This window comes from Bartonella jaculi, assembly GCF_039543045.1.
GTDB classification, from domain to species: domain Bacteria; phylum Pseudomonadota; class Alphaproteobacteria; order Rhizobiales; family Rhizobiaceae; genus Bartonella; species Bartonella jaculi.
Genome location: NZ_BAABIZ010000003.1, coordinates 1 through 57,671 on the forward strand (window position 1 = coordinate 1; position 57,671 = coordinate 57,671).

50 protein-coding genes, 5 tRNA genes and 1 pseudogene (1 of these 56 running past the window's edge) are annotated in these 57,671 nt (G+C 37.4%); 26 read left to right on the forward strand and 30 right to left on the reverse strand.

Annotated elements, in window-relative coordinates:
* The 5 genes from ABD915_RS01980 to folE all read right to left on the reverse strand — a co-directional run.
* A partial coding sequence (locus ABD915_RS01980; RefSeq protein WP_345114457.1) for an integrase arm-type DNA-binding domain-containing protein occupies positions 1-484 on the reverse strand: 484 nt, incomplete at its 3' end.
* 850 nt (positions 485-1,334) lie between these two features.
* On the reverse strand, positions 1,335-1,829 hold the full coding sequence (locus ABD915_RS01985) for a hypothetical protein (RefSeq protein ID WP_345114460.1): 495 nt from the start codon (positions 1,827-1,829) through the stop codon (positions 1,335-1,337).
* Positions 1,830-1,967: 138 nt separating this feature from the next.
* Positions 1,968-3,176, reverse strand: a complete 1,209-nt coding sequence (locus ABD915_RS01990) for an alpha/beta hydrolase (protein WP_425548176.1) — start codon at positions 3,174-3,176, stop codon at positions 1,968-1,970.
* A gap of 165 nt (positions 3,177-3,341) precedes the next feature.
* Positions 3,342-3,426: transfer RNA gene (locus ABD915_RS01995), tRNA-Leu, on the reverse strand.
* Positions 3,427-3,562: 136 nt separating this feature from the next.
* Positions 3,563-4,177 (reverse strand): GTP cyclohydrolase I FolE, encoded by a 615-nt coding sequence (folE, locus tag ABD915_RS02000; RefSeq protein WP_345114466.1) that lies wholly within the window; start codon positions 4,175-4,177, stop codon positions 3,563-3,565.
* A 125-nt stretch (positions 4,178-4,302) separates the two neighbouring features.
* Here folE and ABD915_RS02005 point away from each other — a divergent pair, with 125 nt between their 5' ends.
* The 3 genes from ABD915_RS02005 to thrS all read left to right on the forward strand — a co-directional run bounded on the left by ABD915_RS02005 (position 4,303) and on the right by thrS (position 7,181).
* Positions 4,303-4,731 carry an iron-sulfur cluster assembly scaffold protein gene (locus ABD915_RS02005; protein ID WP_345114469.1) on the forward strand — a complete coding sequence of 143 codons (429 nt, stop codon included), beginning with the start codon at positions 4,303-4,305 and terminating at the stop codon, positions 4,729-4,731.
* A complete protein-coding gene (gene yidD, locus ABD915_RS02010; RefSeq protein ID WP_345114472.1) occupies positions 4,732-5,085 on the forward strand; it encodes a membrane protein insertion efficiency factor YidD in 354 nt (117 codons plus the stop codon).
* A gap of 119 nt (positions 5,086-5,204) precedes the next feature.
* Positions 5,205-7,181, forward strand: a complete 1,977-nt coding sequence (thrS, locus tag ABD915_RS02015; RefSeq protein WP_345114474.1) for a threonine--tRNA ligase — start codon at positions 5,205-5,207, stop codon at positions 7,179-7,181.
* Positions 7,182-7,227: 46 nt separating this feature from the next.
* Here thrS and ABD915_RS02020 read toward each other — a convergent pair whose 3' ends face one another.
* The 5 genes from ABD915_RS02020 to ABD915_RS02040 form a co-directional block, all read right to left on the reverse strand.
* Positions 7,228-7,731: a MerR family transcriptional regulator gene (locus tag ABD915_RS02020; RefSeq protein ID WP_345114476.1), complete on the reverse strand. Its 504-nt coding sequence runs from the start codon at positions 7,729-7,731 to the stop codon at positions 7,228-7,230.
* A gap of 205 nt (positions 7,732-7,936) precedes the next feature.
* Positions 7,937-8,248, reverse strand: a complete 312-nt coding sequence (locus ABD915_RS02025; protein ID WP_345114479.1) for an integration host factor subunit alpha — start codon at positions 8,246-8,248, stop codon at positions 7,937-7,939.
* A 77-nt stretch (positions 8,249-8,325) separates the two neighbouring features.
* On the reverse strand, positions 8,326-9,300 hold the full coding sequence (locus ABD915_RS02030; protein WP_345114482.1) for a beta-ketoacyl-ACP synthase III: 975 nt from the start codon (positions 9,298-9,300) through the stop codon (positions 8,326-8,328).
* A gap of 49 nt (positions 9,301-9,349) precedes the next feature.
* The gene (gene plsX / locus ABD915_RS02035; protein WP_345114484.1) at positions 9,350-10,420 is read right to left on the reverse strand and encodes a phosphate acyltransferase PlsX; all 1,071 of its coding nucleotides are present in this window, start codon (positions 10,418-10,420) and stop codon (positions 9,350-9,352) included.
* Between the two features lie 153 nt (positions 10,421-10,573).
* A complete protein-coding gene (locus ABD915_RS02040) occupies positions 10,574-11,131 on the reverse strand; it encodes a YceD family protein (protein WP_345114486.1) in 558 nt (185 codons plus the stop codon).
* 224 nt (positions 11,132-11,355) lie between these two features.
* Here ABD915_RS02040 and ABD915_RS02045 point away from each other — a divergent pair, with 224 nt between their 5' ends.
* Positions 11,356-11,835 carry an outer membrane protein assembly factor BamE gene (locus ABD915_RS02045; protein ID WP_345114776.1) on the forward strand — a complete coding sequence of 160 codons (480 nt, stop codon included), beginning with the start codon at positions 11,356-11,358 and terminating at the stop codon, positions 11,833-11,835.
* A gap of 82 nt (positions 11,836-11,917) precedes the next feature.
* Here the strand turns inward: ABD915_RS02045 and nusB are convergent, their stop codons facing one another.
* The 6 genes from nusB to glyA all read right to left on the reverse strand — a co-directional run bounded on the left by nusB (position 11,918) and on the right by glyA (position 16,459).
* Positions 11,918-12,388, reverse strand: a complete 471-nt coding sequence (gene nusB, locus ABD915_RS02050; RefSeq protein ID WP_345114490.1) for a transcription antitermination factor NusB — start codon at positions 12,386-12,388, stop codon at positions 11,918-11,920.
* A 2-nt stretch (positions 12,389-12,390) separates the two neighbouring features.
* The gene (locus ABD915_RS02055; RefSeq protein WP_345114492.1) at positions 12,391-12,849 is read right to left on the reverse strand and encodes a 6,7-dimethyl-8-ribityllumazine synthase; all 459 of its coding nucleotides are present in this window, start codon (positions 12,847-12,849) and stop codon (positions 12,391-12,393) included.
* Between the two features lie 81 nt (positions 12,850-12,930).
* Entirely contained in the window at positions 12,931-13,548 is a 618-nt protein-coding gene (locus ABD915_RS02060; RefSeq protein WP_345114495.1) for a riboflavin synthase, read from the reverse strand.
* Positions 13,530-14,657 carry a bifunctional diaminohydroxyphosphoribosylaminopyrimidine deaminase/5-amino-6-(5-phosphoribosylamino)uracil reductase RibD gene (ribD, locus tag ABD915_RS02065; protein ID WP_345114498.1) on the reverse strand — a complete coding sequence of 376 codons (1,128 nt, stop codon included), beginning with the start codon at positions 14,655-14,657 and terminating at the stop codon, positions 13,530-13,532. The genes ABD915_RS02060 and ribD overlap by 19 nt, the downstream gene beginning before the upstream one ends.
* Positions 14,650-15,132, reverse strand: a complete 483-nt coding sequence (gene nrdR / locus ABD915_RS02070) for a transcriptional regulator NrdR (RefSeq protein WP_345114500.1) — start codon at positions 15,130-15,132, stop codon at positions 14,650-14,652. Before nrdR ends, ribD begins: the two co-directional genes overlap by 8 nt.
* A 13-nt stretch (positions 15,133-15,145) precedes the next feature.
* Positions 15,146-16,459 (reverse strand): serine hydroxymethyltransferase, encoded by a 1,314-nt coding sequence (glyA, locus tag ABD915_RS02075; protein WP_345114502.1) that lies wholly within the window; start codon positions 16,457-16,459, stop codon positions 15,146-15,148.
* 363 nt (positions 16,460-16,822) lie between these two features.
* Here glyA and argC point away from each other — a divergent pair, with 363 nt between their 5' ends.
* Positions 16,823-17,758: an N-acetyl-gamma-glutamyl-phosphate reductase gene (gene argC / locus ABD915_RS02080; protein ID WP_345114505.1), complete on the forward strand. Its 936-nt coding sequence runs from the start codon at positions 16,823-16,825 to the stop codon at positions 17,756-17,758.
* A 21-nt stretch (positions 17,759-17,779) separates the two neighbouring features.
* On the opposite strand, the gene ABD915_RS02085 is transcribed toward argC, so the two are convergent.
* From ABD915_RS02085 to hfq, 4 genes are all read right to left on the reverse strand, one after another.
* Complete coding sequence (locus ABD915_RS02085; protein WP_345114508.1) at positions 17,780-18,850, reverse strand: COX15/CtaA family protein; 1,071 nt, start codon at positions 18,848-18,850, stop codon at positions 17,780-17,782.
* 148 nt (positions 18,851-18,998) lie between these two features.
* The gene (locus ABD915_RS02090) at positions 18,999-20,765 is read right to left on the reverse strand and encodes a hypothetical protein (RefSeq protein ID WP_345114511.1); all 1,767 of its coding nucleotides are present in this window, start codon (positions 20,763-20,765) and stop codon (positions 18,999-19,001) included.
* 142 nt (positions 20,766-20,907) lie between these two features.
* Complete coding sequence (gene hflX / locus ABD915_RS02095) at positions 20,908-22,251, reverse strand: GTPase HflX (RefSeq protein ID WP_345114514.1); 1,344 nt, start codon at positions 22,249-22,251, stop codon at positions 20,908-20,910.
* A 54-nt stretch (positions 22,252-22,305) separates the two neighbouring features.
* Positions 22,306-22,545 (reverse strand): RNA chaperone Hfq, encoded by a 240-nt coding sequence (hfq, locus tag ABD915_RS02100; RefSeq protein ID WP_011179303.1) that lies wholly within the window; start codon positions 22,543-22,545, stop codon positions 22,306-22,308.
* Between the two features lie 742 nt (positions 22,546-23,287).
* On the opposite strand from hfq, the gene ABD915_RS02105 reads away from it, so the two are divergent.
* The 8 genes from ABD915_RS02105 to mazG all read left to right on the forward strand — a co-directional run bounded on the left by ABD915_RS02105 (position 23,288) and on the right by mazG (position 36,967).
* A complete protein-coding gene (locus tag ABD915_RS02105; RefSeq protein WP_345114519.1) occupies positions 23,288-27,847 on the forward strand; it encodes an apolipoprotein A-IV repeat region-like domain-containing protein in 4,560 nt (1,519 codons plus the stop codon).
* A gap of 959 nt (positions 27,848-28,806) precedes the next feature.
* Positions 28,807-31,140: an NADP-dependent malic enzyme gene (locus ABD915_RS02110; RefSeq protein WP_345114523.1), complete on the forward strand. Its 2,334-nt coding sequence runs from the start codon at positions 28,807-28,809 to the stop codon at positions 31,138-31,140.
* A gap of 191 nt (positions 31,141-31,331) precedes the next feature.
* Positions 31,332-31,616, forward strand: a complete 285-nt coding sequence (locus tag ABD915_RS02115; RefSeq protein ID WP_345114525.1) for an acyl carrier protein — start codon at positions 31,332-31,334, stop codon at positions 31,614-31,616.
* Between the two features lie 8 nt (positions 31,617-31,624).
* Positions 31,625-32,800, forward strand: coding sequence for a beta-ketoacyl-ACP synthase (locus ABD915_RS02120; RefSeq protein ID WP_345114527.1), 1,176 nt, complete (start codon positions 31,625-31,627; stop codon positions 32,798-32,800).
* A 14-nt stretch (positions 32,801-32,814) separates the two neighbouring features.
* Entirely contained in the window at positions 32,815-34,089 is a 1,275-nt protein-coding gene (locus ABD915_RS02125) for a beta-ketoacyl-ACP synthase (RefSeq protein ID WP_345114529.1), read from the forward strand.
* Positions 34,090-34,149: 60 nt separating this feature from the next.
* A complete protein-coding gene (locus ABD915_RS02130) occupies positions 34,150-35,178 on the forward strand; it encodes a zinc-binding dehydrogenase (protein WP_345114531.1) in 1,029 nt (342 codons plus the stop codon).
* Positions 35,179-35,184: 6 nt separating this feature from the next.
* Complete coding sequence (locus ABD915_RS02135) at positions 35,185-36,114, forward strand: lipid A biosynthesis lauroyl acyltransferase (RefSeq protein ID WP_345114779.1); 930 nt, start codon at positions 35,185-35,187, stop codon at positions 36,112-36,114.
* Positions 36,115-36,145: 31 nt separating this feature from the next.
* Positions 36,146-36,967: a nucleoside triphosphate pyrophosphohydrolase gene (mazG, locus tag ABD915_RS02140; protein ID WP_345114536.1), complete on the forward strand. Its 822-nt coding sequence runs from the start codon at positions 36,146-36,148 to the stop codon at positions 36,965-36,967.
* A gap of 71 nt (positions 36,968-37,038) precedes the next feature.
* On the opposite strand, the gene ABD915_RS02145 is transcribed toward mazG, so the two are convergent.
* Entirely contained in the window at positions 37,039-37,416 is a 378-nt protein-coding gene (locus ABD915_RS02145; protein ID WP_345114539.1) for an iron-sulfur cluster assembly accessory protein, read from the reverse strand.
* Positions 37,417-38,062: 646 nt separating this feature from the next.
* On the opposite strand from ABD915_RS02145, the gene ABD915_RS02150 reads away from it, so the two are divergent.
* Positions 38,063-38,139 (forward strand) — tRNA-Pro (locus tag ABD915_RS02150).
* Positions 38,140-38,687: 548 nt separating this feature from the next.
* Here the strand turns inward: ABD915_RS02150 and ABD915_RS02155 are convergent.
* Positions 38,688-39,185: an Hsp20 family protein gene (locus ABD915_RS02155; protein WP_345114542.1), complete on the reverse strand. Its 498-nt coding sequence runs from the start codon at positions 39,183-39,185 to the stop codon at positions 38,688-38,690.
* Between the two features lie 273 nt (positions 39,186-39,458).
* Between ABD915_RS02155 and ABD915_RS02160 the strand changes: the two genes are divergently transcribed.
* From ABD915_RS02160 to ABD915_RS02175, 4 genes and pseudogenes are all read left to right on the forward strand, one after another.
* Positions 39,459-40,370, forward strand: a complete 912-nt coding sequence (locus ABD915_RS02160; RefSeq protein WP_345114543.1) for a serine aminopeptidase domain-containing protein — start codon at positions 39,459-39,461, stop codon at positions 40,368-40,370.
* A gap of 1,329 nt (positions 40,371-41,699) precedes the next feature.
* Positions 41,700-42,062 carry a cell cycle two-component system response regulator CpdR gene (gene cpdR, locus ABD915_RS02165; RefSeq protein WP_345114545.1) on the forward strand — a complete coding sequence of 121 codons (363 nt, stop codon included), beginning with the start codon at positions 41,700-41,702 and terminating at the stop codon, positions 42,060-42,062.
* Positions 42,063-42,161: 99 nt separating this feature from the next.
* Positions 42,162-42,236, forward strand: a tRNA-Val gene (locus ABD915_RS02170).
* Positions 42,237-42,981: 745 nt separating this feature from the next.
* Positions 42,982-43,589, forward strand: a pseudogene (locus tag ABD915_RS02175) (tyrosine-type recombinase/integrase); the annotation flags it as partial.
* A gap of 77 nt (positions 43,590-43,666) precedes the next feature.
* Here the strand turns inward: ABD915_RS02175 and ABD915_RS02180 are convergent.
* The 5 genes from ABD915_RS02180 to ABD915_RS02200 form a co-directional block, all read right to left on the reverse strand.
* Positions 43,667-43,743: transfer RNA gene (locus tag ABD915_RS02180), tRNA-Arg, on the reverse strand.
* Between the two features lie 34 nt (positions 43,744-43,777).
* Entirely contained in the window at positions 43,778-44,083 is a 306-nt protein-coding gene (locus ABD915_RS02185) for an ETC complex I subunit (protein WP_345114546.1), read from the reverse strand.
* 93 nt (positions 44,084-44,176) lie between these two features.
* A tRNA-Pro gene (locus ABD915_RS02190) sits at positions 44,177-44,253 on the reverse strand.
* An 810-nt stretch (positions 44,254-45,063) separates the two neighbouring features.
* Positions 45,064-45,753, reverse strand: a complete 690-nt coding sequence (gene hdaA / locus ABD915_RS02195) for a DnaA regulatory inactivator HdaA (protein WP_345114548.1) — start codon at positions 45,751-45,753, stop codon at positions 45,064-45,066.
* Entirely contained in the window at positions 45,750-46,961 is a 1,212-nt protein-coding gene (locus ABD915_RS02200) for an AI-2E family transporter (protein ID WP_345114549.1), read from the reverse strand. The genes hdaA and ABD915_RS02200 overlap by 4 nt, the downstream gene beginning before the upstream one ends.
* A 163-nt stretch (positions 46,962-47,124) precedes the next feature.
* Between ABD915_RS02200 and purM the strand changes: the two genes are divergently transcribed.
* Together purM and purN are read left to right on the forward strand one after the other, a co-directional pair.
* Positions 47,125-48,216 (forward strand): phosphoribosylformylglycinamidine cyclo-ligase, encoded by a 1,092-nt coding sequence (gene purM / locus ABD915_RS02205; protein WP_345114552.1) that lies wholly within the window; start codon positions 47,125-47,127, stop codon positions 48,214-48,216.
* The gene (purN, locus tag ABD915_RS02210; RefSeq protein ID WP_345114555.1) at positions 48,213-48,824 is read left to right on the forward strand and encodes a phosphoribosylglycinamide formyltransferase; all 612 of its coding nucleotides are present in this window, start codon (positions 48,213-48,215) and stop codon (positions 48,822-48,824) included. Before purM ends, purN begins: the two co-directional genes overlap by 4 nt.
* 267 nt (positions 48,825-49,091) lie before the next feature.
* Here the strand turns inward: purN and ABD915_RS02215 are convergent, their stop codons facing one another.
* On the reverse strand, positions 49,092-51,620 hold the full coding sequence (locus tag ABD915_RS02215) for a response regulator (protein ID WP_345114558.1): 2,529 nt from the start codon (positions 51,618-51,620) through the stop codon (positions 49,092-49,094).
* 195 nt (positions 51,621-51,815) lie between these two features.
* On the opposite strand from ABD915_RS02215, the gene ABD915_RS02220 reads away from it, so the two are divergent.
* Entirely contained in the window at positions 51,816-52,355 is a 540-nt protein-coding gene (locus ABD915_RS02220) for a hypothetical protein (RefSeq protein WP_345114559.1), read from the forward strand.
* Between the two features lie 51 nt (positions 52,356-52,406).
* Here the strand turns inward: ABD915_RS02220 and dksA are convergent, their stop codons facing one another.
* Positions 52,407-52,823, reverse strand: a complete 417-nt coding sequence (dksA, locus tag ABD915_RS02225; RefSeq protein WP_345114560.1) for an RNA polymerase-binding protein DksA — start codon at positions 52,821-52,823, stop codon at positions 52,407-52,409.
* A gap of 329 nt (positions 52,824-53,152) precedes the next feature.
* Entirely contained in the window at positions 53,153-53,686 is a 534-nt protein-coding gene (locus ABD915_RS02230) for a flavin reductase family protein (protein WP_345114563.1), read from the reverse strand.
* Positions 53,687-53,832: 146 nt separating this feature from the next.
* Between ABD915_RS02230 and rpe the strand changes: the two genes are divergently transcribed.
* From rpe to purS, 5 genes are all read left to right on the forward strand, one after another.
* A complete protein-coding gene (rpe, locus tag ABD915_RS02235; protein WP_345114565.1) occupies positions 53,833-54,507 on the forward strand; it encodes a ribulose-phosphate 3-epimerase in 675 nt (224 codons plus the stop codon).
* A gap of 10 nt (positions 54,508-54,517) precedes the next feature.
* Positions 54,518-55,822: an adenylosuccinate lyase gene (gene purB, locus ABD915_RS02240; protein ID WP_345114567.1), complete on the forward strand. Its 1,305-nt coding sequence runs from the start codon at positions 54,518-54,520 to the stop codon at positions 55,820-55,822.
* A 77-nt stretch (positions 55,823-55,899) separates the two neighbouring features.
* Entirely contained in the window at positions 55,900-56,448 is a 549-nt protein-coding gene (locus ABD915_RS02245; protein WP_345114570.1) for an RBBP9/YdeN family alpha/beta hydrolase, read from the forward strand.
* A gap of 171 nt (positions 56,449-56,619) precedes the next feature.
* The gene (gene purC, locus ABD915_RS02250; RefSeq protein WP_345114573.1) at positions 56,620-57,384 is read left to right on the forward strand and encodes a phosphoribosylaminoimidazolesuccinocarboxamide synthase; all 765 of its coding nucleotides are present in this window, start codon (positions 56,620-56,622) and stop codon (positions 57,382-57,384) included.
* Between the two features lie 88 nt (positions 57,385-57,472).
* On the forward strand, positions 57,473-57,671 hold the 5' portion of the coding sequence (gene purS / locus ABD915_RS02255) for a phosphoribosylformylglycinamidine synthase subunit PurS (RefSeq protein ID WP_345114576.1). It continues 41 nt past the right edge of the window; only the first 199 of its 240 coding nucleotides appear in the window; it begins with the start codon at positions 57,473-57,475; the stop codon falls past the right edge of the window.

Consider the following 57,671-nt stretch of genomic DNA (forward strand, 5'->3'; position numbering starts at 1 on the left):
TTGCCGTATCTGCTTTTTCATGCCAAAGGGGCGCGAGAACATTGCGAATGATATTGGCTGTTAATTTTTCTATAGGTAAATTACCTATGTGTGGAATCACGTGCAACTCTAGTGGAGAAAACCAACGCCCATTTTTGCCTTCATTTTTTAACTCAGCTTTTTTACTTTCAAAAGCTGCCTGCGCAATTTCTTTAAACATATTGCTTTGCTGTTTTAAAATAGTTTGTTCTCGAAAGACAATAGGATCATTGCCTTCTTTCAGAATATCACTATAGTATCTTACAAGTTCTCGTGCTTCTTTTAAAGAAAGTCTTGCGACTGGACCGAGCCCCATTTCACGGCGTTTGTTGTGGTATGTATAACGAAAGAACCAAGAGCGCGTATTGTCTTTTCGAACATTTAACCACAGCCCTGCCCCATCACAATATTTCCCTTGAGGAGATGCCTTTACGAATGCTGCTGATAACTTATGAATCGCCCTCACTTAATTCACCTTCTCGTCCACCTTTTGGGATTCACCTTTGCACATATTGTCCGTCCACCTTTTTTGGTCCACCTTTTAGACCACCTTAAATTTTTGATTTGAGATTTTTTCTTTAATTCTTAATTTTTTTATTGGAACATAAAAAACTATACATATCAATACGCTCTTACACATATTTATATACTTTGAATCTTGTTGATAAAGCCTGATTCGCTCTCTGGGGGCACCATTCCGTTTTATGTCACAAATGAGTTGTTGATTTATCATATCTTTTCTAAGGGTTAGGGGAGCTAGAATAAAGGTGCGGGAATAGGATTTTTTAACATGCCTCTACAGCAGTAGCGTTTTCTTTTCTTTTTGTTTCGTTAATCATCTCTAATGTACATTTAAATGCTTTTAACTCATTTTGTGAAAGAGTATTTAGAGTTCTAGAGAACATGCCAACAATTTCACGATTCAATGCCTTTGAAAACTTTACTCTAAAGCTCTTCTAAAAAATATCTGCTTCTCTTAGTCACAAGTGCTATAGTGGAAAGTTCCTGCCATCATTATATTTGCCAGCTACCAATGTTACGGCTGCTTTTGCATTCAGAAGGTTGATGGGGCATATTTACTCCTTTCTTAGCCAATTCCTCTTGTAATATGTAAAGAAATGATTTTTTTGATTTATTATAAGAAGGTTTGAAATAAGAGAATTTTATAATATTGAAGAGGAATCTAATTCAATATGCGGGACTATAAATTATTACTATAAATCAATGTCTTGATATTCTCTGAATACACTGTTTTCTATTAAGCTGAAAATATTTTTACCAACGTTTTTAATTCAAAAAATTTTTCGTTTTTAAGCTTAACATTCTTTTTCAAAGAGGTGTGGACTTTCAATAATAAGCTTTTCTCGCGCTTTTTGTAGCTTTTTAATGATTTCATCAATTTTTGAAGGAGAATAAAAAGATTCTTGGTTATCCAATAAATGTTGCCTCTCCCTACTCTCGTAAAAACACTGCATCTGAGATTGAAGTATTCTAATCTCTTGAAAGAAAAGGCGCCCCGTTTCTTTGAAACCATTATTAAGTGAGAAAAGCTGATCGGAAATTGATAGCAAAATTTGTTTTAAAAAGCGCTCATTTTCTTGGCGCTTGCGGTATTCTAAAATAAGAGCATGACTTATCTCATCCAACTGTTTTTTTGTGGAATCAATCTGATGCAATAAATTTGATTCTCCCCCCATATTGTCTTCTCTCACCTTCAAAAGCATAGCATGAATATCTAACAACTTAATTGCGGAATGAGATAAATAATCAACTAACGTAGGCGTATTGGCATAGCGTTTTTGTGCAACCATATAAATTTACCTAATGCCCTTGGTTTTTACACTCATTCCACTATTCATTTTTGACTTTACAAAGCCATTCTAAAGAAAGTGCTAAAAAATATTGTTTCGAATCTATTTATATTCGATGAATATAGTCCTACTCTTTTACTATTTACGTCTAGTTATTGGAGATAAAAGACGTACAGGTGTATAAAGGATAAGGTGTGTTGTTTTCTCTAAAACACTGCTACTATCAGCAAGAAGCGCTTGACTAGGTGATAATTCTGTACCCTGCATAATTGTTGAAGCCAAAGAACCTTCTCGAACAAGAGCCATTAATGTCGGCGAAGAGGCAAATACATTGTGTGCTCCACCATCAACATGAGAGAAATCAAGAACAGTTATTCCATTTTTACGCAACATTTCAATATCTGAACCATCTCCCACACGATGATGTCCACCCGTAAGATGCCCCGAAACAGCGAGAGCTTTATCCGCACGAGAAACCAAAATGGCTGTTGGCTGAGGTAATTGCTTAATATCATTAAGTTGGCGCTCAAATACATCGACATCAATGTCTGGCGCCGCCATCAAGAAACTTGTAATGCGACGAATAGGTTTATATTGTCCTTTTAATGCTAGAGTTCTAAATGCCTCCATTATGACAAAATTTCCCATAGAGTGCGCAATAACGGTAATTTGATCAGCTTTAGTTTCGCTAATGAGTGTCAAGAGCTCCATCAGTCCATCACGTGCAAAATTGGCACTATCACGATCATAAATATAAAGGGGAACTTCCCCAGCAGAGGGCCAAGAATAGTGTACAGAGACAACATTTAAAGAATAATCGTATGTAAACTGAGCTGTACGAAATGTACCATCTGCAAAATTATTATTATAACCATGAATAAAAAGGAAAATTTCTCTTTTTCCTTTTGGCTTTTTTTCTAAATCAGCATTCAATTGCCGCTGAAACTGCTCCTTGTTATCATATTTTTGCAATGCCACTGCTGCGAAATATTTATCATGTGTAGGGGTATACGCGTTTGTCTCCACAACACCCTTTACATGTTGTTGGGGGATTCCTACATCAACGCGATTATAGTACACTTTATTTGATCGCTCTGCCCCATAAGGCTGGGAATAGTTTTTTTGCTTCATACGACTTGTTGCAACATACACTGGAACGATGGACTTCGGAGGAATCGGTCTACTTTCAACTTCCTTTCGCACTGCAATCATAGATGGTGTCGCATGCACCCCATGCCAAAGCACAGCGCGCGACCCACTGCATGCGGTTAATAAAGAAACGCAAATAAAGAGCACTAAACATTTTAAAAATACTGTATTTCCCACTGTAATGACACCCCAACCCATTAAAAAAATCAACATTTCAAATCTACAAATATAAGGAGAAAACCTCCACGGACTTGGAATGAAAATATTACGAGGAATGCACTAACAAATAATATGCTTACAAGATCCTGCTCTAATGCGTACTATCCCCTAGTTCATCTGTAGCACAACCACTTATAACACAAATGGTGCGGTCGAGAAGACTCGAACTTCCACGGGTTGCCCCACAGCGACCTCAACGCTGCGCGTCTACCAATTCCGCCACGACCGCACGTGGTAAAGTCAAATATACGTCTTTTCGGATTTAACAAATCATACAGAAAGGTACAAGCCCATTTTCACTTTCCGATGATTTATTTTATTCAGACTACTGATAACCCAATAAAAATTAGAGAACATGGATTTTACTATGGTCTACACATCATCATAAAATTAGTCTGTGCAACTTTATCCTTTTCATAAGAGCCATGAAAACTTGTTGTAATCGTTGTAGCTCCTTGCTTTTGCACTCCTCTCATGGCCATGCACATGTGTTCAGCCTCAATTAATACTGCAACACCGCGAGGTTTTAGATGCACTTCTAAAGCATCAGCTATTTGAGCTGTCATAGCTTCTTGTGTCTGTAAACGACGAGAAAAAACATCTACAACACGTGCAATTTTTGAAAGACCGACAATCTTTGTATCGGGAAGATACGCGATATGCGCTTTACCCACAATTGGAATCATATGATGTTCACAATGTGAATAAAAGGAGAGATCCTTTACTATTACTGCTTCGTTATATCCTGAAACCTCTTCAAAAACTGTGCCCAAAATCTCTTCAACCGATTTGCTATAACCTGTAAAAAGATTGCGATATGCCTTAGCCACACGCTTAGGAGTCTCTAAAAGCCCTTCTCGATTCGGATTTTCCCCCATCCATAACAACAATGTACGAATCGCCGTTTCAACTTCTTCAAAACTAGGACACTCGCTTTCAGATAAAAATGGATTTTTAGTATCTCCTTTAACATTGTGCATTTAAAAACTCCAAATTTATCCTATACAAAGTGTTTGCTACCTATCTATTTTATCCTGTATAATCTCTATATAATCCAATTAAAAGCTTAAACAATCACGGCTCTCGAAATTTCAGGCAATAGTGCATGATTGATAACATCTATAGCGAAAAAATACTTGAATATGCTGCGCATATCAGCAAGGTTGGTCGTATTAATAATCCGGATGCAACATCAAAAAAACATGCACGTCTCTGTGGCTCAACAGTTACTGTAGATCTAAAAGTAGCAAATCATATCGTTACAGATTTTGCTCATGAAGTGCATGCATGTGTGCTAGGACAAGCTGCCGCTTCACTTTTAGCATATCATATCATCGGGCAAACAACGCAAAACCTTAAATTGTTACGTAAGATTATCTATCATATGCTGACAGAAGATGGTCCCCCTCCTCCAGCTCCATTTGAAGCATTTTCTTGCTTACAGCCCATTAAAGACTATAAAGCACGCCATACATCAACGATGCTCATATTCGATGCCGTTGTAGATTGTATTGAACAAATTGAAGAAAAATAAATGCTTGTACCACACCTTAAACAAAAAAAGAGACAAACGCGCAATTATACAGGTTATTGGCGAAAAACACCTGGACGATTGTTTGGTATTTTATTGATACGTCTTTATCAACTAACACTTTCTAGTTTTATAGGAAATCAGTGTCGCCATGCACCAACCTGTTCAGAGTATATTTATGAAGCAATCGCACGTCATGGACTGTGGGCTGGCATGTGGTTGGGACTTTTTCGTCTCATGCGTTGTGGTCCATTTGGAACACATGGCTTCGATCCCGTTCCCACCTCTCTTGGAAATGCTTACTGTTTTTATAAACCTTGGCACTACTGGAAAATTTCTGCTAAACATAACAAATAGTTCTTTTCTTTTTTTATGTGTGTTGATAGAAAACAAGCCTATTGACCTTAACTGATTATTGCTAAGTTTTCACGAAGCCATCCGCAATCGTTCGCGGAATTGGATGAAAGGGGTGTTTTATGTCTTGCTCTGTTTCTCTTTCTTTTCCCGATGGTTCTAAACGTGATTATCCCAACGAAATGACTGGTTTAGAATTGGCGGCATCCATTTCTAAATCACTTGCAAAAAAAGCAGTTGCCTATAGTCTTAATGGTATCACACGAGATTTATCGGATCCATTAGGAGAGTCTGGTCAGATAGAAATCATCACCCGCGAAGACCCACGTGCCCTTGAACTTATACGCCATGATTGTGCACACGTCCTAGCAGAAGCGGTACAGGAACTTTTTCCTGGAACACAAGTAACTATTGGCCCTGTCATTGAAAATGGCTTTTATTATGATTTTGCACGCGAACAACCTTTTACATTGAGTGATCTCACTCTCATTGAAAAAAAAATGCGTGAAATTATCCAACGTAATAAACCTTTCAGAAAAGAAATTTGGTCTCGTAAAAAAGCAAAGGAAATTTTTTCTCAAAAAAACGAGCTTTATAAAGTTGAGCTTATTAATAGTATCCCCGAAGATCAAGATTTAAAAGTCTATTATCAAGGTGACTGGTTTGATCTTTGCCGCGGCCCACACATGCAATCTACTGGACAAATTGGAAATGCTTTCAAACTCATGAAAGTTGCAGGAGCTTATTGGCGGGGCGATGCGAATAATCCAATGCTAACGAGAATTTATGGCACGGCATTTGCTAATGAAAATGACTTAAAAGCTTATCTACACATGCTAGAAGAAGCTGAAAAACGCGATCACCGGCGCTTGGGTCGTGAAATGGACTTATTTCATTTTCAAGAAGAAAGCCCAGGAATGATTTTTTGGCACAAAAAAGGTTGGAAACTGTTCCAAAATTTAATCACCTATATGCGTAGACGCCTCGATGATCATCAATATGCTGAAGTGAATGCGCCACTGGTTCTCGACAAATCACTTTGGGAATTATCTGGTCATTGGGGATGGTATAAAGAGAATATGTTCAAAGCAATTCCAGCAGCTGAGGATTGGGATGATAAATGTGTTTACGCTCTTAAACCAATGAATTGCCCTGGTCATGTGCAGATTTTTAAACATGGTTTAAAATCCTATCGGGATTTGCCTATGAGACTTGCTGAATTTGGTCTTATCCATCGCTATGAGCCTTCAGGTTCCTTACATGGTCTTATGCGTGTGCGGTGCTTTACACAAGATGATGCACATATTTTTTGTACAGATGAGCAGTTGGCCGATGAATGCCTCAGTATTAATGATCTGATTTTATCAACTTATGCTGATTTTGGTTTTAAGGAAATTAGTCTTAAGCTTTCAACACGCCCAGAAAAACGGGTTGGATCTGATGCATTATGGGATCATGCAGAAAATATCATGCAATCTGTTCTTGAAATCATTGAGACAAAATCCGCAGGCCAAATCAAAACAAGTATCCTTCCCGGTGAAGGTGCATTTTATGGACCTAAATTTGAATATACATTGAAAGATGCTATTGGTCGCGAATGGCAATGCGGAACAACACAAGTAGATTTTAACCTACCTGAACGTTTTGATGCATTTTATATTGATAAAGATTCAGAAAAACGACAGCCCGTTATGATTCATCGTGCCATTTTTGGATCAATGGAGCGCTTTCTTGGTATATTGATCGAAAATTTTGCTGGACATATGCCACTTTGGCTTGCGCCTGAACAAGTCGTTGTAGCAACAATTACATCCGAAGCAAATGAATATGCAAAAAGAATAACGGCACAGCTTAAAGCTGTTGGACTTTCCGTAACTTCGGATCTTCGCAATGAAAAAATTAACTATAAAATACGTGAACATTCTTTACAAAAAATTCCCGTAATTTTGGTATGTGGTAGACGTGAATCCGAGATAAATAGCGTGAACATGCGCCGCTTAGGAAGCACAGATCAAGTTCTTTTATCCGTAGAAGAAGCAATTAAACAACTCAAGGATGAAGCAACACCTCCAGATTTGCGCCGTTTAATAAATGCTTAAAAGTGTGTAAAAAATAAATGACCCTATAAAATGGGGAGAGGCATTATTACCGTGCTCTGTCAAGTACACGTTTACATTCAATGAGTTCAAACAAGGTTTCTTGCAACAATGCTTTATCAGTTTTGTCTTTATGAATATTCACCGAACCAACAGATGCTTCCCCCTCATTCCTCATGAAACTCAAAAGCCCAAAAGAAGATTTTTTAGGCTTATTACTTGCTGATTCAGAAGTTTGTCCTGCATATTTCTTTTCTATGACAACATTCATAGCATCAAGATCGCCATTACCAAATGCAGTAACAAAAGCAACACCGTTCTCTTTCAAAAGGCGCTGCACACCTTTTATTGTATACCCCTGATCATACAATAACTGCTTAATACCACTGAGTAAATCAACATCAACTGGACGATAATAGCGCCTTCCCCCCCCACGCTTCATTGGTTTAATTTGCCTAAAACGTGTTTCCCAGAATCTTAAGACATGTTGCGGAAGCTCCAGTAACTCGGCTACTTCGCTAATTGTGCGAAAAGCATCAGAGCTCTTATCCATTCTGCAACACCCTATCTAAAACACTACAAGTGATTCTATAACGACTCATAAAATTTCAATCTCTCAACAAGATCGGTCAAAAAGAGGACCACACTTGATTCTTTTCAAATTAAAAAGCTTTTTCCTTAAAACAGCATGCAGGATTTATTTATACAATTTTTTTAAACAAATACCAGACATTGTAACAGCGTTTATTCAGAGGATATTATTTTTTTCTTGCACGATGCGAATCCAAAACTCTTTGTTTAAGTACGTTTGCAGCCTTAAATGTCACGACACGTCGTGGCAAGATAGGCGCTTCAACACCGGTTTTTGGATTACGCCCAACACGTTCACTTTTATTGCGAACTTGAAAAGTTGCAAAAGAAGAAAGTTTAACTGCTTCACCTCTTACAAGTGAATTGCAAATTTCATCTAAAACCAATTCAACCAAAGCTGCCGATTCAGTATGTGACAAGCCTACTTTTCTGCAAACTACGCTCGCTAAATCTGCACGCGTTACGGTTTTACTTGTCATTATAACCACCTATTCAAATATTAAAAATTACAAAATGATTTATACGTTTTATTCAAATATGGTCAAGCGACTATAATCTACCAACGAATAAGAATTGCTCCCCATGTAAATCCACCTCCCATAGCTTCTAACATGACGAGATCTCCTTTTTTAATTCTCCCATCATGAACAGCCGTCGTTAACGCCAATGGCACCGATGCTGCAGACGTATTACCGTGTTGATCAACGGTAATCACAACTTTATCTATAGCAATTCCCAGTTTTTTAGCTGATGCTTCAATAATACGTTTGTTAGCCTGATGAGGCACAAACCAATCTAATTGTGAAGAATCTATACCTGCAGCTGCAAAACAATCATCAACCACATCAGTTATCATACCAACTGCATATTTAAAAACTTCTCGTCCTTCCATACGTAAACGGCCCGTCGTTTGCGTTGTTGAAGGTCCCCCATCGACATACAGTTTATCCCTGTACGCACCATTAGAGCGTAACTTTGTAGACAATATGCCACAATTAAAATCAATACCTCTCTTAACTTCCTGTGCTTCCAAAACAACAGCGCCCGCACCATCACCAAACAAAACACATGTCGTACGATCTTCCCAATCTAAAATTCGAGAGAATGTATCAGATCCAATAACCAAAACTCTTTTGGCTGCTCCACAGCGTAAGTAAGTATCTCCTGTTGTTAAAGCAAAAATAAAACCAGAGCAAACCGCTTGAATATCAAAAGCAAATCCATGGCGCATTCCTAAAGCATGCTGAATTTCAACAGCAGAAGCAGGAAAAGTATGGTTTGGTGTTGAGGTTGCTAAAATAATACAATCGATATCTTTTATTGTTAGACCAGCATTTATAAGCGCAGCTTGTGCAGCTTCTACTCCTAAAGAAACCGTTGTTTCATCCTCATGTGCAATGTAACGTTGGCGTATTCCTGTACGCTGAACAATCCACGAATCTGATGTTTCAACAAACTGCGCAATCTCATCATTCGATAAGCTTTTTTTGGGCAAGGCACTTCCTACACCACACACAACTGATCGAATCATTAAATCCTAACCTTTTCCAGAGATTTCTCACTTATACTACAAACGTTTATCATATGGTTTCCTCATTCATCATGGCTTCATCTTCTTTATCAAAAAGTGTTTCTTTATTTTCATGAAACCGCCGTAAATCAGCAGTTATTTTTTTCAAGAGTCCATTATTAACCATCTTATAACCAACACGGATAGCGGAAGCGAAACCGTGAGCATTTGCACTACCATGACTTTTTATGACGACACCGTTCAAACCTAAAAGCACACCACCATTCACTCTATCAGGATCCATTTTGTGTTTCAGTGTACGAAAAGCGCCCCGCGATAAAAAATAACCAAGAGATGAGAGAAAAGAGCTGCGCAGTGCAGTGTTTAAGATTTCCCCTATCTGTCGCGCAGTCCCCTCTGCGGTTTTCAAAGCAATATTACCAGAAAATCCCTCCGTTACAACAACATCTACTATTCCCTTGCCAATATCATTGCCTTCAACAAATCCCTTATACTCTAGCCCTTCTAATTGCACTTCACGCAATATCATTCCGGCCTTTTTGATTGCATAAAGGCCTTTAACCTCTTCAACACCCACATTTAAAAGTCCAACACTTGGTCTTTCAGTGTGATAGAGAGCGCGAAACATACCCGCTCCCATAACCGCCAAATCAACCAACTGGCTAGCAGATGCCCCAATCGTTGCCCCAATATCCAAAACAATACTCTCACTGCGAAGCGTTGGCCAAATCCCTGCAATCCCAGGACGTTCAGCCTCTGCCATCATTTTTAAACAAAAGTAAGACATTGCCATGAGTGCACCAGTATTGCCAGCAGAAATGCAAGCATCAGCTTCACCATTTTTTACTGCTTCAATTGCATACCACATTGATGATTTGCCCCGTCCATTGCGAAGTGCTTGGCTTGGTTTTTCATCCATACGCGTATAACTTTCTGTGGGATAAAAGCGCGATACAGAAGCTAAACAAGGGTATTTTTTTAAAACCGGCCGAACAATCTCATCTACCCCATAGAATAAAAAGTAAATATTTGGCAAATGTTTTTGTACAATTGCTGCTCCTGCAATAGTTGCTTCGGGACCACAATCACCACCCATTACATCCACAGAAATTCTAATCACGCTAGCATATCCCACATCTCTTTATTTATATTTTTTGAACTCATGTTATAATTTTTGCTACTGAACGACCGTTAAGCATATCGTGCCAAAACAGCCTCGCGGAAAATACCGTTTTTATAAGACTATACAATAGATATTTTATTTTTTTTACAATCACTTCAAACTTTTCAAGACAGAAAATGGTGATAATTTTTGCTCAGCTTCTTCTAAATTTTTAACCATACTCGTATTTATCCCCTCTTTGCGCGGATAGCGATTAATGGACAACTCAAAAAATTCTTCCATGACTGCACCAATATCAATTTTATCTCCATGAAACACTTCTGGTATATCTAGCCCTTCCGCATCTAAAAATAATTCACCTGTATCCTCTGATATTTTGGGTTTCATCAAATTTGAGTCTTCTGGAACAAAAACAACCTCAATATTTTCATGAAGCTTATTTTCTAATGGTTCCAATGTGACAACACACAATTGTATGATACGCGCCCGCAACAAACCTTTTACACGTACTCCACGTTTTTTCCACGGTAAAATATGAAATTCCCCCTCACAAAATTTTACCTCAACTAAATCATGGTTCTTAGCTAAATGTGCACGCTCTCGCTGATCTGCACAAATATGAACCCTTATACCTTTTGGAGGTAATGAACGTACTGAGATTGGATAAGCTAAAGCAAATGTCATTTGAGAAACATTTTGAATACTCATCGGTAACTCCCGAATATGAAGGGATGTAATATACTGCGCTTTTATTTAGCCAAAGTATATTTCATTCATTTTTTTCTTTTCTAAAGAAATTCTATATGGCATAATTCAGTTTATAACAGGGAAACTCAATGTAAGCTATGGCAGATTCAGCTAAAATGAGAAAAAACTTGAGGTTGCCTTCTTGTCATACGTCTAAGTAGAGAATGGAGATATCATTGTTTCAGGTGCCCCACAGAGTGGCCTTAATCAAACGTAAGTTATTGATTGGTCTGTTAATTGCAAGCATGGTAGCAATTTCGGGTTGTAGTATTTTTGCTTCTTCAGGTTCAAGCCAGATATATAAAGAGGGCTATATCCTCGATAAGAATGCCCTTGATTCTATTTCTATTGGATCAAGTCAGGAGCAGATTATTCTAACTTTAGGAACTCCTTCACTAAAAACAAAATATGATAATGAGGTCTTCTATTACATTTCACAAACACGCTACCGTGGGATGCAGTTTATGAAAACAAAAATTATCGATCGCAAAGTTTTAGCCATTTACTTCAATAAAAACAATCAAGTTACTAAAATAGCTAACTATGGTCTACAAGATGGACAAATATTTGACTTCATTACTCAAACCACACCAACTGCAACCAAAGAACAACCTTTCTTAATACAGATTATTAAAGGCCCTGCGAATTTACCAATTCATAACTAAATTCTAACAGTCTACATACACTCCCAACAATATCGGAACTGATGTTATCAATTCCGATATTGTTGGGAGTGTAAAATTATTTTTAAGAGCGAATTTTTTTCGCCATACTATCAAGAACTGCATTGACGAGCTTTGGCTCTTCACCTTCAAAAAACGCCTTTGCTATATCAACATATTCATTCATAATAACAGCAATAGGCACATCTTTGCGGTTGATCAGCTCCCATAAACCTGCACGCAAAATTGCCCGCAGTATAGAATCAAGACGTGAAAGTGACCACTCTGCAGAAAGTTGTTGATGAAGCATAGGATCAAGCTGTTTTTGATCTTTTACAACACCAGTGATAATAGCCAAAAACCATTGAAAATCAGCATCAAGATACTGGTCTCCGTCAATATTTTTTCCTAAACGATAAGATTCATATTCAGCTGCTGTTTCCATAACTCCAGAACCGACTATATCCATTTGATAAAGTGCTTGAACTGCCGCAAGTCTTGCCGCTCCGCGTTTATTAGCTGCACGCGAAGAATATTTGCCTTTTGTATCAGCCATATTCAATAATTATCTCCAAATCTCTTTTTTAGAGCGATCATACATAAAGCAGCTTCAGCAGCAAAACCACCCTTATTTTTTTCATCCTGCTTCGCACGTGCCCATGCTTGTTTTTCATTTTCAACAGTCAAAATACCATTTCCAATAGCTAAATGCTGATGAACAGTTAAATCCATCAATGCGCGACAAGAATTATTCGCAACAATTTCAAAATGATATGTTTCACCCCGAATAATACAGCCAAGTGCTACATAACCATCGTAAAGTATCTTATTCTTTCTTTCGGCAAAAGCTATTACACTTGGTATTTCTAATGCTCCAGGAACAGTCACAATATCATAGCTTGCTTCGGCTTTTTGCAAAGCATTCACCGCACCTGTAAGAAGCGCATCAGAAATCTCATCATAAAAACGCGCTTCAACAATCAATACATGCGATTTTTTACATATCTCTTTTGTCATAATGAGATCCCACAAGAAAAATTAACCAAAGAATTTAGGATTATAAAGCACAAAACTCTAAAAATTATAATAACTTTCAGCTCACTCATTTTTCATTTTAAAACCTGAAAGTTTAGCAGCATAACGAGCAAGTTGATCAATTTCTAAATTGACTTGATCGCCAATTTTAGCTTGTCCCCAAGTCGTCATTTCAAGTGTATGGCGAATAATAAGAACATCAAAAATACGATCCTCAACACAATTAACGGTTAAAGATGTCCCATTAAGTGCTATAGACCCTTTGTTTGCAATAAAGGGCATCAATCGTGTTGGAACTTGTAAGAAAAAACGAACAGCATCACCTTCATTTTTCTTATCAATGATCTCAGCCAAACCATCAATATGACCAAAAACCAAATGCCCACCCATTTCATCACCCAATCGTAGCGAGCGTTCCAAATTAACAAAAGTTCCTTTTGTCCATTGTGCAAGATTAGTCAAACGCAGTGCTTCTTCCCACGCTTCCACAGCAAACCAATGAGTAGTCCCTTGTTTTGATCCCCGCTCAACAATTGTAAGACAAATCCCTGAACATGCAATCGATGCACCAATTTCCAAACTCTCCATGTCATAGTGCGTAGAAATACCTAAACGCACCCCTTGTTTTAAAGATTGTACATCTTCAACACAACCGATGTCTGTTACAATTCCTGTGAACATAGTGCCTTACGTCTCCATTTATAAAAACGGTCATTTCCAAACATTCTTGCCTCAACTTCGTGAAATTGCGAAAGATAATTTCCAAAATGAGGGGCTTCAATACGACCTTCACCTAAAATAACTGGCGCATAAAAACAGATCAGACGGTCGACACAACCAGCGTTTAAAAACTTTTCCCCTGTTTTTGCGCCTCCTTCAAGTAAAACGCTATTGATTCCATGTTGATAAAGCAGCTGTAAAATAGCAAGTGGCTGCATGTAACCATTGCTCATTTCTACCGAATACACAGACACACCACACTGTTCCAGCGCACTTTTTTTGCTTTTCTTTGAAAGATTTGCAGCACAAATAATCCAAGTAGGAACTGTTGTTGCCGTTTGAACAACATTTGCATCAAGTGGGATAGATAAATCTGTATCCAAAATAATGCGTGTAGGCGAACGCATCTCCAGCCCTGGTAAGCGACAATTCAATTGCGGATTATCTGCCAATATAGTGCCAATACCAACCATAATAGCATTATTTTGGGCACGGAGAATATGCGTATGGGTGTGAGAAATCATTCCACTAATTTTTATTCCACCATGCCCCTTTTTCCCCACACCATTATCAGCAGAAATTGCCATTTTTAAAGTGACCGCACAGCGTTGCAGCTTCCTTATACACCAATGCGTGCATAACGCTTCAAAAGCCTCTTCAGCCAAAACCCCCTCAACCACCTCAATACCAGCTGCACGCAAAAGGGCAATACCACGGCCATCAACCCGCTTATCTAGATCAGTAAGAGCAATAACAACGCGTGAAATACCCGAATTGATGAGTGCATTTACACACGGCGAAGTTTTACCATAATGCGAACAAGGCTCTAAAGTAACATAGGCCGTAGCACCACGAGCCAAGGGGCCGGCCATGCGTAAAGCTTGAACCTCAGCATGGGGCCTCCCGTGAATGGCTGTCACACCATAACCAACAATGGATGTTCCTGTACTGGCATCATTTCGCACAATTATCGTGCCAACCGAAGGGTTTTCACCAGTAAGACCAACATGACGCTCTGCCAAACGGATAGCTGCAGCCATAAACCGCTCATCTTGCACTTTTTTATTCATCAAAACAAGATTCTGTATCCGTTACACTCTTTGATAACTCGTCTATAACATCGTGAAAATCGCTTGCATTACGAAAATCTCGATAGACGGAAGCAAATCGAATGTAGGCAATATCATCAATGCTTTTCAATGCTTCCATCACAAGCTGCCCAATTTTTTCTGAAGCAATCTCTGGCTCCCCTAAGCTCTCGAGTTGACGTACAATGCCAGAAATTGCTCGTTCAATACGATCAGGATCAATATTGCGTTTACGCACTGCTATATCAACCGATCGCATCAACTTATCACGATCAAATGGCTCACATCGACCACTTTTTTTGAAAACCAAGAGTTCACGCAACTGAACACGTTCAAAAGTCGTAAAACGACCACCGCAAACAGAACACACACGCCGACGACGAATGACCGCCCCCTCCTCAGCAGGACGTGAATCCTTCACCTGTGTATCCTCGTATTGGCAGTAAGGACAACGCATCTTTTTCCTATCCCTAACAACTGCTAAGATAAGAGTAAAGAGGAAATTTATTTGTTATATCTTTCACCTTTTTCTTAACAGCCATTTCAACGGCATTATTGTCTTCATCGCTTTTTGCCGCACTAAGACCATCAAGAACTTCTGAAATCATATGAGCAACTTGAATAAACTCACTTTCTGCAAAACCACGTGTCGTTGCAGCAGGAGACCCCAAACGAATTCCTGATGTTATAGACGGTGTTTCAGAATCAAAAGGAATACCATTTTTATTACAGGTAATATGAGCACGCCCTAAAGCCAATTCCGCATGTTTTCCTGTCACATTTTTGGAACGCAAATCAACCAACAATAAATGATTGTCTGTACCACCAGAAACAATATTAAAACCATTACTCTGCAATGTTTTTGCTAAGGTTTTCGCATTAGCAACGACATTGGCGCTATAATTTTTGAAAGCAGGTTGTAAAGCCTCTCCAAAAGCAACAGCCTTAGCTGCAATCACATGCATTAAAGGACCACCTTGAAGACCAGGGAAAATCGCCGAGTTAATTTTCCTTGCTAAAATTTCATCATTTGTCAATATCAAACCACCACGAGGTCCCCGCAATGATTTATGCGTTGTCGTCGTTACAATATGCGCATGCGGTACAGGTGAAGGATGAACACCACCAGCAACTAAACCAGCAATATGAGACATATCAACGAGGAAATAAGCACCGATCTCATCTGCAATTTCACGAAACCGTTTCCAATCCCATAAACGAGAATAAGACGAGCCACCTGCTATAATAAGTTTGGGCTTATGTTCCTTTGCAAGACGTTCAACCTCCTCCATATCAATAATCTGATCCTCTTGACGTACACCATAGGAAACAACATTAAACCATTTTCCTGACATATTGACGGATGAACCGTGGGTAAGATGACCACCAGCGTTTAAATCCAGTCCCATAAATGTATCACCAGGCTGGAGTAAAGCTAAAAACACAGCTTGATTCATTTGGCTACCAGAATGAGCCTGAACATTTGCAAAAGCAGCACCAAAAAGCTGTTTTGCTCGTTCAATTGCTAAGTCTTCAACGACATCAACAAATTGACATCCCCCGTAGTAGCGCTTTCCTGGATAACCTTCTGCATATTTATTGGTTAAAATCGATCCTTGCGCCTCAAGAACTGCTCTTGAAACAATATTCTCTGACGCGATCAGCTCGATTTCATGTTGTTGACGATCAAACTCTTCCCTAATTGCATCAAAGATTGCAACATCAACGGTTTGTAAATTATCATTAAAAAAGCGCTTTTCTGTGTCACTTACTTGCTGGGTCATAAAACACGTTCCTAACATTAAAAAAAATAAAGTAAGGAACGATAACACAGCAAGCTGTGCAGACCAAATATTTTAAAACATTTTCATTTAAAAATAGAACAAATATTTGTCTTGTTCTTTTCCCATACAAAAAACAAATTTTTATTTTCACAAGAATAAGTTGGGTAAAGTGGGTATTAAAAATTTTTCTTCACACGCTCTTAATTTTGAATTTTTTAGGAGCATTTTTATAAGTAAAACGATTTATCATCTCAAGAAATTCAATAATTTAAGGCCTATCATTTAAGCGCACAGTAATTTAAGCTAATTTACCATATAAATGAGCTCAATATAGCAGCAAAAAATCGATTCAAGGTAGATAGAATGGCAATAAAAGTCTTTATTGATGGTGAACATGGAACAACCGGTCTACAAATACAAAAACGACTAGCAGAGCGTTCAGATTTGAAAGTACTCTCTCTTGCTCATACAGATCGGCATAATATTGATATTCGACTAGACTATCTTCATCAAAGTGATATTGCTATTTTGTGTCTTCCAGATGATGCCGCATGTAAAACAGTTAAGGCGCTTAAAAATAATAAAAAAATCAGAATTATGGATAGCTCAACAGCGCACCGTATTGCACCAAACTGGGTCTATGGTTTTCCTGAAATGACTGCGGGACAAAAGAAACGCATCCAAGAAGCGCGTTACGTAACAAACCCCGGATGTTATCCTACCGGCGCAATTAGTTTGATTCGGCCACTCCGTGAAGCGGGTTTGCTAGATGCTTATTATCCAATCTCAATCAACGCAATATCAGGTTATACTGGCGGTGGTAAACAATTGATTGCAGAAATGGAAAACCCACCTCAACACAATGATGTTCCGAAAAATTATTTTATTTATGGTCTTAATCTTCAACATAAACATGTGCCAGAAATTAAAACCTATGGACAGATCAACCAAACACCCATTTTTGTACCAAGTGTTGGTCGCTTTCCTCAAGGAATGATTGTAAATCTTCCACTGCATCGTCACTTATTTACAAAATCAGCGAACTGTTCTGATTTGCGCGAAATCCTTGAAAATCATTACGATGGACAAAGTATCATATCTGTTGCCTCACAAGAAGAGACTGATGCACTTACCAAACTCAATCCAGAATGCTTAGCGCATAAAGATGGTATGAAACTGTTTGTCTTTGGTAATGAGCGCGAAGGTATTTTCAATCTCTGTGCCATATTAGATAATTTAGGAAAAGGAGCATCCGCAGCTGCTGTTCAAAATCTCGACTTAATGCTTTCAGGATTCTAACATTTCCTTGGGTGCAAAATTTTATTCAACAGCACCATACGCTCCTTTTGTTGCTCGCCAATGCGCAACCGAAAAACACAATACTGCTAACGCAACAGTTTGATGAATGAGCCCCAAACTTATAGGAACTTCATGTAATAACGTAAGAACACCCAACAGTGCCTGAACAACGATCATCCCACATATAAAAAATGCACGACGAGCATGGGTTGAGTGTGGATCGTTCTTGTGTACATACAAAGCATGAATAACCGCTGTAATAAATAAAAGATAAGCAAAAAAGCGGTGAACAAACTGAACGGTCAAGGGATTTTCAAATAAATTAAGCCAAATGGGATTATGCTGTAACAATCCATCCGGTATGATTTGACCATCCATGAGCGGCCATGTATTATACACTTTACCCGCATGGAGCCCTGCAACCAAAGCACCAAAATAAATTTCAAGCAAAATAAGAACAATAAGCCAACCTGCAAAATTTTGAATTCTTTGATTTGCTGGTTTTTCTGAATATTCTGTAAGTCCTCGCGATAAATAAGTGACAAAAATAATCACAAAACATGCTGTTATAAGATGAAATGCCAAACGATATTGGCTTACGCTTGTCAGATTACTTTGACCAATACCTGAAGCCACCATCCACCAACCAATAGCCCCTTGAACAGCGATAAGAATTGGCACAATAGTAAGCTGAAGCAAAATATTTTTTTCAATACGTTTGGTAGCCCAAAACCAAATTAATCCCAACAAAGCCACAAGCCCAACAAGACGTCCAAGAACGCGATGCGCCCATTCCCACCAAAAAATCACTTTAAACGCACTTAATGTCATATCAGGATTAAGCAGCTTATATTGCGCTATCTGTTGATATTTCGAAAATTCTTCCTGCCATTGCTCCACCCCAATCGGCGGAATGACACCGTGAATTGGTTTCCATTCAGTTATTGATAATCCTGCCCCCGTTAAGCGGGTAGCTCCCCCCACTAAAACAATTGCCAAACAAAGCAATAAAATAGAATAAAGCCACACTTGAATTTGTTTTCGATTTTTCTTTTGCAATGATGTTAAAACACTCTTATCCTTCACTGCCATCTCTGATTTCCCCACAGCTCTCTCCAATCACAATTTATTGCAAAATTTAAACATTCAATCTTAGTTATTTTAGTATATACTGCAACTTTAGCACAAAAAAAGTATATCACTATAACACATGATGAATATTCTTATTTTACGACATTTATTATGATTCAACCACGCGGTAAACAGCCTTCGGAAACTTGCTCACCATTTGCATCATCCAATCCTGTTTGTTAAGAACAATGCTACAAATGTAATAATCTGTGAGTTCTGCAAATTGCTTAAATCCATATTTAGGTTCACTCGCCATTTCTAAAATGATAAAATCGTAATCTTTTTTAAATTCTTGTAATATATGAGGAATATCGTTTGAAAATTCTTGTGCACAAACAGCACTTGTTAACCCTTGCGGAAGAATATCAACCTCCGTGTCATAATCACGATAAATAACATCCTGTAATTGGGCATTCCCCGTTAAAATATCGGTCAAGCCCCGATGTGGGCCAATTATTTTCTCTATTTGTTGACCAGAAATATCCACTAACAGAACTGTTTTGTGCTCTTTTATAAGATGAAGAGAGAGCTTTGCTGCCGTGCGAGCAGCTTCTGGCCCAATTATTGAAACAACTGTTGAAACCCGTTCTTTCAATAACTCAGATAATTTGTCTATTGTAATACAAGCCTCAAAATTTTTTATGCCCTTCGATACTAAAATGCTCTCATCATTTTTTAAAGTATTTTCTTCCGCTTTGTCTTTTTTTATTCTAGAGCATTGATGAAACAACAAAAGTCCTCCCAAAAGAGTGACTAAGCTTGCAAATACACTAACAATAATATTTTTTCCATACCGATCTATAAAAGGAATTGGCACTAATGTTGTTGGCACAACCACATGAATCTTTGTCTCTTGCAAGAAAGGCGCATCCTTGCGCATCTCTGTATTTTGCGCATCTACTACTGCTCTTATTTTATTTTCTAGCTCATTAAACATTTGATTCAAAGATTGAGCTTGATCTGTTACAAAAAGGCCAATTCTTTTTTTTAGCTGTTCTTCAAAGTCCCTTGCAATAACTTCATCTGAATGAAGTTGATGAGCGATCTGCAAAATTTTATTTTCTAATTGATGAGAAAGTACTTCTAATTCCGCAGTCATTGCCTTAATTTGAGGGTGTGTCCAACCTAATTGTGCAACCATATGTGCTCTTTGCGTCTCCAAAAGATTACGCTTGGATTCTAAGGCAACAATCGTTGAATTGTTTGCAATAAACGATAAAGACAGTAAAGGTTTTCCATTCGTGCGCATCTCCTTAATAGTTGAATTCAAACTCGTTAAACGAAGACGCCTTAAAGTTGCTTTTGTTAATTGCACAGAAAGATCATTAAACTCTGTTTGTTTTACACCATGGTGAATAAAAGAATCGACAGATGAGCGAAATCCCTGCACCATATTGAGCACCGTAGCATTATCATATTGTTGATCTGTTTTCTGCTCTGCTAACGATAATTTTTGATTCTGTTTTATAATGACTTCTGAAAATGCCGAAAACCAATTTTCCAATCCCTTTTGAGCAGCTTCAAGTGTTTTTGCTTCAAAAGTGAGATTGATGAAATCACCATCGCGGGATAGACGAATACTTTCACGAAAATCTTTTTTGTAAGAAGCATCTAAAGAAAAATTCTGTAAGCTTGAATCATTTAAAATAAAGGGCTGTGAAAATAAAAAAGCAACAACATTATTCTGTTTATCGATTGGCAAAGGCTTTCCCACAGAATCAGATAATGAAAATGTTAAGGTTGCTTGATAGACTCGAGGCTGAAAAAAGTAATACAAGCAGCACAAAAATGTACAGAGCATTGCTAACAACAAAACGATCAAAACGTTTCGCATTACTATGTGTATCAACAGTTTCCTATCGCACTTAAAATTCATCTTTATTTCAATCAATAAACTAATTCATATTTTTTATTTAAGAGAAAGTAGTAACTATCCTCTTAACTTGACGTTATTTATTGTGAGAGAAGAAAAACCTAAACTTTAAGAAAAAATGTTTAGCAATAAATCAAAAGAAACTTTAATTCATATTTTGTTTGATATGATCTAATCGTTTTTTTGCTTCCGCAGTAAGCACTGCTCTAATGGTAACAGAACCATCATCATGCCCTTCCTGCATGATTTCACCAGAATTTGCATAAAACCAATCGATAAGCGACATTTCATGAGGTCTTAAAAGACATTCAATGCTTTGCATTTCTCCCAAAATTCGCTTTTCAATTGTTTCTAATAAGTGATCTAGCCCATCGCTCATGAGTGCTGATACCATTACTGCAGGATTTAACTGTGTTTTTGCGCTTGTTTGCAAAACACGCATTGCATGCTCATCCAATATATCAATCTTATTCCACACTTCTATGATATGCTCTGTATCACCAATATTGATACCAAGGTTTGAAAGCACTTCTAAAACATCTTGGGCATGTGCACGATGATCAAGATCTGATATATCTCTCACATGAAGAATAAGATCAGCTTCAACCACTTCTTCAAGGGTTGCTCTAAAAGCCGCAATCAAATTTGTTGGTAAGTTAGAGATAAAACCCACAGTATCAGATAAAAGAATAGTTTTCCCATGAGGAAGAACAACTTTGCGCAAAGTTGGATCAAGCGTTGCAAACAACATATCCTTTGCTAAGACATCTGCACCACTCAAACGGTTAAAAAGAGTTGATTTTCCCGTATTGGTATACCCCACCAAAGCGACAACAGGATGGGATGCTTTTTTTCTTTTTGCTCTATGAAGAGCACGTGTCTTAACAACTGTTTCCAATTCGCGACGAATACGAATAATTTTTTCTTGCAAAAGACGCCGATCCGCTTCAATCTGAGTTTCACCAGGTCCACCTAAAAAACCACGGCCACCACGTTGCCTTTCCAAGTGCGTCCAGCTACGTACAAGTCTACTTTTCTGATAGGATAAATGCGCCAACTCGACTTGCAAAACCCCTTCCTTCGTTCGTGCACGATCTCCAAAAATTTCAAGAATCAAAGCCGTTCTGTCGATAACTTTGCAATTCCATAATTTTTCTAAATTACGCTGCTGCACTGGTGTTAAAAAATGATCTATAATTGCAAGCTCAACATGATATTCACTTATGTAATGGGCAAGTGCATCCACCTTGCCTTTTCCAAACAAAGTTGCCGGACGGGGTGTAGCAATATTAACAATTTCATGATAAACAACTTCCAACTTTATAGCGCGCGCCAAGCCCAATGCCTCTTTGATCCTAGAAGACACTGAACACTCACATGAAGCACTCTCACTTTTGTTTTCTTGAAAAATGGGGACCAAAACAAGTGCGCGCACCTGCTCTCCAACCTGTGAAAAAAAACCTCCAAATCTCTCATTTTCATTGATCATATTAGTCTTAAGTACTTTTAAATGGGATAAGAGATCTATAGTAAAGTAGCTAGTTTATTCAGAGCTTTCACCTTCAAACATCTGTACAGGCTGTCCCGGCATAATTGTAGAAATAGCATGCTTATAAACCAATTGTGCATGTCCATCACGACGTAAAAGGACACAAAAATTGTCAAATGAGGTTACGATACCCGTGAGTTTAACGCCATTTACAAGAAAAATTGTAAGAGAAATCTTTTGCTTGCGCACCGTATTTAAAAATACATCTTGCAGGTGTTGTGATCGTTCTGCCATTATTCTTACACCTTCATTTCGAATTGCATAAAATATTCGTGCATGCATATCGACTGAAAAATATCAAATTGTCAACGTAGAAGCTTTAAAATTTAGCGGAAGACAACTTAAATATAAAGAAAAAATCTCTATCAAAACAATGAGCATCATACCCCGTGAAAACCGATTATAAAATATGGAAATTTCCGTATCTTTACTTTTTGTCAATTACTTTTAATTGCCCCCTTTTACTTTGTGCCCAATATATTTATTGCCTTCCCCAATTGCAGATAGGATATATTTCAAACCACATGCCTTTTTAAGGAAGTGTAATAGCCAATTTCTCTCATTCAAAATTTAGGTATGGTAAATGACATCATTCATCAGTTTGTCATCGATAAAAGAAAAAGAATATGAAACGCTACATATACATAAACGCCCCTGCACACCATAGATCTTTTTAAAACATTGTGCATAACTGTCATCAAATTGCTTTTATTTCGAAGACAGCAATCTCATAATCCTATCTATAAATGAGAGTTGTAAACAGTATTTTTATTATGTAAAAATCATCTAACTATTTGTTTTAACTTTTGTTTATAGAGCTTTTAAACACGGTAAAGAAGCCGCATTAACTTTATCTTGATAAGTTTTTAAAATTTTACTCCAAACATATTCCTTTCTAAATAATTAACGGCTAGTATACTGAAATTATCTGGAAGAGGACGTATCCCTTTTCCATCTGTAAGAGTATGAGGAGAGTATGGCGCGCAGAACCAAATTACAAACATTTGAAGTTGAAGTTGAAGAAGCTCTCACAAAAGCTATGAATTTTAATTTTGATGATGCCGGAATTGAAACAATATCATCCAATAATTCCGAAAATGTTGTGAATGTAGATGATTTGATTCAAAAGATTGCAGCAGCAGAAGAAGAAATTTTTGCTGAAAATGGCACTTCGATTCTTGCTTCGGATATTCATGATAATACTGTTGTTGATGAATCCGTTGTTGAACAGCTTTTTGCTCCTAAGCCCACACGTGAACTTTCGGGAGGAACTGTACACAAGACATTGTTGTCTGCACAACCTCTCCCTGCTAATGATGATCTAACAACACATTTAAATTTTGAAACATCAAAGCCCAACTCTATATCTCGAATCTATTTGTGTACAACAGCGCTTAGTGCTCTATGGGCAGCAGGAGGTGCTTTTATTGCTCATAAACTAGCTCCTGCTGGGCTTGGTTCTTTATCGAATATTACTACTTTTTTTACATCTCCAACTGGACTAGCTGTAGCAGCGGGAACAACAATTCCTATACTGATGTCCTGGGGATTTGCTCAATTAACAAAACGTTCAAACGAATTGCACAATATTGCCGTTCTTATGACCAATGCTGCACAGCGTCTCAGTGAACCACATATATCTGAAAAACAAGCTGTTGCTATAGGACAAACCATTCGTGAAGAAGTAGCAGCAATGAATGAAGGGATTGAACGTACCCTTGGACGTGCTGTCGAGCTTGAAGCTATTATACAAGGTGAAGTTCATAATCTAGAACAAGCCTATGCTGAAAACGAATCGCGCATTCATACATTAATCAAAGAGTTGAGCAATGAACGCATAGCCATTTTGAATCATGCTGATCGTGTACAGTCAACAATTAAAGGAACACAGGAACAACTGAGTGATGAATTTGGCTTGGTTACCTCTAAAATTGTAACCAATGTTGAAAAGCTTGCGCAAACGCTTTCTCAGACTTTACAAAAACAAGGAGAAGATCTTGTTGCAAAACTTTCCTGTGCAGGCGACGGCGTAACAAATCAGCTTGCTGAAAAATTTAATGAAACCACAACACAGATTCAGCAAAAAAATACAGAGTTCTTCCATGAATTAGGGAAAAACTTTGATGGTTTCTCAGAACGTTTTGATAATAATGAAAAACAAATAGAGAAAACCTTTAATGAAGCAGCTTCTAAAGCTGAAATGCATATCGCTAAAATTGCAACACATATACAAGCCGCAACAGATCAGACTCTGCACAGTATTGATGAGAAGTTTAAAACATTAGATGAAGTCATTGTTGATCGTAATAATCAATCTTTGCAGAATTTTGATGAGAAAATCATGCAGCTCGATGAGCAGGCATATAAACTTTCTTCTAAATTTGATAACGTAACTTCAGAAGCAATTGAAGCCTTTGAAAATCGTTTAGCAACTGTTGATCTTTCTCTCAAAGAACACAGCGATTCTATAATTGAATCCTTCATCGCTCGCACTCAAACTCTAGAAGATAATGCTGAAAAGCTTGGTGATTTCTTAGAATCACACGCCTTACAAATTAATGCAAGTCTCAAAGAAAGAACAACAGATATTACCAACGCTTTCACAAGCGGACATGACAATATTCTTTCTGCGATCGACAAAAGCAAAGAAACGCTGAGAGAAGAAATTAAAAATGTTGATAATGCAATTGTTGACATCATACGGGAACGCTCGCAGGATTTCAAATTACAACTCTCTGATCAAAGAGACATGATGGCAAATATGCTCGACAGCGAAAAGAATAAAATTGCTGAGACATTGAAAAATCAGATTGATATTTTAGCCGAAAATGCTTCAAGTATTGAAAAGGTTCTGGTTAATAATGTTCAAATTATTGATCAACATGCTGAAACTCATCTGGGAAGTATAGCTCAGTGCACAGAGAAGCTACAAGAAGTTATTACGCAAAGCTGCAATACAACGAAAGATGCTTTAGAAGCACAAGCTAGAAATATTGATATACGCGCGGATGCTTTACGTGACTCCTTGGCTATTAACAGTTTTTCTCTTAATGAAGTTCTTGCAGATCAGGCACGTACACTCGAAAAACGGATGGAAACAATACATAATCTTATCGCAAAAAGCGATATACGTGTTGATGTTGCATTAAAGCAACAGATAGATTTAGTTGAAAATGCAATTGTTGCCAATAACAAGAATATTACTGAAACTGTTCAAGGTCATATCAAAAATCTCGAAAATCATACCGAAACTTTACAGAATACACTCTCTCAATCTAGTGGTACATTCTTTGAAGCCCTTGAAACACATATGGAATCGTTCGATGCAAATCTAGAAAATCGTGCACACAAGATTTTTGAACGTGCAACTACGCTAGAGGAAACATTGTCCAAAAAACTTGGCCAAGTATGTGAAACCATCGAAATGCAAACATCTGCTCTTGAAGAACGTTCTGACACATTAAAGACATCTATCATGCTTAATAATGAGCAAAGCCAGATAATTCAACAAGCGCTAGAAACAAGTGTTGACAATATGCGCATCACATTAGAGGATTCCGTTAATACGGTTACAAACAACTTGCATAATAAGATTATAAAAGCCTCTGATATTCTTTCCTCTACGAGTGAACAGATACTTTCATCTGTTACAAATGTTGCAGTACAAGCAGAAAATATTCTCTCGGAGTCTGGTAATCGCATTGTATCAAACGTTAAACAAACGGTTTATGATACTAGTGAAAAAGTCCTTTCTGTTCTGTCTGAGCAGACAGCTCATACTGTAGAAGCCTTTGCAACTGCCAGTCATAATGCACAAACATTGTTGAATGAAACAATTCATACTTCAACGACAGCAATTGAACAAGTACTTAGCGAACGCTGCAATATTCTTAATCATTCCATGCAAAATCTTAAAAACAATTTAGGGTATCAGCTTTCTGATGTAAGTAGCCGTTTGGAAGAAGCAAACAATCAGACAGCTACTCAAATTTCAGAACATGTTGGAAAAATAACAGAGTTAACAAATCATTTAAATCAAGCTGCACAGAATACAACTGAGTCAATTGGTCACTTAACACAGCATATCAGTGAGCAGCTCTCTCTCTCAACACAAGATGCTGAACAAAGAATTTATGCACAAAATGAATCTTTAGTGAATAGCTTGACACAAACAAACTCTGAAACACTTCAAACCGTAACTGCTATGAAGGAAGATCTTGTCAATAATGTTTCATCCATCATTACACAATTGAATCAATCAATTTATAACTTCAACGAAAACAGTAATATTTTATTGTCAGCAGTTCAAAATATTGATGGTCAGTTTAGTGAGACTGCGAATAGTTTTTTCCGCAATACTCACCAAATGGCAGAACGTTTATCAGCCTCAAATCAAGCGCTCAATAATAATGTAGAGGTTTTACAAGGGCTCTCACAAAATACATTTGAAAAAATTAGTCACATAACAAACAGTTTCGGTAAACACGCAAAAACACTTTCTGAAACCATTCACGTTCTCGAACAGTCTGAAAACTCATTCAGTGTGACACTTGAGGAGAAAAACAATACGCTCTCCGCGTTAAGTAGTGCCCTTATTTCAAAATCTAATGAAATCAATCAATTGATTGGACATTATGAAAATGTTCTCAATTCGGCATTTGAACGCACTGATGAAAATGCACGTAATTCCACGCATTCAATTCAACAATCACTTAATCAGCTTATTAATGAAGCCTCCACACGTTTTTCAGGAGCAGCAGAAGATATACGTCGCTCGGCAAGTGAAATTCGTTTAGAACTTTCGAAAATTAATAATGATATTAATGAAAATGTTCAAAAATTGCCAGAAAAGACAAAAGAAACAACGCAAACAATCCGCTCTGCTCTGAATGAACAAATTATAGCATTAAAGGATTTGGTAAGCGTTATACAAAAAAATAATGAAAGTAGTGTAAAGGACAAATTAATACCGGCAACTTCTACATCATTACCGCTTAACAGAAGTGATAATATCGCTCATGACATCAGCAAGAAGATAGTGCCGCCTAAACCTATTTTACAACAAGACCAAAGTAAAAAAAGGCAGAATAAATGGGTATCAAGCCTCTTGGAAAGAGCTTCGCGTGAAGAAACCTTATGTGAAGAGACGCCTGATGGTGCTGTTTTTGCACCAGTACAAACAAAACCGCGTCCTGTAAATGGATCGCTCAATTCATTAGCAGCTGGAATAGTACGAGCTATTAACCATAATGCTGTTGTTGAGCTATGGGATCATTATCGGCGTGATCAAAAAAACATCGTAACAGAACACCTTTATACTTTAAATGGAAAAGCCATATTTGAAACAGTCAAGAAAAAGTATATGAGCGATGTTAATTTTAAAAATTCCGTTAATCAATACATTGAGGATTTTGAAAAACTCTTACGCGATGTATCTCGCAGTTCTGGTTCTTCCAACGCAGTTCGAAAATATCTGATATCGGATACTGGAAAAGTCTATACTCTGCTTGCTCATGCAAGTGACCGCATCCAATAGACAATAAGAAAAGTGGGGAAAGAGTATTTTTTCCACTTTTTTCTTTTCCATTTTTCTTCATCGCTATATAACACGTTGATTTCAAGTGTAGCGTTGTGCATCAAAGGTTACGTGAATGATTTACGTTTAATTTTCTAGGATATTCTAAGCAATAACCTTATTAAAATAGTATGATCAATCACCAAGCAGCCCACCACTCCGATGGTAATGAACATTATTCCCCCTCCTTCCCAGCCCCCTTCTCTACTCCACTTCTCCTATACAGACTATAAAACTAACTTGGTATATAAATAAAATATCTGATCACGGATTTTCTAGCTAGACTTTCATTCATTGAAACACACATATTAGGCTCTATACCCATATGGCTTATTTCATCAGTGCAAGATTTCGTTGTTTTAGCATATTTTACAAAATTAAATACAGTTCCAACTAAAAAGAAATTTCCTTTTACCTCTGTTCAATAATAAACAACGTTACTTCCGTTATTCAGCTTGCCAGTCTTTTCTAAAGAGTATACGAACACTTTAAAATTCGCAAAATATCATTTTGTAAATCTCATATCATACTCACTTAATAAAAGTGTAAATACAGCATACAGTATGAAAATCATGTTAAATGAATAATCATCCTTTCTTTGTTCTTCTCATATCCTTGCTCACAAGCATTGCAAAAAAAAGAACGGCTTGGTAATGTAATAGTCTGTAATGTTTTACCTGTTTTTTGCAAACTGGTTAATTTCTGCGAATTCTTGCTAATGAAAGAAAAATAATAGTGCCAACGTCGATGAATTTATTAACTAGCGCAAGCGAAAAAAAGCATCAAACTCACTTAGTAATTGAGAAGAATTTGCTTAGACCTGTGCATTTTTGTATTCAAAGAAGTTAGGATTTCAATGAATAAAACCTCATCGTAGAAGAAACCACTATAATAAATATACTAACTTGGATATCGCAAAAATGTCTACAGAAGAAAAGAATAATTTCAGTACAAAAAAAACTGAACTTGATAGTGCCGCGCTTTTTTATCACCAGCATCCAAAGCCTGGAAAATTAGAAATCCAAGCAACAACACCGCTTGATAATCAACGTGATCTAGCTCTTGCTTATTCTCCGGGTGTTGCTGCACCATGTCTTGCAATTCATAAAGATCCAAATCTTGCCGCCCAATATACTTCCCGTTCTAATTTAGTCGCCGTTATATCAAATGGCACTGCTGTTCTTGGATTAGGAAACATTGGTCCTCTCGCTTCCAAACCGGTCATGGAAGGAAAAGCCGTTTTATTCAAAAAATTTGCCAATATTGATGTTTTTGATATTGAAATTGATGCGCCCAATATTGAAGAAATGGTCAAAACTGTATCTGCCTTAGAACCTACATTTGGTGGCATTAATCTTGAAGATATTAAAGCTCCTGAATGTTTCGAAATAGAAGAAAGACTTCGCTCTAAGATGAACATTCCGGTGTTCCATGATGACCAACATGGAACTGCCATTATTGTTTCTGCAGCCGTATTAAATGCATTAAATCTCGCAGGGAAAAAAATCGAAAATGCAAAAATCGTTGCCTCAGGCGCGGGTGCCGCGGCTCTTGCTTGTATTAACCTGTTGGTTCGTCTTGGAGCAAAGGTTGAAAATATTTGGCTTAGCGACTTAGAGGGAGTTGTTTATGAAGGTCGCAAGACACTTATGGATCGTTGGAAAAGCAATTACGCACAGAAAACTGATGCACGAACTTTATCCGAGATTATTGAGAATGCAGATATTTTTTTAGGTGTTTCAGCGGGTGGTGTTTTAAAACCTGAATATCTGGAAAAAATGGCTCCAAATCCATTAATTTTAGCGCTTGCTAATCCAACACCAGAAATTATGCCAGAAGAAGCACGCTCTGTGCGGCCAGATGCAATGATTTGCACAGGACGCTCTGATTATCCAAACCAAGTCAATAATGTCCTTTGTTTTCCTTATATCTTCCGTGGTGCATTAGATGTTGGTGCTACTGCAATCAACGAAGAAATGAAAATAGCAGCTGTTTATGCCATTTCTGCTCTTGCCCGTGAAGAATCTTCAGATGTTGCAGCACGTGCATACTCAAAGGCTCCACCCAGTTTTGGACCAGATTATCTCATCCCCTCTCCCTTCGATCCGCGCTTAATATTACGCATCGCTCCTGCAGTTGCTAAGGCAGCAATGGAAACTGGAGTTGCAATTCGGCCGATTGAAGATATGGAAGCTTATCATGATATCCTTAATCGATTCGTATTTCGTTCTGGCTTAACGATGAAACCTGTTTTTGCTGCTGCAAAAACAGCCAAACGTAAACGCGTGATTTACGCTAATGGTGAAGATGAACGCGTGCTTCGTGCAGCACAAATTGTTCTTGAAGAACAGACTGCGGTTCCACTCCTCATTGGCCGTCCACATGTAGTGGAGGCTAGATTAAAGCGATTTGGTCTAAGAATTCGCCCTGGCATAGATTTTGAACTTACAAATCCAGAAGATGATCCACGTTTTCGTGACTATGTTAACTTATTTCTTCGTTACACAGGAAGGCGTGGTGTTTCCCCTGAAGTCGCAAAAACAATCGTCAGAACGTCAACAACAGCTATTGCTGCCCTCGCGGTAATGCGTGAAGAAGCTGATGCAATGATTTGCGGTTTAGAAGGGCGTTTTGAACGTCATCTTGAATTGATTGAACAAGTTATCGGTCTTGATTCAAATGTTCGTCATTTTTCTGCTGTAAGTTTGCTCATTTCTCAACGTCGTACTCTTTTTCTAACAGATACTTACGTCAATGAAGACCCTTCTGCAGAAGAAATAGCAGAAATGACAGTACTGGCAGCACAAGAAATTGAAGCATTTGGTATAACACCAAAAGCGGCATTATTATCACACTCAAACTTTGGCTCAAAAAATACAGAAAGTGCGCGTAAAATGCGCCGCGCAACCGAAATTCTTGCTGAATTATACCCAAATTTAGAGGCCGATGGAGAAATGCACGGTGACGCAGCGCTTTCTAAAGTTTTTCGTGATCGTGTTTTGCCTGATTCACGCCTCAAAGGCGAAGCTAATTTGCTTGTCTTTCCAACGCTTGATGCTGCTAATATTACACTCAATCTCGTGAAAAATCTCACCAATGCACTTCATGTAGGACCAATTTTGATCGGAGCTTCACGTCCTGTACACATATTAACGCCTTCAGTAACTTCGCGGGGAGTTGTTAATATAACAGCTCTCGCAGTACTGGCTGCAAATAGAAAAAAATTCCGTAATAAGACAAATGAAACTAAGTGAATTTACAATAAAATTTCAAAGTTTTTTAAATCTTAAAATCTAGTATCTCATACACCGCAAACTCGTTTTCTAACTTGAAAAGACAGCTATATTTAGGATTTAAACTTTTTTTTAAAAGAAAAAAAGGCTAAAAGAATAGTATTAAGTGTATTTTAAATTTTTTCACCAACCCTATAACAAGGAACTATACATTGTCCTCTACATTCGATAAAGTTGCCGACATTATTGCAGAAATCAGTGAAATTGATCGCAACATGATCACATCTGAAAGCCATACAATTGATGACTTAGGAATCGATAGTCTTGATTTTCTTGATATTGTTTTTGCTATTGATAAGGATTTTGGAATTAAAATTCCGTTAGAACAATGGACTCAAGAAGTGAATGAAGGTGCAGTCGCAACTGAAGAATATTTTGTTCTTAAGAACCTTTGTGCAAAAATTGATGAACTCGTTGCCTTAAAACAGGCGGGTTAATTTTCATCATGCATGATCAAGCAGTACTCATCACTGGTATAGGAATCATAAGCTCTCTGGGTGAAGGGATTGATCATCATTGGGATCTCTTAAATGATCCCACAGTCACCCCAAACCTCGATTGTACAACTTTTTCACCTTACACTGTCCATAAATTGACAGAAGTTGATTGGAATTTACAAATTCCCAAAAAGAGTGATCAACGGCAAATGGGAACATGGCAACGCCTTGGTACCTATGCGGCTGGCCTTGCTCTTGATGATGCAGGCATGAAAAATAATGAACAATTAACATCGACAATGGATATGATCGTTGCAGCAGGTGGAGGAGAACGTGATATTGTCGTTGATACACAAATTCTTTCTAAAGCACGTACAGCAGCTGATCATGCTTCCATGTTGAATTCAATTCTTTCGACTGAACTTCGTCCTACTCTGTTTTTGGCACAACTTTCAAATCTTTTGGCCGGAAATATCTCAATTGTTCACAAAGTAACAGGATCTTCTCGCACCTTTATGGGAGAAGAAGGAAGTGGACTTTCTGCACTTCAAATTGCCGCAGCTCGTATTCGATCAGGACAGAGTACACATGCACTGGTAGGAAGCTCTTATAATGCACAAGGCTATGATATGTTGTTGGCCCATGAACTTGGAGGTCTTCTAACGCGGAATGGGTGGGCACCAGTGTGGGAACGTAAAAATTATCCAGGCGGTGGAGTTATAACTGGTTCTGGTAGTATCTTTCTCGTCCTTGAAAGTGGGAAACACGCAAGAAAACGTAATGCACATGCTTATGCTGAAATTAGCCAGATTATCGCAGATCAAACAGATAGAACAAAAATTCCCCTTCAAGAATCAATTGTGGCAATGTTGAAAACAATGGCAGCTAAATCCGCTTTAGCCATTTCAGCAGCTTCAGGATTTCATGAAGTGACAAAAGCAGAACAAAATGCCCTTGAGGCAGCTGATATATTTTACCGCGGTATTGCAACATTATTTGGTTATATGCGGGAAACGCAATTTCTTTTAGCGCTTGCGCTTGCTGCACTTATAGTGGAAAAAAAACGCTGTTTCCCGGCGTTAAGTGATCATGAAAAGCCTTTTTCTAAAGAAGTACATGAAGCGTTTGTTACGACCATTGGTATAAAAAGAGCTGAAGGTATAGTACACCTTTCTGCTGTTTGAGGGAGATTTCTATAGTGAAATATAATGATCATCTCGGACGCCCACTTGTCGCAATAACTGGAGCAGGAGTTGTAACATCACTAGGACAAGGCAAACACGAAAATTGGCAAAAACTGACAAGTGGTATTAGCGGCATCCATAAAATAACGCGCTTTCCTGTTGAGAAATTAAAGACACGTATAGCTGGAACAGTTGATTTTCTTAAAGAAAGTACGCTTGGTGCTTCAGCTCTCTCTGAAAAGCTCGCTGAGCTTGCAGCAGAGGAAGCTTTAGAGCAAGCAGCTCTTGATAAAACGAATTTTAATGGATCACTCTTTTTAGCGGCTCCCCCTGTTGAACTTGAGTGGACAGCACGTTTTACCCTTGATCACAAGGAGACATTTATTGATGAGCCTTCCTACGCACATCTTCTTGAAGTCTGCAGTCATACACTCCATGAGACACTCTTTGAAACCACACAATTTGGTGCAATTGCAGAAAAGCTTCAAAAAAAGTTTGGAACAAAGGGACTTCCTATTACACTTTCAACCGCTTGCGCATCTGGTGCAACAGCGATTCAATTAAGTGTTGAAGCCATCCGACGAAAAGAGACAAATCGTGCACTTATGATTGCTACAGATGGTTCAGTTTCAGCAGAATCCCTTATCCGCTTTTCATTATTATCTGCTCTTTCCACCCATAATGATCCAGCAGAAAAAGCATCAAAACCCTTTAGCCGCGACCGAGATGGTTTTGTTATGGCAGAAGGATCAGGTGCTCTTGTCCTTGAATCTCTCGAAAGCGCATTAGATCGTAATGCAACAATTTTAGGAATTTTGGCTGGTTGTGGAGAAACAGCAGATGATTTTCATCGTACGCGTTCAAAACCTGATGCATCCCCAGCAATTGAATCCGTTCGCAAAGCTTTAGATGATGCCAAAATAACCATCAATGAAATTGACTATATTAATGCACATGGAACCTCAACACCCGAAAATGAAAAGATGGAGTATCTTGCGTTATCAACAGTCTTCGGTGATATTTTAAAACATATTCCAGTCTCTTCTAATAAATCAATGATTGGACACACATTAACTGCTGCTGGTGCTATAGAGGCTGTGTTTTCGCTTTTAACTATTCAATCAGGGATACTACCCCCTACAATAAATTATGATGATCCTGACCCTTCTATCCCTTTAGATGTTGTTCCTAACTATAGCCGTAAAGCTTGTGTCAATGCAGTTTTGTCAAACTCATTTGGATTTGGTGGTCAAAATATGAGTCTTGTTATCACAGCATATAAAGGATAACCCTTTTATTAACTTGGTAACATTTAACCTAATAGCCATATACATTTAAGGGGGATGATGATGCTTGCACTGCAACTATTCGACGAACGCCGGCTTGAAATTACTAATATTGCCCCGCCACCACCACCTAACCCCGATGAAGTAACAGTGCGTATAAAAGCCTGTGCTCTTAATCATATTGACGTATGGGGATGGCGTGGTATGGCCTTTGCTAAAAGAAAAATGCCCCTTGTAATTGGTGCAGAAGCTTCTGGTGAAATTACTCAACTAGGAAACAATGTTAAAAATTTACAACTTGGACAGATCGTTTCAATTTATGGTGCGCAAACTTGCGGAGTATGCCAAGCTTGCCTTGAAGGGCGTGATAATCTTTGTTGTCATGTAAAGGGCGTGTATGGTTTTCATCTTGATGGATTTGCTTGTGAACTTGTTAATTTACCAGCGCGTCTATTGGTTCCAGCGCCTCCAGAATGTGATGAACTACAAGCAGCTGTTGCTCCAATTACTTTTGGCACAGTAGAACATATGCTTTTCGATAATGCAAAACTACAAGCAGGAGAAACAATTCTGATACAGGCAGGTGGCTCTGGCATCGGTTCGGCAGCCATTCAACTTGCAAAACACAGAGGGTGTACGGTTATCACTACTGTAGGTTCAGATGAAAAAATTGCAAAAGCACAATCTCTTGGGGCAGATTACGTTATTAATTACCGTAAAGATCGTTTTGAAGGTGTTGTACGCAAATTAACTCAAAAAAAGGGTGTTGATGTTGTTTTTGAACATGTTGGTGTCGCCACATGGAGCGGTTCTCTTTTGTGTATGAAACGAGGGGCACGCTTGGTAACTTGCGGTTCTACCTCTGGTGTTTCAGCATCATTGAATCTCATGCAATTATTTCAGCAACAACTTAAGATATTCGGTTCATTTGGCTGTCGTATAGAAAATATGCAAAATGCCATGCAGAAAATGGCACAAGGAGTTGTACATCCTGTCATTGATACAATTATTGGATTTAATGAAATTGATACAGCTTTAAAACGGATGGAAAGCCGTGATGTTTTTGGTAAAATTATTCTTAAAATCGATTAAATCATGATAAAGTTTTATATAAAAAAAATTTTTTATCGCATTAAAATTATAGCAAAAAAGTCATTTTATTTTTTGTGGGGATATCTTCTGATTGGTTCTTTATTTATTTTAAAATACTTTCCTGCCAACATTGGACTTTCTTTCTTTTCCTGGTTGGCAAAAACATTCGGCCCTCTTATACATCGTCATCAAATCGCGCTTACGAACCTTAGAGCTGCGTATCCAGAAAAAACAGAAGAAGAACTCCATGCAATTGCAATAGAAATGTGGGAGAATATAGGGCTGTTCGTAGCTGAACATATTTTTCTTGATAAAATTTTTGATTTTGATCCCCATAGAGACCAGCCAGGTCTTATTGAGGTTAAAGGTGCTGCAATATTCGAGCGATTAAAAAATGAAAAAAAACCGCACATTTTTTTTACAGCTCATACCGGAAATTTTGAACTTCTCCCTATATGCGCACAAAGTTTTGGTCTGAATATTACAGTATTATTTAGACCACCCAATAATCCTTATATTGCAAAACGAGTCCTTAAAGCTCGGCAAACTTCCATGGGACATCTCGTCCCATCTAAGGCCGGTGCAGCTTGGGCATTAGCAGCCAAGTTAGCAGAAGGTAAAAATGTTGGCATGCTTGTTGATCAAAAATTTCGTCGGGGTGTTTTAGGAAAATTTTTTAATAGGCCCCTAAAAACTAATCCTTTAATTATAAAACTTGCACGACAGTATGATTGTGATATTTATCCAGCCCGTTGTATTCGTCTAGCTGGAGGTCGCCATCGTCTAGAGTTATATGAACGTATAAAGCTTCCGCGTGATGAAAAGAATGAAATCGATATAACTGCTTCCACGCAAAAATTAAATGATATTGTTGAAAGCTGGGTTCGTGAATATCCCGGACAATGGACGTGGTTACACAGACGTTGGGATGGTTAACATATCCACAGCATTTATAGGAGAGGCATAAATGATCGCATCAAAAGATATTAATGATCTTATTGCAATTGTGACAGCATTACGAAATCGTGATAGCGGATGTGTTTGGAATATAAAGCAAACTTTTGAATCCCTCATACCCTATATGCTCGAAGAAGTTTATGAAGTTATCGACGCTATCGAACGGGAAAATCGAAGGGATCTTTGCAACGAACTCGGTGATCTTCTTTTACAGGTCGTCTATCACACCACAATTGCACGAGAAGAAAGCAGTTTTACTTTTGAGGATGTTGTTTACGCAATCACTGCAAAAATGATTCGTCGCCATCCTCACGTTTTTGGAAGCGTAGAGCAAAAAAAACGTGGTTTTGTGGAAAGTGAATGGGAGCATATTAAAAAAATAGAACAGGCTGAATACAAAAAATACTCCGAAGAAGAAAGTTTATTAACCAATTCCACAACAAGCATTCTTGCAAAAGTAAAAAAGATTCAACCAGCAGACCAAGAAGCACTGGCTTTACAAAAAGCAGCCGCTAAAATAGGTTTTGATTGGCATGAGAATCATGAAGTTTTTGCAAAAATAGAAGAAGAGCTCAATGAACTCAAAGAAGCAATCAAAGATGGTAAAACGTCAAACATAGAAGAAGAATTCGGTGATCTCTACTTTACCCTACTTAATCTCGCACGTCACTTGAATATTGATTCACAAAAAGCATTAAAAAAAACAAATACAAAATTTCGAAATCGTTTTGCCTATATTGAAGAAAGTCTATCTACCCAATCTAAAACACTAGCTGACGCAACCTTGAACGAAATGGAAGATCTTTGGAATAAATCCAAAAATGTACTGTAAGAAAAATATCAGTTTTGATCCCTCTAAAAAATCAAAAACCTCTCAACTCACTCAATAAAATCTCACTAAGCTCAATTGGCTTTATGCGTTTCATTTAACTGATTTTGCAAGGCAGGACGAAGTTCTACTGATTCACCGCATCCACATGCTGAAACTTGATTAGGATTTTTAAATACAAAACCAGAACGCAGAGTTGTCACCTCATAATCCATCTGCGTTCCTAATAAAAATAATACTGCACTCTGTGCTATAAAAACACGCGCACCGTTAACTTCAACAACATCTGCATCCAGCCCCTCTTCCTTTACAAGGGTAATTGTATACTCCATCCCCGCACAGCCGCCCTTCTTTATACCAATAAGAATACCATGCGCCTCTTTTGCATCCATAATCGCTTTAACACGATTTACTGCAGATTCCGTCAAGTTTATTATCGAAAAACGGCTCATCGTTTACTCTTTTCTAGCTAAACAAATGCTTTGAAATATTCTATCTACGGTCTTTTATTTATTTGCTACATCAAAAACAAAACAGCAAGATATAAATTGAAATATGGTGATCTTTTCGTATTAGAATAAAAACCTCATATCTAACAATTTGGATTTTTGTGACAGTGCAATCTGAGATTTCTATCTTATTGTCCTCGCATCTCATGCAAATACCCTTTTTATAAAAATATCACAAAAATAAAAAACGAAGAAAAAGTTTTTCAATGTCATGCATCTACTACTATACTCGTAAAAATATTCATCTTTTTGGAAGATTCTCGAAGGACAAACAGAAAAATTACAAAGGTATCATCTTTCTCTCATATTTATTAAATACCAGAAAAATGAAGGCGTTCAGAAGCACAACGATCTTATCTAACTTCTTCACAATCCACGTAAAATAATGAATAAATATGTGTATATAACAGCTATAAAACCAACGAAACTAAAAGTGGAACAGTTTAATGATTTATCTCAATAAATAAGAAAAATATTAAACTGAAAAATTTTGTTTTTACTCTCATAAGCTCTTTTAAAAAATGCAAGAGCATTTTAGATTTTTTCTCTTGTTTTTAAAGAAACAGTCGTTTAGTTATTTTGCAAAGTACGGAGCGTAGCGCAGCTTGGTAGCGCACTTGACTGGGGGTCAAGGGGTCGTGGGTTCAAATCCCGCCGCTCCGACCATTTTTCTCCAGAAAATATATCAATAAATACAGAATGTACCCCTTTGTTTTGAATTATTGTAGCTTGTCATCAGGTTTTATATATTTTGACATTAGGTTTTGTAGCAATTCATTTTTTCAAAGATCTTTCAAAAGCGATTTTCTATGCTTTCAAAGCTTTCTTTCATTTTTTTCCTCAAATTCTGATTTTTGCCATTTTTAGCTTTTTTCGATTTTGGGGTATCAAAATCCAATTTTACAAGCAACGGCATTTAACCAAAAGTGATACATAAAAACAATAAATTATCACCTATTTCTACTTAATCCCATCTTTTCCCACTTAGTAAAAAATCTAATGTCAAACCACATTGAATTAAATAACCATTCTGTTATGTGTACGGAGTTTTACAAATATCTTCTATTTTTTTCAATGTATGGCAATATGCAACGACATTTTCATCACAGATTTGGGATAGATAATTTTATACAAATGCCCTTCCTTTCAACAAAAAATATAAAAAACGCGAGACTTTTGCCTCGCGTCACCTTATTCTTTAAGAAACTTGATAATTATTCAGTTTGCTCACCTACTAAACTTACTTCACCTATACTATGATCGTTACTATTTTTTGCAGCAGATGATAGCGCTTGTACTCGTATCTTTTTTGGTTTTAATTCAGCAGGCATTTCTCTTTTAAGCTGAATATGAAGAAGACCATCGCCAAGTTCTGCTCCAATAACCTTAACATGATCAGCTAAATGAAAACGCCGCTCAAAAGCACGCGAAGCAATGCCGCGGTAAAGAAACTCCCGTTCCCCATCATCATTTTCAGGTGTTCTCTCACCCTTAACGATCAGTTGGTTGCAATGTGTTTCAATATCAATTTCATCCTGAGAAAACCCAGCAATAGCCATAGAAATCCTATAAGAATCTTCACTTAAACGCTCAATGTTATATGGCGGATAAGAAGAAACATCATCCGGTTGTGTTCTGGAATCGAACCAATTAAAAAGATGATCAAAACCTACGGTTGAACGATAAAATGGTGAAAAATCTACTTGACGCATAATATTGCCCTCCTTTAGAGCGACTATGATTGACTGACAAAGTTCCCACATGGCAAACTTGCCCATGAACCACGCAATCCCATCATGGCGACTGCACTAACTTACTTGGTAATTGTTCTTTCTTATTTCAACTCCTTTTGTGTTTGAATTCATTAAAACACAGAAAAACAATATAACTGTTTCTTAATCGTTCATAATCATTATATTTAATGTAAGCTTTCTCCTCATCTCACTTTGCCGAAAGTTGCAAAAATACATTATAAAGGATTTCAATTGGAAATACCTCTTTATCCTACAGATTGGAGTTCCCCTCCTCCCAACATCCGTAATCGCTACCTTAAAATAGCTACTGATCGCAAAATGCGTTTTGCGATAACGTGTCCCGAAATGGAAAAAAACAAGGGAACAATTGTTATTCTCGAAAGCTATGCCAATGCTTTAGAAAAATATTTTTTAACAATGAATGAAATTTCTAACCGCGGCTTTTATACAGCAATATTTGATTGGTTTTGTCGAGAAGGATCACAATCCGATAAACAAAAACAAATCCGATATAATTATTTTGATATTAACAATAATATTAACGATTTAGATGAGTTTCTTAAAAATATTGTTTATCCTAATTGTCCACCACCATACTATATACTAGCTTATGGCATGGGTGGGTTGATAGCACTCAGCGGATTGGATCTCATTAACCGTAAGTTTAAAAGAATGCTTTGCGTTTCTCCCCTTTTTGCTCCATTTGGCAATAAAACAAATAGCTTTCAGCATAAATTAACACAGCTTCTTTCCGACATAGGTCTGGGATTCTTACCAGCTAAAGGTGGAAAAAAATTAAAACAAAAAGATATGCAATTTTGGCGCACGAATAAAGAACCTTTACCCCCTAGATTCTTTATAAAACTTCCAACATCACGATGGATAGCATCAGTACTCAATGCAATTGATGCCATGAAAAAAAACATCCAGAATGGGTATTTACAAATCCCAACACTATTTATTCTTGCCAATCAAAATAATATTGCGAACAACATTGAAACACAACAATTATGCCAACATACGCATCTGATAGACAGTATTACAATTACGGGTGCTGAACTCGATACAATCATGCATGAAGAAAGTTACAAAAAACAATTTTGGGCTGCATTTGACACATTTATTCCTAGTGATAAGTCATAAAGTAATGACTTTGGACGCTTCATTTAACCCTAAAGGAGACAAAAAAGTAAATAAAACAAAGCTTAAAACAATTAAGTATTTAACTTTTTAATTATAGCGAGACATTTAATTAACATTCTCCAAGGATACATAAGTATGTGAGAATCGAGAAGCAGATATGATTATAATCAGAAAAACCCTTTTAGAATGTGGGACGCCAACTCCTTATGATACCAATCCCAAAAACAAACGCCTAAACTTCAATACATCTACTTCGATTGAAGTTTACATACTTCAAGCAAGTTTCTATAATCAAGAGGAAGAGTGAGAATTTAAAAGCCAAAAACTTTCCCACTTTCCATTTAACGTAGTCATTCCCAAACGACGTATTCAGAAGCGCTTGAATAACCTTTTAATAAAAAGAGTGACGTGAACACCAATTTGAGATTCTTTATATTGATAATGCACAACAATCCTTATATTTTCTTTGTCTTTGCATAATTGCGTGAAACTGTTTTATTAGTGTACTATAAAAGACTTTTCTCAATTCAAAATAAAAATATACGGCCAATCTTTTAGTTGATAGAGCCCCTTATAGAGAGAAAGTTTTTTCACAAAACTTCATCTGCACCATTAGGCGCTCAAGAAGGCCCTACTTTAATCCTAGAAATCAAACGATTACTTACAGGCTTACCCTACAATAAACAATTCTATTGCGTTAATCTCAATTCGCAAACAATGATAACACTCAGCAGACAAATCCCAATACCCCATGATATAATCATTTAAACAAAAATAGAAAAATTACATTCCTAGCGTATTATTAAAAAATTTTGTTTTCACGTTATATCATAGAAAAATAATAACTTTTATTTATTGAGAAACAATCAAATATTCTAGAAACAAACCCATCATGCTTACAAATGTAGATTCGTAAAACTATACGGAAATAAACAGCTATAAAAACTTCTCCCTGTCGTATCATTTCTTAAAAACAGCAAATCAACATAACATTCCTTCTCATTTCTCAATAGAGACAGTCTCTACAGTGAATATCCCCTAAACATTCTCGTGGAACTCTGCAAAATGAGGGAAAGGAAAAAAGAAACAAAAAATCTGCAAACTCATCGCGCTGCAAACATTCATACACTACCTCTTCTTTCAATTTCACATACATTTTGAATTTAACCATCTCACAACTAATATTCTGTATTATTGTCAAAAGTGTATGAATTAACCATTTTGCCATTCATTCCAATTATGAGTATTTTATCACTTTTTTTATAAGTACTCTATATTGTATAATCGATGTGCAAAAACTCTGATTAATGGAGCAATTGGAACATAATCATGAAACGAATCCTGCTCGCAGAAGATGATAACGATATGCGACGCTTTCTAGTGAAGGCCTTAGAACGTGCAGGCTACGAAGTCGCTGATTTCGATAATGGTGCTAGCGCATATGAACGTTTACAAGAAGAACCGTTTTCTCTTCTACTTACTGATATTGTAATGCCGGAAATGGATGGGATTGAACTAGCTCGACGCGCTACTGAAATTGATCCTGATTTACGGGTAATGTTCATTACCGGCTTTGCAGCAGTTGCCCTAAATTCAAATAGCGATGCCCCTCCCGATGCAAAAGTGCTTTCTAAGCCATTTCACTTGCGTGAGCTCGTTAATGAGGTTGAAAAAATACTTATAGCTGCTTAAAGAGGGTAATTTTCCAAGTTATTCGTGATTGATTAAAAAGAAAATTAAATTAGGCATTGACGTTTATAATTCTATGTGGTGTATGCAACATCACTGAATGGGCGTGTAGCTCAGCGGGAGAGCACTACGTTGACATCGTAGGGGTCACAGGTTCAATCCCTGTCACGCCCACCAGATATCTTTAATTATACATAATATTTTGATTTTTCTGCTTTTTAAATTAGTGGTAAAAGAGTAAGGGTAGGAAATAGAATTTTTAAACTTTTCTCTACAGACTGTGTGTTTTTCTGCTAACTTTTTCTATTATTTTTTTGAATTTCTGCTAAGTTTTATTATGAAATAACTATTCCAAATTCTAACAATTGTGCATAACAATTTTACACTTAAGTGAATCAGGAAATTTTAATAAAATCCTCCGGAAAGCATTTTTATCTCCTCTTAAGAGTGTTTCTGTTTCTTCATAAACTGTATTGCTCAACAATCCTTTCTTTCACTCTTACGAGAGCAGATCTTTTGCCAAAGCGGTTGAATATGAATATAAGATGATAAATTTAGCTACTTCAAAATAAAAATTTAAAAAATAGAAAAGCACAATGAAAACTGATTCTATCATTCGTGCCCACATCCACTGAGATGAAAAAACAGACAATGATCACTTTTGTGCATATAGATTTAAGTGCATTAGATCTCATCTGCATAATATTTTGCGAATAGCTCATACCTTGGCAATGTCAAAACCCAAATAGCATCATACGCAAAATGATAAAGAAACGAGATGAGAGCAAAACATTTGAAAGTTTGCCGATGCGCTGTTTAAGAAATTAAGAAGTTGGCATGCTAATTTAACTATGAAAAGCTATCATATATCCCTTTTACCTCCCGCAGTAAGGCATTTTTAAACGGCTTTTCGTTTATCTTTTTCAAATGGGCGATTGAGAGTGCTTTTTTGACCAGAAATCCTGCTTTTAATATTAAAGCTCCAAAATCTTTTAATAGAGAAGGATTAGCGCCATGGTTAGAAGAGGATATCGATAAATATTATAAAAAATGGGCTTTAGGAACGCACGAACGTGTTTGGATTGATGTTCTTCTCTATACGGGATTGCGTTGTAGTGATGCGAGTTCGTATTGGCTGGAAAAACGTCAAAGATAATATTATCTCCACCTCAAAACAGAAAAGAACCAATTTAGAACAGATGTTTTTCTTCCCATTTCATTGGAACGAGCGAAAACACTCGAAATTGCTCCTATTGGAGATGAAACATTTATTTGCGGGAAAATCAGAAAGAAGCTCATCAAAGCAAGTTTTGGCAACCTATTTCGTGAAGCATGTAATGCGGCAGATATTAAAAAATCAGCCCATGGATTGAGAAAATTAGCAGCAACCGTGCCGCTAATGCAGGTGCTACGGTTTCACAAATGAAAGCACTTTTGGGGTGGACCGAAGATAAAACGGCATCACTTTATACTAAAACGGCGGATAGAAAACGCCTAGCAATAGAAGCCATCAAAAAAAGTTCGGGATAGACATAAAAACAAGGTAAAAGAATCAATAGAATCAAAATTCCCGAATTTTTATATACCCCATTGATTCTCCTTAAAGATGGTGATCCCGACAGGATTCGAACCTGTGACCCACGGCTTAGAAGGCCGTTGCTCTATCCAGCTGAGCTACGGGACCAACTGATCATTTTCTTATTCAAAAAAGCACCCACTTAATGCGTCCAAGATTGCTGTCTATCACTACGAAAATTATCAGAATAAGAAACAGCACGCCGAATCGGCCTATGTGTTTTTTCTACACGATAAGGAATAGAATTCTTACGTGCAAAAGCAATCGCCTCTTCCTTCCTATTAAACCGGATTCTTACCTGACTATTCATATCGGATGTTGCCGTATACCCCATAAGAGGCTCAAGCATTTTTGCTTGTACAGGCTCATACTGTAGAATCCAAAAACCAGCATTCCCTCTTCCTGACTGCATAGCTGTCTTCGCAGGACTATAAATACGTGCGATCATGGTTTTTCCTTCAGACTACACAATGCTTGAATGATAATTTCTCACCACACGCACCCAATTGGGCTACCTTCTACATAATCAAACAACCAAATATGGTCGGAGCGATAGGATTCGAACCTACGACCCCCTGATCCCAAATCAGGTGCGCTACCAAGCTGCGCTACGCTCCGCTATTTACATTTATTTGATGCATATTCCCTAAAATTTTCACAACAGAAGTGCAAGAGAAAAACACATTTTTTTTAAATTTTGTTGCATTTCTTTACAAGAAAGAATTTTTCCAATTTTTTCTGCTAAGTAACACATGAATTGACAGCAAGAAAAATAATCCCCAAAAAAAAGAAAAATCCAAGCAAACAAACAACTAATTTCTACATAAAAACTCGCATTTCCCCACATCGCACCAACAAGACTTTAATGACATAAAGCAACATCCAGCAATGATAATTTTAGCAATAAAAATAGCTTAAGCATCACAAAGAATGCCAATAACAAAGCTTTGATATCTCCACCTTGCTATATAAAATCCAGCACGAATCATAGAGAAAACTACTCATTCCTTGTTCCTCACCCCTCTCAATCAATCTCATTTTAAAAGATGCTACGCTTCCCTATACAATACCAATGCATTAACTAAAAAAAACAAACGTTTTGCACTCCGGTTACAAAAGTTTCATTATAGAAAACAAAGAGAAACTCTCCCCTCTCTAGAATCACTCTGAAAGACTTGATAAACTTGCGCAAACTATGGAAAAAGCATAACTTTACAAATTCAGAAGCTTATAGCCATTCGGGCAATGTATTAAGCACATTTAAATGCCATACATGCTAAAAAACAGAAAATGAGAGTATATCCTGTTTTGTTCATTCTTTGACCAGTATAGCAAAAGCAAAAAATTTGAATGTATCCGCACACTAAACCGGCAAGAGAGCACAAACGGTTTCTATTGAACAATTTAAACCATGCTAAAAAGCAATGTTTAATGGATTTGCATGTTAAGGACTTCACCAATGACAGCACGTGTTACCTTGCTTTTTCGTTGTAATGCCAACCGATCAACAGAATCAATCACACGCTTTAACGAAAATAAAGAACGCTCACAACGGTTTACAAGATAATAAACAGTGTCCGGATGAACGATAATTTGCCTATCAGAAAAAAGTTTAAAAGCAACAGCTGTTAACAATGCATCATCAGGCTGATTAATCGCAACTAACATGACCGAATTAAGACGGCTTTTTAGATCATTTAACTTTAAATTCCATGCTGAAGGCACCGTACGTGCTGTTATCAACAAAGTAGCTTGATGCGTATCAAGGTTTGCTTGCTTAACACTGTTAATGAAATGAAAAAGCCCCGTCTCACTGATTTCACCTGTATCAATATCCTCGATTAAAAATGATCTACCTGAAGAAGCCACAGCAACAGCTTGATCAATTTCATTGCGATGAATTCTTAAAGCATCAGCTTTCTGCGCCCATACACTAGAAAAGTGGGTTTTTCCAGATCCTTCTTTTCCAACTAAAACTGCAATAGGTAAGATCCAATTCGGCCAATGATCAATAAGCTGGAAAGCCATACGATTGCTTTCCGTAACCACCAAATCATCAAATTGGAAAACCGGATTATAAGAAAAGTTTAAGGGCAATTGCGTTTCACGCTTATTCATTCTAGCCGCTCCAAATTTCCACTTCGCGAATACATCTGAGAACTACGATAAGTATGAAGAGCAAAACGAACTAAAACACCAACAGCTGCTGCCGCAGGAACAGCAACAAGCATACCCGTAAAACCAAAGAGTGAAGAAAAAGCAAAAAGTGCAAACATCAACCACACTGGATGCAACCCCACAGACGACCCCACAAGTTTTGGTTGAAGAATATAGCCTTCAATAAATTGACCAATTAAAAAGATAACCATAACAACAACGATCCACCCCCAATTATTGGGATAAAATTGGACCCATGCAATACCAACAGAGAGTACAAAACCACTCATTGTGCCGATGTAAGGAATAAAGCTGATAAGGCCAATCAACATACCAATCAAAAGACCAAAATTGAGTCCTGTGATGCTTAAACCAATAGCATAATATCCCCCTAATATTAAACAAGCAGTTCCTTGTCCACGAACAAAGCCAGCAATAGCTCTATCCATTTCATGAAAAATACTACGCACAGTTTCAAGATGATCTCGCGGTATCAACGAATCAACCGCCGTAACCATACGCGGCCAATCTAATAACATATAAAACGCCACCACAGGTGCTACAACGAATAGGCTGACAATATTAACGATAGATTTTCCTGACTTCAAAAGTGAATTCAAGAGAGAGGTAATAAAATCAGAACTTTGTCCTAAAAGCCCTTTAATATTACTCTGCAATTCATTTGGATCACTCCCGAAATAGCGTCTTACCCAATCAAAATCATGTTCAACAAAAAAAGTTTGAATACGATTAATGTAAACGGGCAAACCATTGCTCACAAACTGTTGTATTTGCCAACTAATAATAGGAATCAAAATTATCAAAGAAGCGACAAAAATAACAATAATAAATAAAGTAATCAAAATGGTGCCAAAAACACGACAAATACCAATTTTTTCAAGCAATTGAACAATGGGATTAAGAAAATAAGCCAACACAATCCCTGCCACAAAGGGAAGCAAAATTGATCCAAAGACAAACATAAAGAGAATGAAAAATAACAATGTACCGAGCCAGAAAAAAATTTGCTTTTTCATATCATTCGGTAATGGTACTTGAGCATAAGCAGGCACATAAGGCGTATAACGACTACCCGTCCTATTTTCATTAATTTTCTTCTTCATTAACTGCGAAGCAGAATTATCTTGATTATCTGATATCTTAGTCATAAATATCCTAAAAAAATTTTTACAAAAGATTATAAATTTCTTTAATATAGGTCAAGCAAAGTCAGTTATTTCTTAAATGCTAAACTTCAATACCTCTTGTAGAAATAACTCTATCATGGCATTGCATAACATCAAAACCTGATTTTCCATAAGGGAAGCTCCAATGAGCAAAAGAAATTTCATAAATAAAAAATCCAAGTGTGGTCTTACCTATGCAAAAGCCGGTGTAAACATCGATATGGGTAATGCCATGGTAGAAAAAATTAAACCTTATATACGCTCAACAAAACGAATAGGTGCAGATGCAGAAATTGGCGGTTTTGGCGGCCTATTTGATTTGAAAGCGGCAAGCTTCAAAGATCCTATTCTCGTAGCGGCCAATGATGGCGTGGGGACAAAATTAAAAATTGCCATTGAAGTAGGTATCCATGATACTGTTGGTATTGATCTGGTAGCCATGTGCGTCAATGATTTACTCGTACAAGGAGCTGAACCTCTCTTTTTTCTCGATTATTTTGCAACTGGAAAGCTTGATCCTGAACAGGGTGCAACAATTGTTTCTGGTATCGCAGAAGGATGTCGGCAAGCAGGTGCAGCCCTGATTGGAGGAGAAACTGCAGAAATGCCAGATATGTATGCGAAGGGAGATTATGACTTGGCAGGCTTTGCTGTAGGAGCTACCGAACGTAACACATTACTCCCTTCAAAAGACCTCACAGAAGGCGATATCATTTTAGGACTTAGCTCATCTGGAATTCATTCCAATGGCTTTTCTCTTGTCAGAAGAATCATCCAACAAAGTGATCTAAAATGGGATGTTCCTGCTCCTTTTAATCCCACAATGAGCCTTGGTACATCTCTTCTCACACCGACACGCATTTATGTAAAGTCTCTCCTGCCCATCATACGAAATTACAAAGGAATCAAAGCTCTTGCTCACATCACAGGTGGAGGCTTTCCTGAAAACATTCCGCGTGTACTTCCCTCCTTTCTTAGTGCTGAGCTTAATCTTTCTGCCATTAATGTTCCACCAGTCTTTTCATGGATTGCCAAACAAGGTAAAATAGAAGAAATAGAAATGTTACGAACATTTAATTGCGGTATTGGTATGGTCATTATCGTAGCACAAAATGCGGTTGAAACAATTACAAAAGCACTTGAAATGCAAGGAGAGACCGTTACTACGCTTGGCATTTTAACAAAACGCCAAGATCAAGATAAAGGAACAATCTGTAGAGGTGTGCTTCACTTATGAAAAAACAAATTGTTGTTTTTATTTCTGGCAACGGCTCCAATATGGTTGCCCTCGCTAAAGCAAGTAAACAAAAAGAATACCCTGCTGAAATCGTCGCAGTTATTTGCGATAATCCTCATGCGACGGGAATCGAAAAAGCACGTGACAATAACTTACCTATTCACGTTGTTGATCGCAAAGATTACTCAACTAAAGAAGCACACGAAGAATCTATCTTCACAATTTTAGCTAAATATCAGCCAGATCTTATCTGCTTTGCTGGTTATATGCGCCTTATCTCACCGCATTTTGTAAAACTTTATGAAGGACGAATTTTAAACATTCATCCTTCTCTTTTGCCTTCATTTAAAGGTTTAAATACGCATGAAAGAGCTTTACAAGCAGGCGTTAAAATTACTGGTTGTACTGTTCACCTTGTTACAAACGAAATGGATGCAGGAAAAATTCTTGCTCAAGCCGCTGTTCCAGTATGTTCCAATGATACCACTGATAGTTTAGCAAAAAGAGTCCTTAAGGCTGAACATAAACTCTATCCAGAAGCCTTAAAAATATTCATTGAAAAAAACAACATGATAGCAGATTCTCAACAACAACTTTTATCCTTTTGATGACACCAACAGCGCGCTCTAATATCAACCCTTCATTTATTTTGCATCTCTTACATCTTAAATGATGTAAGGATTTTGTTAGGATAGAATCTCGTTATTTCATGAATGTTTTTATGCTAAATCTGTGCAATATCTTTTCTTAACTTCTTAGTTGTAAATATCAAAATTACTCTTTTAAATAATTATTTCTGAAAATTATTATGATTATTTTTTCAAGAGCCTCCGATTTTCATCTAAAAAATCTAAAAACACACAATTTTTACTCTTTCATTGTGCAAGTGTTTCTTTAACTGCTAGAGTTAACTGTTTGAGTGTAAATGGTTTAGATAAAAAACCGAAAACAGCATCTTGTGGGAGATTTTTAGTAAAAGCATCTTTCGCATACCCAGAAACAAAAATAAATTTGATATTAGGATATTTTTTACGCAATTCTTTGAGCAAAGTAGGACCATCCATTTCTGGCATTACGACATCAGAAACAACGATATCAACAGCACCCTCATTTTCTTCAAGAACAGCAAGAGCCTCCACCCCGCTTGCTGCTTCTAAAACATTATATCCTCTCATTTGGAGTGCTTTTACCCCACCCATTCTGACAGAATCTTCATCTTCAACCAATAAAACAGTCGCCGATCCTGTTAAATCTGTACTTTTTTCCTGCTCTTCCACTTTTTTATTCTGCTGGGAAATTTCATCGCAAGTATCAGAAATATAACGGGGAAGAAAGATATGAAACGTCGCCCCTTTTCCTTCTTGGCTATCACAGTAAATATAACCACCTGTCTGTTTAATGATCCCATAAACCATTGATAAACCAAGCCCTGTTCCTTTTCCAACTTCTTTTGTTGTAAAAAATGGCTCAAATATTTTTTCTTGTATAGCAGCTGATATACCAGTTCCTGTATCCGAAATGGTCAACTGCACATACTCACCAATTGCAAAACCAACATTATCGAATTCAGCACTCTGCTGTTTTGTAATGTTGTTTGTTGCAATAGTCACAACCCCTCCCTCCGACATAGCATCACGCGCATTAATAACCAAATTCATAATAACACGCTGGAAAGATGCTTGATCGACTTCAACACTCCATAAATCTCTTCCATGAATAATTTTTAACTGAATATTATTCCCTAAAAGTGGCAAAATAAGATTGCGCATATCTGATAAAAGTTCTGTAAAATCAACTTTTTCAGGTCGAAGCGTTTGTTTTCTAGAAAAAGCTAATAATTGTTGCACAAGTGCAGCAGCACGATTAGCATTGTTCTTGATATTGATAAGATCAGCATGTGCTGGATCAGAACTGCGATGCGTATTTAAAAGAAGATCACAAGACATCAAAATTGCTGTTAAAACGTTATTAAAATCATGAGCAATGCCCCCTGCCAATTGCCCAACAGCATGCATCTTCTGACTTTGTATCATTTTATCTTCAAGCGTTTTTTGTTGTGTTATTTCTATGACAGATAGAATTACCAAATCTCGCAATGTATCACCATAATATGGCGTTACAGGCATAACATGGAGACGTAAATGACGTTCCTCATTATTTTCTAAAACTGTCTCTATCGAAATTGAATAATTTTTATTTATCGTAATTTTCTGAAATGCACGCTCTAGCTGTGCATGATCATGGCGAGATATAACATCGTAAAGACTAATATTTTGACTCGTACACCCCATTAATGATGAAAAAGCATTATTTATGTAAACCGATTGTCCTTTCTGGTCTACCACTGCTATTGCAAAAGGACTTGCATTAAAATACTCTACCAATAGACTTGGTAATTTTGATTGATAATTGTCCTCTCCCTTTTGCATCTGCTGTGGCATCATCACAATACGATAAATGGTTTCATTCTCTAAAGAAGAAGCACACATAAAACAACTCAATGTTTCATTGCTACTGTTCTCTGAATTTAAACATAACGAAAACGTATAAGGGAGAGAGCAACCTAAGCTTTGATGTTTATTGTGTTGCAAACAAAGATCACTCCACGCACTATTGGTTTTAACGCCATCAAATAGTCCATCAAAATTATATTGGCCAACGGTAAAATTTGCTAAGTCGATTGAAAACCATTCAGCAAAAACTGCATTTGCATAAAGAACCATCCCTTGTGTGTTAACGGACAAAAAACCAACAGGAGCTTGATCCAAATGATTGATTGCTTCTTGAAGATTCGAAAAAAAAGCTTCACGCCCCCCCTGCAAATGCGAAATATCGGCAATACGCCAAAATAAAAACCTTTTTTTCCCCTTTGTTATCGGCTGAACATAAATATTATACCAAACAGAATTTCTCTCGGTCACATGGGAAAAAATTGGTTTTTCTATCCTAAACTCTTCTTGCGCTGCAAGATTATTACATGCAGCAACTTTTAGACGGTAGGAAAGCGCACCAGCTCCGGGAAGATCAGCAATCACCGCATAACAAGAGGCATCAGGCTTATAGGTAAAAATTTTTCGATAGTTTTGATTAGAATAATAAACAAAACCTGACAGATCAGAAACTATAATTGCATCATCGATATTATCAAAAATGCTGAAATCAAACTCTCGATGCAACGATGTTGTATTATATTTTAAAACCCCCATCCCTATCAAAATGAGTGCAGCAACACCTATAACCGCTAAAAATAAAAAAGAGACCAACATAGCCTTTTCGAAATAGCTCTGCGGATAAAAAAATCCTAGAATACCCACAATGAACAGAAAAACGATAACAAAAATCATAGTTCCCCAATGAACAAAAGTAGATGATGATCTTTCAATATTCTCAAAACCTTTATCCATTTCTCTTTGCCTCGATTGTGGTCATTTCTTATCTTATACAACAAATTACTTCCATAATCGTTGTTATGAAGTATACACCATGATAATATCTACTCTATGAAAATCACTCAACGTTAAAAAGATCAGTTTCATATTCTAAGTAGACCTTTTAAAGTATGTTTACAGATTTATAGAATATAAAGTGGGAGAAGCACCATGCATGTCTGGTTATCAAACCAAATAGGCACATCCGCAGCAAACATAACCATAAGCCTTGTGCTTTTTGTAGTGATCATCACCATTATTACTGCATTCATCACGTTTTTACGCCGTTTAAATACAAGAGGATTCAACACAAATAAAAAAAAACGTCCTCCACGATTAACCATATGCGATACACTTGTCATTGATCGTACGCGTCGTCTTATTCTGATACGCTGTGATGATAGAGAACATCTCATTCTGATTGGTGGATTAACAGATTTTGTTATAGAATCGGATATTATTAGTGAACGTATCACACACAAAAGTGATGATAAACAAAAGCAAGATACACAACCAACATTAACAATAACACAAACCGATTTAAATCCCAATCTTACAAAAAAAAGATCTTCTTCCGTAAGCGAAATAGAGCATTCTCAGGATAATGTTTCTAGAACTTTTATGAATCAATATTTGGAGGATTCCGCAATCACCGCTGAAATTGAAGGACGGCAAGAGCCATCTTTATTCGTCCCAGTGCAGAAAAAATAAATAATCAACTCTGACAGAGAGCATCTCATTTATTTATCATCACAATCGATTTCAATCGTTGCGATATACCCTTTCTCGTCGTTCATGACGTTCCTGTGCCTCCAACGATAAAACTGCAATGGGTCGAGCCTCAAGACGTTTTATACCAATAGGTTCGCCAGTTTCCTCACAAAATCCGTAAGTACCGTTATCAATACGCTCCAAAGCTGCCTCTATCTTTGAAATCAGTTTCCTCTGACGATCACGAGCACGCAATTCGATTGTACGATCAGTTTCACAAGATGCTCTATCAGCTAAATCGGGCTGACCAGTATTCTCCTCCTGCAAGTTTTCCAAAGTCTCACGGGCTTCTCTCAATATATCATTTTTCCAAGAAACCAATTTCGCACGAAAATAGGCCTTTTGCCGCTCATTCATAAAAGGCTCATCTTCACTAGGACGATATTGATCATCAGGCTTTTCGCTCATGCCATAAACCTCCATATATGGTATGTGCGGTCTATATATTGTGCAACCCCAATCAATACAAGAGTAAAATGCTTTTTATAACAACATACAAGATATGTTTAAAGTCATTGTGTGTAAATCAGTACCACTTTTTTACAGAGCATGTACTATATTGTAATAACTCTAGACAAGCATCCCCTTTAATATCCATTCCTGTCATACCTGCAAACAAGCTTAAAAGAAAAAATGCAGGCATTTAGAGTGATGAGAAACAAGCGCATTCACTTCTTGAGCAAAAACTGAAACACATCAACAGCAAATTCCCATAATATAGAAAGAAACAAAAACATTTATAAAGGCAGAGTATGGTATCCACGATTCAAATATATCAAGGAGTCTTTTTCTTGATTACGATTTATTGCAACAACTTCACCAATCAAAACATAATGGGTTGCATGTTCGTGCCAACAAACCAAACGGCAATCAAGTGAGGCTAAGGCATCTGAAAGACTAGGTGCACCAGTCTGCAAAATACTCCATTGAGCCCTATCAAAACATTCATTTTGTGTGAAATCGCAACGCCTAGAAAAAATATCCGCCAATGAACGATGTTTCCCTGCCAAGCTATTAACACAAAAATTTCCATTCTCCACAAACAAATTATTCTTAGGATTATGGTGTCTTAAGCAAACAAGAAGCATTGGAGGATCATCTGATAAGGAACAACAAGCTGAAACCGTTACCCCACGCTTTCCCTTAACGCCATTCGTTGTCACAATATGCACAGCTCCTGCAAAATGACTCATAGTGTCCCGATATTCTTGCGGAGAAATAGTAAAAATATCTTGAGGCTTAGGTATTAAATGTGTTGTATGATTTGGCATATTTTTCACTTATAAAGCTTTTAAAATTTCAAAAAACATTTCAATAAAAAGATCTATGACACATGGTTATTCTTTTACATTATAATGTACATGATATTTTAACATACAGAACTACATGCTAAAAAGAGCCAAGCAAGGAGATCTTAATGCCACGTTCTTACCTCATTTCACCTTCACTTTTAGCTTCTAATTTTTCCAAACTTGGCCAAGAAGTCTTAGATGTTGTTGATGCTGGGGCAGACTGGCTTCATCTCGACATTATGGATGGCCACTTTGTTCCTAATATCACTTTTGGTCCTGATGTCGTCAAGGCATTGCGCCCATTAACCAAAGCAATATTTGACGTTCATTTGATGATTGCACCAGTGGATCCTTATCTTGAATCTTTTGCAAAAGCTGGCTCAGATATTATAACCGTTCATGCAGAATCGGGTCCACATATTCACCGTTCACTACAAATAATTAAAGCAATGGGTAAAAAAGCTGGAATTTCAATCAATCCAAGTACACCAGAATCTGTGCTTGAATATTTGCTTGATCAATTAGATCTTATCTTGATCATGACAGTTAATCCTGGTTTTGGTGGGCAAAGTTTCATTCCAGAAATGCAAGATAAAATCAAACGCGTTAAAAGTATGATTGCTCATCGACCTATTGATCTTGAAGTTGATGGTGGTATCACTGTTGATACAATCGGAATAGCTGCAAAAGCTGGTGCAAATGTCTTTGTCGCAGGCTCTGCAATTTATAAAGATGGAAACAAAGAGCTTTACAAAACACGTATTCATGCATTGCGCCAAGCCGCAACTCTCTCACAATAAGGAAAAAATTATGATCGACCGTTATTCCCGCTCTGAAATGGTAGCAATTTGGTCACTCAAAACGAAATATCGTATTTGGTTTGAAATTGAAGCACATGCCTGTGATGCACTAGCTCAATTAGGCATTATTCCCAAAGAAGCAGCAAAAATCATTTGGGAAAAAGGGAGAGCAGCTGAATTTGATATAAATCGCATTAATGAAATTGAAGCAATTACCAAACATGATGTTATAGCATTTCTAACGCACTTAGCTGAATTTGTTGGACCAGAAGCGCGTTTTATTCACCAAGGTATGACATCATCAGATGTCTTAGACACAACGCTTAGTATACAATTGATGCGTGCTAGTGATATTTTGTTAAAAGATATCGACCAACTTCTTGAAGCATTAAAAAAACGCGCTTTTGAGCATAAAGAAACAATCACGATTGGGCGTAGTCATGGTATTCATGCTGAACCCACAACATTTGGAATCAAACTTGCTCTTGCATACGCTGAATTTTCCCGTTGTCGCCAACGTCTTCTCGCTGCACGTGAAGAAATTTCTACTTGCGCTATTTCAGGAGCTGTAGGAACTTTTGCTAACATTGATCCACGCGTTGAAGAACATGTAGCAAAAGCCTTGGGTATGCGTGCTGAACCTGTTTCCACTCAAGTTATACCACGTGATCGTCACGCTATGTTCTTTGCAACGCTTGGTGTTATTGCTTCATCTATTGAAAGACTAGCTATAGAAATACGCCATCTGCAACGAACAGAAGTTCTTGAAGCAGAAGAACATTTCTCACCTGGGCAAAAAGGCTCATCCGCCATGCCCCACAAACGTAATCCAGTTTTAACAGAGAATTTAACGGGGTTAGCACGTATGGTGCGTGCATTTGCAATGCCCGCCATGGAAAATGTAGCTCTTTGGCATGAACGCGATATTTCTCATTCATCTGTTGAACGGTATATCGGTCCTGATGCAACTATTACACTTGATTTTGCTCTTGCTCGACTGACATCTGTCATTGAAAATTTAATTGTATACCCAGAAAATATGCAAAAAAATCTCAATAAATTTCGTGGTCTTGTTCATTCACAACGGGTGCTTTTAGCACTCACGCAAGCTGGCATCAGTCGTGAAGATTCTTATCGTATTGTACAAAGAAATGCGATGAAAGTTTGGGAGCAAGGAAAAGACTTTTTAGAAGAATTGCTTAACGATAAAGACGTTACAAAAGCATTAAGTGAGGGAGAACTGCGTGAAAAATTTGACCTTTCTTACCATACGAAACATATCAACACGATTTTTAAACGCGTCTTTGGAGAGTAAAAAATGCATACATACAAAATAAATATGTTGCCTCCCCGCCTGTGATCCAAAGCTCATTGTGATGAAAAAAACAGTTCATGAAAGCAAATCAACTCGATATTATTATTGTGCCAGGCTATAAAGGATCTGGTCCTGACCATTGGCAAACACGTTGGGAAAAAAAACTGTCTACAGCTCGTCGTGTTAAACAAGCCCATTGGTCAAAACCCGTTTGTGAAGAATGGGTTAATCAGGTTAGAATCGCTATTACACAAGCCCATAAACCTGTTTTTATTATTGCTCATTCATTGGGAGTTCCCACAGCTATTCATGCAACACTACAAAATGCAGAAAAGGTTTGTGGCGCTTTCTTTGTTGCCCCCCCAGATGTAGCAAATGAAAAAATACGTCCCAAACACTTAAAGACATTTGGCCCATACCACGGTGAAAAATTGCCTTTCCCCTCAGTGGTCATAGCCAGCCGGAACGATGAATTTTGCCCATTCTCGGTAGCAGAAAATCTTGCCGATGATTGGGGGGCGCTTTTTGTTGATGCTGGACAGTCTGGCCATATTAATGCAGAATCCGGCCATGGGCCTTGGCCTGAAGGGCTTATGGTTCTTTCCCATTTCCTTGCAAAAATTTAATTTATGAGAATAGCCTTCTTCACTCTATCTATGTCCTGAATCTTTTATGGATCAAATCCATATGATAAAAATTATAAGAAGTGTCATGACAATCATTGAGAATTTCTATTAACTAGGATAGTATCACTTATCAATGCTATTTAAAACTTCTCAGAGAAATAGAGAATCACAATGAATCGTCGCCACCGTATTTATGAAGGCAAGGCCAAAATTCTATATGAGGGACCTGAACCAGGGACTTATATTCAGTTTTTTAAAGATGACGCAACTGCTTTTAATGCAAAAAAGCATGAAGTTATTGATGGAAAAGGGGTTTTAAACAACCGTATCTCGGAACATATCTTTAGCCAGCTTGGTCGTTTGGGCATCCCAACACACTTTATTAGGCGTATAAATATGCGCGAACAACTCATTAAAGCCGTTGAAATTATTCCATTGGAAGTTGTTGTTCGTAATGTTGCCGCTGGCTCTCTTTCTAAACGTTTGGGATTAAAAGAAGGAACTGCTCTTTCACAACCCATCATTGAATTTTATTATAAAAACGATTCTCTTGATGATCCAATGGTAACTGAAGAACATATTACCGCTTTTGGCTGGGCTGTCCCACAAGAAATAGAAGACATTATGCAACTTTCAATTCGTATTAATGATTTTCTTTCTGGACTTTTTGCAGGTGTCAATATCCAATTAATTGATTTTAAAATGGAATTTGGCCGCCTATGGGAAGATGAAGCGATGCGCATTGTTCTTGCTGATGAAATATCACCTGATTCTGCTCGTTTATGGGATATGCAAACACGAGAGAAAATGGATAAAGATCGTTTTCGCCATGATATGGGTGGACTTATTAACGCTTATCAAGAGGTAGCAAAGCGCCTTGGCATAATTAATGAAAATGAGCCTTCACGGCCAAGTGGGCCAGTTTTAGTAAAATAAACAACAAGGTGACATTATATTACCTTCTTTTATATTGGTAAGTACAACCTCTTCGAAGAGCGTTTTTTTAGTAACAGGAAGATAAAAAATGAAAGCACGTGTTATAGTTACTCTCAAAAGTAGCGTTCTTGATCCGCAAGGAGAAGCAATTGGCGGTGCTTTAAAAAGTCTAGCTTTCAAAGGCATTCACTCTATTCGCCAAGGAAAAGTTTTTGATATTGTACTCGATGATCAGCCTTCTGAAACCGCAAAGCAAAAACTTGAACAGATGTGTGAAGAGTTATTGG

Bases quoted from the DNA above. Each gene is read 5' to 3' on its own strand.
- ABD915_RS02005 (WP_345114469.1), top strand. From the start codon at position 4,303: ATGATTGATAACATCTATAGCGAAAAAATACTTGAATATGCTGCGCAT.
- ribD (WP_345114498.1), bottom strand. From the start codon at position 14,657: ATGAATAAAAAAGTGCAAGATGAGCGGTTTATGGCTGCAGCTATCCGT.
- ABD915_RS02055 (WP_345114492.1), bottom strand. From the start codon at position 12,849: ATGACAAAAGAGATATGTAAAAAATCGCATGTATTGATTGTTGAAGCG.
- purN (WP_345114555.1), top strand. From the start codon at position 48,213: ATGAAAAAACAAATTGTTGTTTTTATTTCTGGCAACGGCTCCAATATG.
- ABD915_RS02090 (WP_345114511.1), bottom strand. From the start codon at position 20,765: ATGAATTTTAAGTGCGATAGGAAACTGTTGATACACATAGTAATGCGA.
- argC (WP_345114505.1), top strand. From the start codon at position 16,823: ATGGCAATAAAAGTCTTTATTGATGGTGAACATGGAACAACCGGTCTA.
- cpdR (WP_345114545.1), top strand. From the start codon at position 41,700: ATGAAACGAATCCTGCTCGCAGAAGATGATAACGATATGCGACGCTTT.
- purB (WP_345114567.1), top strand. From the start codon at position 54,518: ATGATCGACCGTTATTCCCGCTCTGAAATGGTAGCAATTTGGTCACTC.
- ABD915_RS02105 (WP_345114519.1), top strand. From the start codon at position 23,288: ATGGCGCGCAGAACCAAATTACAAACATTTGAAGTTGAAGTTGAAGAA.
- ABD915_RS01985 (WP_345114460.1), bottom strand. From the start codon at position 1,829: ATGGTTGCACAAAAACGCTATGCCAATACGCCTACGTTAGTTGATTAT.
- hfq (WP_011179303.1), bottom strand. From the start codon at position 22,545: ATGGCAGAACGATCACAACACCTGCAAGATGTATTTTTAAATACGGTG.
- ABD915_RS02155 (WP_345114542.1), bottom strand. From the start codon at position 39,185: ATGCGTCAAGTAGATTTTTCACCATTTTATCGTTCAACCGTAGGTTTT.
- purM (WP_345114552.1), top strand. From the start codon at position 47,125: ATGAGCAAAAGAAATTTCATAAATAAAAAATCCAAGTGTGGTCTTACC.
- dksA (WP_345114560.1), bottom strand. From the start codon at position 52,823: ATGAGCGAAAAGCCTGATGATCAATATCGTCCTAGTGAAGATGAGCCT.
- mazG (WP_345114536.1), top strand. From the start codon at position 36,146: ATGATCGCATCAAAAGATATTAATGATCTTATTGCAATTGTGACAGCA.
- ABD915_RS02220 (WP_345114559.1), top strand. From the start codon at position 51,816: ATGCATGTCTGGTTATCAAACCAAATAGGCACATCCGCAGCAAACATA.
- ABD915_RS02020 (WP_345114476.1), bottom strand. From the start codon at position 7,731: ATGGATAAGAGCTCTGATGCTTTTCGCACAATTAGCGAAGTAGCCGAG.
- ABD915_RS02040 (WP_345114486.1), bottom strand. From the start codon at position 11,131: ATGAGTATTCAAAATGTTTCTCAAATGACATTTGCTTTAGCTTATCCA.
- folE (WP_345114466.1), bottom strand. From the start codon at position 4,177: ATGCACAATGTTAAAGGAGATACTAAAAATCCATTTTTATCTGAAAGC.
- ABD915_RS02030 (WP_345114482.1), bottom strand. From the start codon at position 9,300: ATGATTCGATCAGTTGTGTGTGGTGTAGGAAGTGCCTTGCCCAAAAAA.
- purC (WP_345114573.1), top strand. From the start codon at position 56,620: ATGAATCGTCGCCACCGTATTTATGAAGGCAAGGCCAAAATTCTATAT.
- yidD (WP_345114472.1), top strand. From the start codon at position 4,732: ATGCTTGTACCACACCTTAAACAAAAAAAGAGACAAACGCGCAATTAT.
- ABD915_RS02200 (WP_345114549.1), bottom strand. From the start codon at position 46,961: ATGACTAAGATATCAGATAATCAAGATAATTCTGCTTCGCAGTTAATG.
- ABD915_RS02085 (WP_345114508.1), bottom strand. From the start codon at position 18,850: ATGGCAGTGAAGGATAAGAGTGTTTTAACATCATTGCAAAAGAAAAAT.
- ABD915_RS02120 (WP_345114527.1), top strand. From the start codon at position 31,625: ATGCATGATCAAGCAGTACTCATCACTGGTATAGGAATCATAAGCTCT.
- ABD915_RS02215 (WP_345114558.1), bottom strand. From the start codon at position 51,620: ATGGATAAAGGTTTTGAGAATATTGAAAGATCATCATCTACTTTTGTT.
- ABD915_RS02025 (WP_345114479.1), bottom strand. From the start codon at position 8,248: ATGACAAGTAAAACCGTAACGCGTGCAGATTTAGCGAGCGTAGTTTGC.
- ABD915_RS02145 (WP_345114539.1), bottom strand. From the start codon at position 37,416: ATGAGCCGTTTTTCGATAATAAACTTGACGGAATCTGCAGTAAATCGT.
- ABD915_RS02110 (WP_345114523.1), top strand. From the start codon at position 28,807: ATGTCTACAGAAGAAAAGAATAATTTCAGTACAAAAAAAACTGAACTT.
- hflX (WP_345114514.1), bottom strand. From the start codon at position 22,251: ATGATCAATGAAAATGAGAGATTTGGAGGTTTTTTTTCACAGGTTGGA.
- ABD915_RS01990 (WP_425548176.1), bottom strand. From the start codon at position 3,176: ATGGGTTGGGGTGTCATTACAGTGGGAAATACAGTATTTTTAAAATGT.
- nrdR (WP_345114500.1), bottom strand. From the start codon at position 15,132: ATGCGTTGTCCTTACTGCCAATACGAGGATACACAGGTGAAGGATTCA.
- ABD915_RS02245 (WP_345114570.1), top strand. From the start codon at position 55,900: ATGAAAGCAAATCAACTCGATATTATTATTGTGCCAGGCTATAAAGGA.
- glyA (WP_345114502.1), bottom strand. From the start codon at position 16,459: ATGACCCAGCAAGTAAGTGACACAGAAAAGCGCTTTTTTAATGATAAT.
- ABD915_RS02060 (WP_345114495.1), bottom strand. From the start codon at position 13,548: ATGTTCACAGGAATTGTAACAGACATCGGTTGTGTTGAAGATGTACAA.
- rpe (WP_345114565.1), top strand. From the start codon at position 53,833: ATGCCACGTTCTTACCTCATTTCACCTTCACTTTTAGCTTCTAATTTT.
- thrS (WP_345114474.1), top strand. From the start codon at position 5,205: ATGTCTTGCTCTGTTTCTCTTTCTTTTCCCGATGGTTCTAAACGTGAT.
- hdaA (WP_345114548.1), bottom strand. From the start codon at position 45,753: ATGAATAAGCGTGAAACGCAATTGCCCTTAAACTTTTCTTATAATCCG.
- ABD915_RS02230 (WP_345114563.1), bottom strand. From the start codon at position 53,686: ATGCCAAATCATACAACACATTTAATACCTAAGCCTCAAGATATTTTT.
- ABD915_RS02185 (WP_345114546.1), bottom strand. From the start codon at position 44,083: ATGATCGCACGTATTTATAGTCCTGCGAAGACAGCTATGCAGTCAGGA.
- nusB (WP_345114490.1), bottom strand. From the start codon at position 12,388: ATGGCTGATACAAAAGGCAAATATTCTTCGCGTGCAGCTAATAAACGC.
- ABD915_RS02130 (WP_345114531.1), top strand. From the start codon at position 34,150: ATGCTTGCACTGCAACTATTCGACGAACGCCGGCTTGAAATTACTAAT.